General features: G+C 60.6%; 42 protein-coding genes and 2 pseudogenes (1 of these 44 running past the window's edge). 26 read left to right on the forward strand and 18 right to left on the reverse strand.

Going from position 1 to position 57,671, the window contains the following annotated elements:
• A pseudogene (locus B3605_RS10510) lies at positions 1-360 on the forward strand (CDP-alcohol phosphatidyltransferase family protein); the annotation flags it as partial.
• Between the two features lie 173 nt (positions 361-533).
• Here the strand turns inward: B3605_RS10510 and B3605_RS10515 are convergent.
• Positions 534-1,316 carry a class I SAM-dependent methyltransferase gene (locus B3605_RS10515; RefSeq protein WP_112942649.1) on the reverse strand — a complete coding sequence of 261 codons (783 nt, stop codon included), beginning with the start codon at positions 1,314-1,316 and terminating at the stop codon, positions 534-536.
• A gap of 344 nt (positions 1,317-1,660) precedes the next feature.
• Between B3605_RS10515 and galE the strand changes: the two genes are divergently transcribed.
• Together galE and B3605_RS10525 are read left to right on the forward strand one after the other, a co-directional pair.
• Positions 1,661-2,644 carry a UDP-glucose 4-epimerase GalE gene (galE, locus tag B3605_RS10520; RefSeq protein WP_018901079.1) on the forward strand — a complete coding sequence of 328 codons (984 nt, stop codon included), beginning with the start codon at positions 1,661-1,663 and terminating at the stop codon, positions 2,642-2,644.
• Positions 2,645-2,656: 12 nt separating this feature from the next.
• Positions 2,657-4,180 carry an alkaline phosphatase family protein gene (locus B3605_RS10525; RefSeq protein WP_112942648.1) on the forward strand — a complete coding sequence of 508 codons (1,524 nt, stop codon included), beginning with the start codon at positions 2,657-2,659 and terminating at the stop codon, positions 4,178-4,180.
• Between the two features lie 3 nt (positions 4,181-4,183).
• Here the strand turns inward: B3605_RS10525 and B3605_RS10530 are convergent, their stop codons facing one another.
• Positions 4,184-4,693 carry a DUF1993 domain-containing protein gene (locus tag B3605_RS10530; RefSeq protein WP_112942647.1) on the reverse strand — a complete coding sequence of 170 codons (510 nt, stop codon included), beginning with the start codon at positions 4,691-4,693 and terminating at the stop codon, positions 4,184-4,186.
• 258 nt (positions 4,694-4,951) lie between these two features.
• Here B3605_RS10530 and B3605_RS10535 point away from each other — a divergent pair, with 258 nt between their 5' ends.
• The 14 genes and pseudogenes from B3605_RS10535 to B3605_RS10600 all read left to right on the forward strand — a co-directional run bounded on the left by B3605_RS10535 (position 4,952) and on the right by B3605_RS10600 (position 24,765).
• Positions 4,952-6,010: a dipeptidase gene (locus B3605_RS10535; protein WP_112942646.1), complete on the forward strand. Its 1,059-nt coding sequence runs from the start codon at positions 4,952-4,954 to the stop codon at positions 6,008-6,010.
• A gap of 51 nt (positions 6,011-6,061) precedes the next feature.
• The gene (locus tag B3605_RS10540) at positions 6,062-7,705 is read left to right on the forward strand and encodes an ABC transporter substrate-binding protein (RefSeq protein ID WP_047509073.1); all 1,644 of its coding nucleotides are present in this window, start codon (positions 6,062-6,064) and stop codon (positions 7,703-7,705) included.
• 18 nt (positions 7,706-7,723) lie between these two features.
• Positions 7,724-8,791, forward strand: coding sequence for an ABC transporter permease (locus B3605_RS10545; protein WP_112942645.1), 1,068 nt, complete (start codon positions 7,724-7,726; stop codon positions 8,789-8,791).
• Positions 8,788-9,735: an ABC transporter permease gene (locus B3605_RS10550; protein ID WP_183795287.1), complete on the forward strand. Its 948-nt coding sequence runs from the start codon at positions 8,788-8,790 to the stop codon at positions 9,733-9,735. The genes B3605_RS10545 and B3605_RS10550 overlap by 4 nt, the downstream gene beginning before the upstream one ends.
• Positions 9,732-10,565: an ABC transporter ATP-binding protein gene (locus tag B3605_RS10555; protein ID WP_112942644.1), complete on the forward strand. Its 834-nt coding sequence runs from the start codon at positions 9,732-9,734 to the stop codon at positions 10,563-10,565. The genes B3605_RS10550 and B3605_RS10555 overlap by 4 nt, the downstream gene beginning before the upstream one ends.
• On the forward strand, positions 10,562-11,311 hold the full coding sequence (locus tag B3605_RS10560; RefSeq protein ID WP_018901087.1) for an ABC transporter ATP-binding protein: 750 nt from the start codon (positions 10,562-10,564) through the stop codon (positions 11,309-11,311). The genes B3605_RS10555 and B3605_RS10560 overlap by 4 nt, the downstream gene beginning before the upstream one ends.
• 160 nt (positions 11,312-11,471) lie before the next feature.
• Positions 11,472-11,654, forward strand: a complete 183-nt coding sequence (locus tag B3605_RS10565; RefSeq protein WP_112942643.1) for a hypothetical protein — start codon at positions 11,472-11,474, stop codon at positions 11,652-11,654.
• Between the two features lie 139 nt (positions 11,655-11,793).
• The gene (locus B3605_RS10570) at positions 11,794-11,958 is read left to right on the forward strand and encodes a hypothetical protein (protein WP_183795285.1); all 165 of its coding nucleotides are present in this window, start codon (positions 11,794-11,796) and stop codon (positions 11,956-11,958) included.
• A 90-nt stretch (positions 11,959-12,048) separates the two neighbouring features.
• A complete protein-coding gene (locus B3605_RS10575) occupies positions 12,049-12,213 on the forward strand; it encodes a DUF1328 domain-containing protein (protein ID WP_018901089.1) in 165 nt (54 codons plus the stop codon).
• A gap of 331 nt (positions 12,214-12,544) precedes the next feature.
• Entirely contained in the window at positions 12,545-21,064 is an 8,520-nt protein-coding gene (locus B3605_RS10580) for a GH36-type glycosyl hydrolase domain-containing protein (RefSeq protein ID WP_296433748.1), read from the forward strand.
• A 98-nt stretch (positions 21,065-21,162) separates the two neighbouring features.
• Positions 21,163-22,398, forward strand: a complete 1,236-nt coding sequence (locus tag B3605_RS10585; protein WP_112942641.1) for an OpgC family protein — start codon at positions 21,163-21,165, stop codon at positions 22,396-22,398.
• Between the two features lie 43 nt (positions 22,399-22,441).
• Positions 22,442-22,621 (forward strand): annotated as a pseudogene (locus B3605_RS10590) (hypothetical protein); the annotation flags it as partial.
• Between the two features lie 111 nt (positions 22,622-22,732).
• Positions 22,733-23,767 (forward strand): aspartate-semialdehyde dehydrogenase, encoded by a 1,035-nt coding sequence (locus tag B3605_RS10595; RefSeq protein WP_112942640.1) that lies wholly within the window; start codon positions 22,733-22,735, stop codon positions 23,765-23,767.
• Between the two features lie 173 nt (positions 23,768-23,940).
• Positions 23,941-24,765: a lytic murein transglycosylase gene (locus tag B3605_RS10600; RefSeq protein ID WP_112942639.1), complete on the forward strand. Its 825-nt coding sequence runs from the start codon at positions 23,941-23,943 to the stop codon at positions 24,763-24,765.
• Between the two features lie 75 nt (positions 24,766-24,840).
• Here B3605_RS10600 and B3605_RS10605 read toward each other — a convergent pair whose 3' ends face one another.
• Both B3605_RS10605 and pdxY read right to left on the reverse strand, forming a co-directional pair.
• Entirely contained in the window at positions 24,841-25,482 is a 642-nt protein-coding gene (locus B3605_RS10605; RefSeq protein ID WP_112942638.1) for a carbonic anhydrase, read from the reverse strand.
• A 69-nt stretch (positions 25,483-25,551) separates the two neighbouring features.
• Entirely contained in the window at positions 25,552-26,427 is an 876-nt protein-coding gene (pdxY, locus tag B3605_RS10610) for a pyridoxal kinase PdxY (protein WP_112942637.1), read from the reverse strand.
• Between the two features lie 245 nt (positions 26,428-26,672).
• Between pdxY and B3605_RS10615 the strand changes: the two genes are divergently transcribed.
• Together B3605_RS10615 and B3605_RS10620 are read left to right on the forward strand one after the other, a co-directional pair.
• On the forward strand, positions 26,673-31,448 hold the full coding sequence (locus B3605_RS10615; RefSeq protein ID WP_112942636.1) for an NAD-glutamate dehydrogenase: 4,776 nt from the start codon (positions 26,673-26,675) through the stop codon (positions 31,446-31,448).
• A gap of 31 nt (positions 31,449-31,479) precedes the next feature.
• Complete coding sequence (locus B3605_RS10620) at positions 31,480-32,865, forward strand: MFS transporter (RefSeq protein ID WP_112942635.1); 1,386 nt, start codon at positions 31,480-31,482, stop codon at positions 32,863-32,865.
• A 16-nt stretch (positions 32,866-32,881) separates the two neighbouring features.
• On the opposite strand, the gene purH is transcribed toward B3605_RS10620, so the two are convergent.
• The 4 genes from purH to htpX form a co-directional block, all read right to left on the reverse strand.
• Positions 32,882-34,501: a bifunctional phosphoribosylaminoimidazolecarboxamide formyltransferase/IMP cyclohydrolase gene (gene purH, locus B3605_RS10625; RefSeq protein ID WP_112942634.1), complete on the reverse strand. Its 1,620-nt coding sequence runs from the start codon at positions 34,499-34,501 to the stop codon at positions 32,882-32,884.
• Between the two features lie 93 nt (positions 34,502-34,594).
• Positions 34,595-36,265 (reverse strand): heparinase II/III family protein, encoded by a 1,671-nt coding sequence (locus B3605_RS10630; protein ID WP_112942633.1) that lies wholly within the window; start codon positions 36,263-36,265, stop codon positions 34,595-34,597.
• 109 nt (positions 36,266-36,374) lie between these two features.
• A complete protein-coding gene (locus tag B3605_RS10635) occupies positions 36,375-37,769 on the reverse strand; it encodes an RsmB/NOP family class I SAM-dependent RNA methyltransferase (protein WP_183795305.1) in 1,395 nt (464 codons plus the stop codon).
• Positions 37,760-38,722 carry a zinc metalloprotease HtpX gene (htpX, locus tag B3605_RS10640; protein ID WP_112942631.1) on the reverse strand — a complete coding sequence of 321 codons (963 nt, stop codon included), beginning with the start codon at positions 38,720-38,722 and terminating at the stop codon, positions 37,760-37,762. The genes B3605_RS10635 and htpX overlap by 10 nt, the downstream gene beginning before the upstream one ends.
• A 118-nt stretch (positions 38,723-38,840) precedes the next feature.
• Here htpX and B3605_RS10645 point away from each other — a divergent pair, with 118 nt between their 5' ends.
• Together B3605_RS10645 and B3605_RS10650 are read left to right on the forward strand one after the other, a co-directional pair.
• On the forward strand, positions 38,841-39,065 hold the full coding sequence (locus B3605_RS10645) for a DUF1674 domain-containing protein (RefSeq protein WP_112942630.1): 225 nt from the start codon (positions 38,841-38,843) through the stop codon (positions 39,063-39,065).
• 48 nt (positions 39,066-39,113) lie between these two features.
• A complete protein-coding gene (locus tag B3605_RS10650; RefSeq protein ID WP_112942629.1) occupies positions 39,114-39,563 on the forward strand; it encodes a thermonuclease family protein in 450 nt (149 codons plus the stop codon).
• A gap of 48 nt (positions 39,564-39,611) precedes the next feature.
• Here B3605_RS10650 and acs read toward each other — a convergent pair whose 3' ends face one another.
• Positions 39,612-41,567, reverse strand: a complete 1,956-nt coding sequence (gene acs, locus B3605_RS10655) for an acetate--CoA ligase (protein ID WP_111562724.1) — start codon at positions 41,565-41,567, stop codon at positions 39,612-39,614.
• Positions 41,568-41,789: 222 nt separating this feature from the next.
• On the opposite strand from acs, the gene B3605_RS10660 reads away from it, so the two are divergent.
• Positions 41,790-42,491 carry a DUF1013 domain-containing protein gene (locus B3605_RS10660; RefSeq protein ID WP_026283466.1) on the forward strand — a complete coding sequence of 234 codons (702 nt, stop codon included), beginning with the start codon at positions 41,790-41,792 and terminating at the stop codon, positions 42,489-42,491.
• A gap of 132 nt (positions 42,492-42,623) precedes the next feature.
• On the opposite strand, the gene B3605_RS10665 is transcribed toward B3605_RS10660, so the two are convergent.
• Positions 42,624-43,283, reverse strand: a complete 660-nt coding sequence (locus B3605_RS10665; protein ID WP_112942628.1) for a YggS family pyridoxal phosphate-dependent enzyme — start codon at positions 43,281-43,283, stop codon at positions 42,624-42,626.
• Between the two features lie 198 nt (positions 43,284-43,481).
• Between B3605_RS10665 and leuS the strand changes: the two genes are divergently transcribed.
• From leuS to holA, 3 genes are read left to right on the forward strand one after another with little or no spacing between them, the layout of a single operon-like run.
• Positions 43,482-46,112, forward strand: a complete 2,631-nt coding sequence (gene leuS / locus B3605_RS10670; RefSeq protein WP_112942627.1) for a leucine--tRNA ligase — start codon at positions 43,482-43,484, stop codon at positions 46,110-46,112.
• A complete protein-coding gene (gene lptE / locus B3605_RS10675; protein WP_112942626.1) occupies positions 46,102-46,623 on the forward strand; it encodes an LPS assembly lipoprotein LptE in 522 nt (173 codons plus the stop codon). The genes leuS and lptE overlap by 11 nt, the downstream gene beginning before the upstream one ends.
• Positions 46,624-46,634: 11 nt before the next feature.
• On the forward strand, positions 46,635-47,669 hold the full coding sequence (gene holA, locus B3605_RS10680; RefSeq protein WP_112942625.1) for a DNA polymerase III subunit delta: 1,035 nt from the start codon (positions 46,635-46,637) through the stop codon (positions 47,667-47,669).
• Between the two features lie 6 nt (positions 47,670-47,675).
• Here holA and B3605_RS10685 read toward each other — a convergent pair whose 3' ends face one another.
• From B3605_RS10685 to hemE, 8 genes are all read right to left on the reverse strand, one after another.
• Positions 47,676-48,560 (reverse strand): ParB/RepB/Spo0J family partition protein, encoded by an 885-nt coding sequence (locus B3605_RS10685; RefSeq protein ID WP_112942624.1) that lies wholly within the window; start codon positions 48,558-48,560, stop codon positions 47,676-47,678.
• Between the two features lie 15 nt (positions 48,561-48,575).
• Entirely contained in the window at positions 48,576-49,382 is an 807-nt protein-coding gene (locus B3605_RS10690) for a ParA family protein (protein ID WP_296433775.1), read from the reverse strand.
• A 19-nt stretch (positions 49,383-49,401) separates the two neighbouring features.
• On the reverse strand, positions 49,402-50,019 hold the full coding sequence (rsmG, locus tag B3605_RS10695; protein WP_296433777.1) for a 16S rRNA (guanine(527)-N(7))-methyltransferase RsmG: 618 nt from the start codon (positions 50,017-50,019) through the stop codon (positions 49,402-49,404).
• 31 nt (positions 50,020-50,050) lie between these two features.
• Entirely contained in the window at positions 50,051-51,913 is a 1,863-nt protein-coding gene (mnmG, locus tag B3605_RS10700; protein WP_112942622.1) for a tRNA uridine-5-carboxymethylaminomethyl(34) synthesis enzyme MnmG, read from the reverse strand.
• Positions 51,914-52,019: 106 nt separating this feature from the next.
• Positions 52,020-53,333, reverse strand: a complete 1,314-nt coding sequence (gene mnmE, locus B3605_RS10705; RefSeq protein WP_296433779.1) for a tRNA uridine-5-carboxymethylaminomethyl(34) synthesis GTPase MnmE — start codon at positions 53,331-53,333, stop codon at positions 52,020-52,022.
• Positions 53,334-53,476: 143 nt separating this feature from the next.
• Positions 53,477-54,742, reverse strand: coding sequence for a transcription termination factor Rho (gene rho / locus B3605_RS10710; protein ID WP_018901115.1), 1,266 nt, complete (start codon positions 54,740-54,742; stop codon positions 53,477-53,479).
• A gap of 194 nt (positions 54,743-54,936) precedes the next feature.
• A complete protein-coding gene (gene hemJ, locus B3605_RS10715; protein WP_018901116.1) occupies positions 54,937-55,473 on the reverse strand; it encodes a protoporphyrinogen oxidase HemJ in 537 nt (178 codons plus the stop codon).
• 2 nt (positions 55,474-55,475) lie between these two features.
• Positions 55,476-56,510, reverse strand: coding sequence for a uroporphyrinogen decarboxylase (hemE, locus tag B3605_RS10720; RefSeq protein ID WP_112942620.1), 1,035 nt, complete (start codon positions 56,508-56,510; stop codon positions 55,476-55,478).
• 402 nt (positions 56,511-56,912) lie between these two features.
• Between hemE and B3605_RS10725 the strand changes: the two genes are divergently transcribed.
• Positions 56,913-57,671: the 5' portion of a pyruvate, water dikinase regulatory protein gene (locus tag B3605_RS10725; RefSeq protein WP_112942619.1), read on the forward strand. The gene runs 63 nt beyond the window's last position; only the first 759 of its 822 coding nucleotides appear in the window; its start codon is at positions 56,913-56,915; its stop codon lies beyond the right edge, outside the window.

Consider the following 57,671-nt stretch of genomic DNA (forward strand, 5'->3'; position numbering starts at 1 on the left):
TGGAATGAATTCCCGGACCGGGTTGCCGACATCCTGATCCTCGTCGGGGCAGGGGCGGGCATCGGGGCGCCGGGGCTCGGCTGGGCGGCGGCGGCGTTTGCGGTGCTCACCGCCTATGTCCGCGAGCTTGGCCGCGCCACCGGCCAGCCGAGCGATTTCTCCGGCCCCATGGCCAAGCAGCATCGCATGGCAACGATAACGGGCGCCGCTATTCTATCGGTGTTTCAGCCGCTCTGGGGTGGCACCAATGAAATCTTGCTTGCCGCGCTATGGCTGATCGCGATCGGCGCCGCGTTCACCGCCCTTCGTCGCGGTCGCCGGCTTGTCGCGGGCTTGAAGAGCGGTGGCAACCGGTCCTGATAGTCGCTCCGACCATTTCGCCGGGCGTACCGAAATTCGCGAAACTGCGCTTGCGGAAAATAAGCGCAGCAATAAAACAGCCGCGTCGCTTCTGTTTTCCCCGAAGCGACCTTGGACTAGCCTCGCTTCGGCGAGGCATTTTTCTTTCTATCGCCCGCTCACAGCAAAGCCGGCTATCGATAGGCCCGTTCTGAAAACACGCTCATGCCGCTGCGCACCAGAAGCTGGTGCACGAGACGCCGGCGCATCGGATTTTCAAGCCGCGCCGCCTTGGAGCCGAGAAACTCGGTCTCGACATGTTCGAAAGCGGCAAGATCGGGAGAGGCGGCGATCGCCCTGGAATATTCAGCGTGAAATGCCCGGCGGCAGACATAGGTCTTGTATTTGGTGATGCAGAAGACCGCGAACTCGCCTTGCTGCTCACGCAGGAAATCGGCGACGCCAACCGTCACCTCCGGCCAAGTAGGGTTGAATGTGTCGTCGAAGGCGATGATGCCATGATCGGTCAGCGTGTCCGCCGCCAGATGCGTGTCGGACATCACGTGATGCAGCATGTGCCCGCCATCGATGCTGAAGAACCGGACCGGCCCCACCTTCGCGAAGATATCCGCGGGCTTCAGAAGCGTGCTGTCACCCTTGATCACCAGCTCTTCAAACACAGGAAGGCCAAGCCGGCGGCCGTTTTCGACAAATTGCAGATATTGCGCGCTGCCCTTCGTCGCACTGTCGAGATCGAAAAGATCGATGGCGACGATTCGTTGCTCGTCACCGCAAATGCGCCGAAAGAGGAAATAGGATCGCCCGTAATAGACGCCGATCTCGGCGATCGCCCCTTCAAAACCGGCCAGAGCCTGATGCTGGAGGATCGCCAGAAACACCAGCGCATCCGGAGGATCGATGTAACCCGCGATCGTTTGAAGATCATGAAAGATAAACTTGCGAATAGCTGCATCCATGCGCGATGTTTTTCCAGATATCTTTGAAGTCTAGTGTAACAGACATAACAAGACACAAAGCATAGACCATGCACGAAAGCTAAAATAAGGCAGTATCATAGGTAGCAAGATTTTCCATCACTACCAGTAATTCCAGTGATATTGTCGACTAGGCATGTGTTGACCATGCATCGCAGGCGAAAAATCCTCATTCGACCGGTCTTCGATCTCGGCTAACGAAATTCGCTAATCGCGTTGGCCAGAAGATGCGGCGAAAACGGCATACAACCCACTTCGTTCTTTTTATCGCCATGTCGTTGGCCTAACTCTGGTGCTGTCCGATTCCAAATCACAGAAGGTGGTGCATGGCAGGTGAAACAGTTCTGGTCGTTGGTGGTGCAGGCTATATCGGCTCCCACACATGTCTCGATCTCGCCAACAAGGGTTTCAAGCCCGTCGTTTACGACAACTTCTCGAACGGGCACCGCGAGTTCGTCAAATGGGGCCCGGCCGAAGAAGGCGATATTAGGGATCGTGCGCGCCTCGACGAGGTTCTGGCCAAGCACAAGCCCGCAGCCATCCTGCATTTCGCGGCCCTGATCGAGGTCGGTGAATCCGTAAAGGACCCGGTTGCCTTCTACGAAAACAACGTCATCGGCACGCTGACCTTGCTGGCAGCGGCCCAGGCGGCCGGCATCAAGGCCTTCGTTTTCTCCTCCACCTGCGCGACCTACGGTCTGCCGCAAAGTGTGCCGCTGGATGAAACCCACCGCCAGGTGCCGATCAACCCCTATGGCCAGACGAAATACATCGTCGAGCAGGCGCTTGCCGATTACGACAAGTACACCGGCTTCCGCTCGGTCGTGCTGCGTTACTTCAATGCCGCCGGCGCCGATTTCGAAGGCCGTATCGGCGAGTGGCATCAGCCGGAAACCCACGCGATCCCGCTCGCGATTGACGCAGCACTCGGCCGGCGCGACGGCTTCAAGGTGTTCGGCAGCGATTACGAGACCCGCGACGGCACCTGCGTGCGAGACTACATCCACGTGCTCGATCTTGCCGACGCGCATGTCCGCGCCGTCGAGCATCTGCTGCGTGGCGGTGAATCGGTTGCGCTCAATCTCGGCACAGGCACCGGCACGACTGTCAAGGAACTGCTCGGCGCGATCGAAGACGTCTCCGCCAAGCCATTCCCCGTCGAATATGTCGGCCGCCGCGAAGGCGATTCGCATACGCTTGTCGCCAACAACGACAAGGCACGCGAAGTGCTTGGCTGGGTGCCGCAGCATGATCTGTCCCAGATCATCCGCTCGGCCTGGAACTGGCACTCGAAATCTAACCATCACTGATTGGCCAGATCGATGACGGGCAAACCGAACATTCTGCTGATCACCGCGGACCAGTGGCGCGGTGATTGCCTCTCGGCACGCAATCATGCCTGCGTCAGGACGCCGAATGTCGATGTGCTGGCGGCCGAAGGCACGCTGTTTGCCCGTCATTACGCTGGTGCCGCGCCGTGTTCGCCGGCGCGCGCCACGCTCTATACCGGCCTCTACCAGATGAACCATCGGGTTTGCCGCAACGGCTCGCCCCTCGATGGCAGGTTCGACAATCTGGCGCTCGCTGCACGCCGTGCCGGCTACGAGCCGACCTTGTTCGGCTACACGGATACGGCGCCCGACCCCCGCGGCATCGATGCCAACGATCCGCATCTGACCACCTATGAAGGCCTGCTGCCCGGCTTTACCGTAAGGCAACTGCTGCCGGAACATGAGAGACAATGGCTATCCTGGCTGCGATCGCGCGGCCATGAGAATGCGACGAACCGCGATATTCACATCCCCTTGGGCGCCCGGCCCGGCGAAATCTCCAACGCGCCAACCGCCTATTCCAAAGACGAGACGCAGACGGCCTTCCTGGCAGGTGAGTTCATTCGCTGGCTGGGCGAACAGGATCGTTCGTGGTTCGCGCACATATCCTTCCTGCGCCCGCATCCGCCCTTTTCAGCGCCGGCGCCCTACAATGACATGTTTTCGCCTGAGGACGGGCCTGCCTTTTCACGCGCGGCTGATCGGGAGAGCGAGCAGGCGTCCCATCCCTATGTCGCCTACGCGATGCAGCGAAACGACAAGGGCAGCTTCATCCACGGCGCGACCGGCCCGGTCGATGACTGGACCGCCGGGGACATCGCAGCCATCCGCGCCATCTATTATGGAATGATCGCCGAGGTGGACGCGCAGCTCGGCCGTATCTGGGCCGCGCTCAAGGATGCCGGCGCCTGGGAAAACACGGTGATCGTCTTCACATCAGATCATGCGGAGATGGCCGGCGATCACTGGACCTTCGGCAAGGGCGGCTTCTTTGACGAGAGCTATCACATCCCGCTGGTCATTCGCGATCCGCGATCGGGTAATCGCGGCGGAACGGTCGAGCACTTCACCAGCGCCGCCGATATCTTTCCGACACTGTGCGAGCGCCTGGACGTCGAGCCGGAAAACGGCCTGGATGGGCAGTCGCTGCTACCCTTTACCGAAGGGAAGGGCGTCGCGAACTGGCGGGATGCTGCCTTCTGGGAGTTCGATTTTCGCGACATCGCCCATCAGCATGCCGAGCGGCATTTCGGCCTGCGATCGAACGAATGCAATCTCGCCGTCGTCAGGGACGAGAATTTCAAATATGTGCATTTCGCCGGCTTGGCGCCGTTGCTCTTCGATCTCAGGAGCGACCCGATGGAGCTACGAAATATCGCGGCCGACCCGGCACTTGCTTCAACACGCCTGACCTACGCGGAAAAACTGCTGTCGCTGCGCGCCCGCCACCTCGACCAGACGCTCGCCTACACAGAGCTGACGGAGAAAGGGCCGGTTCGACACCGGCCCTATTGATCGTCAGGAGAACCGCCCGAGATAATCGAGCTTGCCGACCTGCGCGCCCTTGTTTCGCAGGATCGCGTGCGCCATCGAGATGTGGAAATAGAAATTCGGCAGCGCGAAGCTCAAGACGTAGTCATCGCCACGAAAGACCGTTCTGTTGCCGCCGGGAGAAATGACGACCTCGCGGGTTTCAGCACCATCGAGCGCATCCGGTGACACGGTCGCAAGATAGGCTTCCGTTTTCGCGACACGCGCCCTGAGCTCGGCGATCGTCGTCTCGTTGTCCTCGAATTTCGGCGCGTCCGTACCCGTTAGCCGTGCAATGGCAAGCTTGGCGCTATCGGTGGCCCGCTGGTACTGGCCGGAAAACGGCAGCATATCCGGCGCCAGCCGCGTCGCGACCAGCTCCACGGGATCGATGCCCTTCTCGCTGGCGAAGGCCTCCGCCTTGTCGAGATAGTTGGTCAAGGTTGTCAGGCCGCGCTGAAATACAGGCACTGTCAGGCGATAGATTGAAATAGACATTGCGCTCTCCACCGGGGCCGACGACCAGCCACCGTTTCCGCGACATCATATAGTCAGGCAGCATGTCATTTTCATCGGCCGACGCATCATTATCGGTGTTTTTGGAATGCCCCATCGAGACCGCAATGCTGCACCTAACCATGGGTTGTCGCTCCAAAATAATCTCAAAAAAGGGGTGGCGTATTCCGCCAGCTTTTCTATTCTGCGCGCTTCGCATCGCCCGCCCTGGCTCTGGGAGCTGGGCTTACAGGAACTGACATGCAATTCGTATTCGACGGCCACAACGACGTTCTCCTCCGCCTCTGGACGCATGAGCGGGAGGGCGGCGATCCCATTGCCGAGTTTGCGAACGGAACGGACACCGGCCATATCGACGCGCCGCGTGCCAAGGCAGGCGGCCTGGCCGGTGGCCTTTGCGCCATCTATATCCCGTCGGGCGATCTGGTCTTCGCCGATCCCGACAAGGATGGCCACTACGTCACCCCGCTCGCAGCGCCTCTCGATCCATTGCCATCGCTACGGATCGCCAATGAGATGGCCGCGATCGCCCTGCGCCTCGATCGCGCCGGCGCCTGGCGTCTGTGCCGCACAGTCAAGGACATCCGCAAATCCGTCGATGACGGCGTTTTCGCCGCTGTCATGCATATGGAAGGCTGCGAGGCGATCGGTTCAGATCTGGCCGCGCTGGAAGTCTTCTACGCGGCGGGCCTGCGCTCGCTCGGCCCCGTCTGGAGCCGGCACAACATCTTCGGCCACGGCGTTCCTTTTGCTTTCCCGATGTCGCCGGATACCGGCCTCGGCCTGACCGACGCCGGCTTCGAACTGGTTCGCGAGTGCAATCGCATGGGCATCATGATCGATCTCGCCCACATTACCGAAAAAGGCTTCTGGGATGTGGCGAAGACGACGGACCAGCCGCTCGTCGCCAGCCACTCGAACGTCCATGCGCTGACACCGGTCGCCCGCAACCTGACAGACAGGCAGCTGGACGCGATCAAGGAAAGCCGCGGCCTCGTCGGCCTCAACTATGCGACCGCCATGCTGCGCGACGACGCCCGCTCGGACGGCGACACGCCGCTCAGCGACATGGTTCGCCATATCGACTACCTCGTCGAGCGTATCGGCATTGATTGCGTGGCGCTCGGATCGGACTTCGACGGCGCAACCATACCGGATGAAATCGGCGACGCCTCGGGCAACCAGAAGCTGATTGATGCGCTTCAGCGTGCTGGATATGGTGGCGAGGATTTGAAGAAAATGGCCAGCGAAAACTGGCTTCGAATTCTGTCTTCGGCATGGGGAGAAGAGGCTGCCTGAGACTGCTGACGTGCTTTGACCGAATTCAAGAATGAACAGGGGACGAAAATTATGATGATGACCAGATTGAACCGCAGCTTCCGTGCGCTTTCTGCCGGCGCCGCCCTTTCCATCCTGATGATGGCCGCGCCCGCTGCCTTCGCCGAGACCCCGAAGGATACCCTCGTCGAGGGCTTCGCGATCGACGACATCATCACCATGGATCCGGGCGAAGCTTTCGAGCTCTCGACCGCCGAGATGACCAGCAACACCTACAGCCTGCTCGTGCGCCTCGACATGGCCGACACGTCCAAGGTCAAGGGCGATCTGGCCGAGAGCTGGACCGTTTCTGATGACGGCCTGACCTATACGTTCAAGCTGAAGCCTGGCATGAAGTTCGCCTCGGGCAACCCGATCACCGCCGAAGACGTCGCATGGTCCTTCGAGCGCGCCGTCAAGCTCGACAAGAGCCCCGCCTTCATCATCACCCAGTTCGGCATCACGGGCGACAACGTCACCGAAAAAGCCAAGGCGACCGACGAGAACACCTTCACCTTCACCGTCGACAAGCCATACGCGCCAAGCTTCGTCCTGAACTGCCTCACGGCAACGGTTGCTTCCGTCGTCGACAAGAAGCTGGTTCTCGACCACGTCAAGCCGGTCACCCCGTCGGCCGACTACAAGTACGACAACGATTTCGGCAATGAGTGGCTGAAGACCGGCTATGCCGGCTCCGGCGCCTTCAAGCTGCGCGAATGGCGGGCCAACGAAGTGGTCGTGCTCGAGCGCAACGACAACTACTACGGCGAAAAGGCCAAGCTCGCCCGCGTCATCTATCGCTTCATGAAGGAAAGCTCCGCGCAGCGCTTGGCGCTCGAAGCCGGTGACATCGACATCGCCCGCAACCTGGAGCCGGGCGACCTCGACGCTGTTGCAAAGAACGCCGATCTCGCCAGCGAAAGCGCGCCGAAGGGCACCGTCTACTTCATCAGCCTCAACTCCAAGAACGAGAACCTGAAGAAGCCGGAAGTCCAGGAAGCCTTCAAGTACCTGGTCGACTACGACGCGATTGGCGCCACCCTGATCAAGGGCATCGGCGAAATCCACCAGACCTTCCTGCCGAAGGGCCAGCTCGGCGCGCTTGACGAGAACCCCTACAAGTTCGACGTCGCCAAGGCCAAGGAACTTCTCGCCAAGGCAGGCCTGAAGGACGGCTTCTCGGTCACCATCGACGTGCGCAACACGCAGCCGGTAACCGGTATCGCCGAATCCATCCAGCAGTCGGTCGCCCAGGCCGGCATCAAGATGGAAATCATCCCGGGGGACGGCAAGCAGACGCTGACCAAGTTCCGCGCCCGCACGCACGACATCTACATCGGCCAGTGGGGCTCGGACTACTTCGACCCGAACTCCAACGCCGATACCTTCACCAGCAACCCGGATAACTCCGACGCCGGCACAGTGAAGACGCTCGCTTGGCGCAACACGTTTGAAGCGCCTGAACTGGACAAGGAAGCCAAGGCTGCCCTGCTCGAACGCGACAACGACAAGCGCGCGGCGATGTATCAGGACATCCAGAAGAAGTATCTGGCCAACAGCCCGTTCGTCTTCATCTTCCAGCAGACCGAAGTCGCGGGCTACCGCAAGGGCGTAACGAACTTCAAACTCGGCCCGAGCTTCGACACCAACTATGTCGGCATGATCGGCAAGGAATGATCCGGCAGGATTGATAGATTGAGCATCGTCGAAACAAAGACGGAAGCACGGCCGAAACCCGGCCGTGCTCTTCCTTTTGCGAAGGCTGTGGGCCGTTTTCTGGTCGCCGCCGTCACCACCTATCTCGGCCTTCTGGCCGTGACCTTTTTCATCGGCCGCGTCGTGCCCATCGATCCGGTGCTCGCCATTCTCGGCGACCGCGCGCCCGCCCACGTGGTTGAACGCGTACGGCGCGAAATGGGCTTCGACCTGCCGCTCTACCAGCAGTTCTATATCTACCTCAAAGGGATCCTGGCCGGCGATTTCGGCACCTCGGTACTGACGACCAATCCCGTCATGGTCGATATCAAGCGCGTCTTCCCGGCAACGATCGAACTCGCCACGCTCGGCACCATCATCGGTTCGGTGATCGGCGTGCCGCTCGGCGTCCTCGCCGCCGTCAAGCGCGGCAGCTTCGCCGACCAGATCGTTCGCGTCATCGGCCTCATCGGCTATTCCGTGCCGATCTTCTGGCTGTCGCTGATCTCGCTGGTGATCTTCTATGCCAAGCTACGCTGGGTCGCCTTCCCCGGCCGTATCGACATCGTTTTCGAATACAGCTTCACGCCGGTCACCGGCTTCTACCTGCTCGACAGCGCCATGCAGGGGCAGTGGGACGTCTTCTATGACGTCTTCCGCCACATCATCCTGCCCGCTTCGCTGCTCGGCTATTTCTCGCTCGCCTATATCAGCCGCATGACGCGCAGCTTCATGCTGAACGAGCTTAGCCAGGAATATGTCGTGGCCGCGCGCGCCAAGGGCCTGTCGGAAACCCGGGTGATCTGGGGCCACGCGCTGCGCAACGCCGCGGTGCCGCTCGTCACCGTCATCGCGCTCTCCTATGCCGGTCTGCTCGAAGGTTCGGTCCTGACAGAAACAGTCTTCTCCTGGCCCGGCATCGGCCTCTACATAACCAATTCGCTGCAGAATGCCGACATGAACGCCGTGCTTGGCGGCACCATCATCATCGGCACCGTCTTCATCGGTATCAACCTCTTGTCTGATCTTCTTTATCGGACCCTCGATCCCAGGACCCGAACCCGATGAGCATGCAAGCAAACAACACCGCAACCAATGTCAGACCGATGACCCGCCGCGAGTGGCTGCTCTCCGACCGGCCGCAATCACGCACCCAGGCCCGTCTCGGCCGCGCTTACGTCACTTGGCGGCAGTTTACCGCCAATCGCCTGGCGGTCGTTGGTCTCTTCATCATCATCGCGCTGCTCGTGATGGCCGCCTTCGCCGATGTTCTGGCGACGCACTCGCCCGTCGTCGGCGATCTCCGCAACGCGCGCCTTCTGCCGCCGGGCGCCGAGGGCTATCTTCTCGGTACCGACGACCAGGGCCGTGATATCTATTCGCGCCTGATCTACGGTTCCCGCCTGACGCTGATGGTCGTCGTCCTCGTCGCCATTATCTCGGCGCCGATCGGCCTCCTGGTCGGCACGGTGTCCGGCTATGCCGGCGGCTGGGTCGATGCCGTCCTGATGCGCATCACCGACATCTTCCTCGCCTTCCCGAAGCTCGTCCTGGCGCTCGCCTTCGTCGCAGCACTCGGTCCGGGCATCCAGAACGCCATCATTGCCATTGCCATCACCTCCTGGCCGCCATACGCCCGTATCGCGCGCGCCGAAACCCTGACGGTGCGGCGCTCCGACTATATCTCGGCCGTCCGCCTCATGGGTGCATCGCCGCTGCGCATCGTCGTGCGCCATGTCATGCCGCTCTGCATCTCCTCGCTGATCGTCCGCGTCACGCTCGACATGGCAGGCATCATCCTGACGGCAGCCGGGCTTGGCTTCCTTGGCCTCGGCGCCCAGCCGCCGCTGCCGGAATGGGGCGCGATGATCGCCTCGGGCCGCCGCTTCATCCTCGACCAATGGTGGGTTGCCGCCATGCCGGGGATCGCCATCCTCGTCGTCAGCCTCGGCTTCAATCTGCTTGGAGACGGCCTGCGCGACGCGCTGGACCCGAAGGAGAGCGGCCAATGAGCACGCTTCTCACCGTCAAGAACCTCAAGGTCAGCTACCCCACACGAACCGGCGTTATCGAAGCCGTGCGCGGCGTTTCCTTCACGCTTGGCAAGGAACGCCTGGGCATCGTCGGCGAATCCGGCTCCGGCAAGTCGCAGACCGGCCGCGCCATCATGGGCCTGACGCCGCCGCACGGCATCGTCACGGCCGATACGCTCGACTTCAACGGCATCGACCTCCTGTCGGCCTCGGCCAAGGAGCGCCGGCAGCTGCGCGGCAAGCGCATCGCCATGGTGCTGCAGGATCCGAAGTATTCGCTGGATCCGGTCATGACGATAGGCAAGCAGATCTGCGAGACGCTGAGAACGCACGAGAAGATCGGCAAGGGCGAAGCACGCGATCGCGCGATCGCCATGCTCGAAGCCGTGCAGATCCGCGAGCCGCAGCGCGTCTTCAATCTCTATCCGCATGAAGTTTCGGGCGGCATGGGCCAGCGCGCCATGATCGCCATGATGCTGATCGCAGATCCCGAACTGCTGATCGCCGACGAGCCGACCTCGGCGCTCGACGTGACCGTGCAGCTCGACGTGCTCAGAATCATGGACCGCCTGGTGTCCGAGCGCGGCATGGGCCTGATCTTCGTGTCCCACGATCTGCGCCTCGTCTCCTCCTTCTGCGACCGCGTCATCGTCATGTATGCCGGCAAGGTGGTCGAGGAGCTGAAGGCCTCCGAGCTCAAGAACGCCCAGCATCCCTATACGCAAGGACTTTTGAACTGCATGCCCCAGATCGGCGAAAACAGGCATCCTCTGCCGGTGCTGGACCGCAAGCCGGAGTGGGCCGCATGACAGCAGCCCTTTCCGTCGACAATGTCACCGTCATCTACGACCATTTCCACGCGCTGAAGGATGTCAGCGTCGAGATCGCCGAGGGCCAGTCTTTCGGTCTCGTCGGCGAATCCGGCTCTGGGAAATCCACGCTGCTGCGCGCCGTCGCGGGCCTTGCTCCTGTCAAGAACGGCACGATCAAGATCCACGGCGAGCAGCTCTCTGGTTCCAAGCGCAGCAAGGCCTTCTACCGCAAGGTCCAGATGGTGTTTCAGGACCCCTACGGTTCGCTGCATCCACGCCAGACAATCGACCGGCTGCTGCTGGAGCCGCTGGCGATCCATGGCATCTCGGACAGCGACACGCGTATCGCTCGCGCGCTCGATGAAGTCGGCCTCGGCAACGGCTTCCGTTTCCGCTACCCGCATCAGCTCTCCGGCGGCCAACGCCAGCGCGTCGCCATCGCCCGCGCCTTGATCGTCGAACCGTCGATCCTGCTTCTCGACGAGCCGACTTCAGCGCTGGACGCCTCCGTGCAGGCCGAAGTGCTGAACCTCTTGGAACAGGTCAGGCGGGATCGGAAATTGACCTTCGTCATGGTCAGCCACGATCTCGGCGTCATCACCCACATGTGCGAAAACCTCGCCGTGATGCGCGGTGGCACCGTGGTCGAACGCCTGACAGCCGATCAGCTCGCCAAGGCCGAGGTTCACGAAGACTACACGAAAAGTTTGATGGTCGCGAGCAAGGGCTTCGTGAAAGTCTGAAGCCCAATCTTTTCAAGTAATTGAAATTTTTAGCAATCGGCGGACCGTTAAGAATAACGGTCCGTTAAAACACGACCAATCGACTAGACTATTGACAGCGGCCTTGCTTCTGTCATGATTGCGTTAACGGCTGTTAGCTTTCGTGATCATGGAGATAAAGATGTTCTTTCTCGGCGGCATGACCATGGGTTACTTCGCACCTCCAGCCAAGGCTGCCAAGCGGACAGCTCCGCTGTTCAAGATGGCAAGGCGGGATCGAAAGATCGTTGCGAAGAAGAAGAGCTCCTACAAGGACAGCGCGGTGGAGCGCTCCCTGATCTGGGCCTGGCACACCATCTGTTAGACCGTCCCTATCCGACCGTCCAAGGCAAGACGGATTTTCTCAGCAAGCGACATCTGGTGGAATTTTATCTCTACCATTCAGATAGACTATATAAGAAACTGGGTTCTCAATAAGAGCTGAAAACAGGCGGAGGCAACACATGGCAAACTTGGGTATGTCGCATACTCACGCGGACCACTATCGTTCCGCACGCTCCAAGAAGCCGGAAACGACGCGTGGTCGTTTGCACCTGGCAGTCAATGCGGCGCTGGTCGTGGCCGCATTCACCTTTCTCGCGGCCGTAGTCTGCGGCGTTATCGGTTAGAGCACCGAAAACAAACCCTTTTTCACCGGGCACGGAACCAAAAAGGCACACCATCGTTATCTGGTCAGCAACGACTAAATGGAGATGGCAATGCTTTACTACGCACTCGTATTTCTTGTTGTAGCCCTGATCGCCGGCGTTCTGGGGTTTGGCGGCATCGCAGGCGCGTCAGCATCGATTGCCCAGGTACTGTTCTTCATATTCCTGGTGCTGTTTGTTGTATCGCTTGTCGCGCGGCTCATGCGCCGCGTCTAAATCCAGCATAATCAATGAAATCCGGCGTCCAAAAGGCGCCGGATTTTTCGTGCGTTTGTCACTTGCCGAAACCTCTTGACTTGAATTGTCGCAATAGTGTCCAACTTTCCCGATTGGCTTGACGGGGAGGCGTCGTTCAATCTCACCCACCTCTTTGCCCGGCTGGTCGCAAGATCAAATCTAAATCGATTCGCATTGCCGTTCGATTGCACCTGCCAATGTTTTCAGTGTGGCCGCAAAAGACCGGTATTGTTCATGCGGCAGTCATATTTGGCAGTGCACAACGCAAACCCTACCGACCATAACTTTGTTTGGATCCAGAACCGAACCCATGTCTATTTCCCCCACGTCTCCGAGCCCGTCCCGCGAGTCCGAAACCAAGCAGATCGATCACAACGACTCGATCCGCGCGACCTATATGTCGATCGAAGACATCAGGGCGATGGGTGCATCCGCAGCCACGTCAGGTGTCAACTCGCTGGTCGCTTTCGCACCCTTCGACTTCTTCGCCCGGCATAAGGAGAACGAGAAGGAAATCCTGCGCGTCTACCGCACGACGGCGGCGGATGTGGAGGCCGGCGAGACGATTACCCCGGCCGCCGAGTGGCTTCTGGACAACCACTACATCGTCGAGGAAGCAATCCAGGAAGTCCGCCGCGACTTCCCCAAGCGCTTCTACCGCGAACTGCCGACGATCGATGTGAACGGCACCAAGATCCCGCGCACGCTGGCGCTGGCCTGGCTCTATGTCGCCCACACCCACAGCACCATTTCGCAGGAAAGCCTGACCGCACTGGTCGATGGCTTCCAGGAACATGAAACACTGCGGATCGGCGAGCTCTGGGCGCTACCTTCGCTGGTGCGTTACGTTCTGGTCGAAAACCTGCGCCGCATCTCGATCCGCGTCGAGCGCAGTCGCCGCATGCGCCGCCGCGCCAACGAGGCAGCCGACGAGTTGGTGCGCCTGACCGATCCGGCAAAGGCAGCCGAGTATCTGAAGACGCTCGAGCCGCTTGCCGAGGACAATACCTTCTCGACGCAGTTCCTCTACCGCATGCGCGACGGCTCGCAGACCTCAAGTCTTGCCATCACTTGGCTGGATGAGCGCCTTGAGGCGCTGGGCCGTGACACCGAAGCGACGACGATGGCCGAACACAGCCGTCTCTCCTCCGGCAATGTCACGATGGGCAACATCATTCGCAGCTTGCGCGAGATCGACGACACCGAATGGTCCGTGTGGGTCGAGCAGGTCAGCCACGTCGACAAGTTGCTCTGGGACAATTCCGACTACGGTCTTCTCGATTCCGGCTCGCGCAACAAGTATCGCAAGCAGATCGAAAAGCTCGCCAAGCGCTCCACCATGACCGAAATGGAGATCGCGCAGCTCGCGCTCGACATGACGGATGAAGCCAAGGCATCTGCCGACGAGCAACCCCATGAGCCGAACGTTGGCGCATTCCTGGCCGGCGCACAGCGTCCGAAGCTGGAAGCAAGAGCGACCTACAGCCCGACGCTGGTGCAGCATTTCGTTCGCGCCGTCCGCCGGTTCAACTGGCTGTCGATCGCGGTACCGGTACTGCTCCTGACCATTCTCGCGATGGTTATCGTCGGCCACTTCATGGCGAGCGCCGGCATGGCGCCGATCGCCATCATCCTGCTCCTGATCATGTTCTCGCTGCCGGCATCGGAAGGCGCGACGGGTCTCTTCAACACCGTGCTCTCCTTCTTCGTCACGCCGGCGCGCCTGGTGGGATACGAGTTCAAGGAAGGTATTCCGGAGGACGCCCGCACGCTTCTGGTCGTTCCCTGCCTGATCTCGAACCGCGACAGCGTCGACGAACTCGTCCGCAACATCGAGGTTCATTATCTCGCCAACCCGCGCGGCGAAATCTACTTCGCGCTTCTCAGCGACTGGCCGGACAGCCAGGTCGAGGAGACGGCCGCCGATCTCGAAGTTCTCGACTACGCGCGTCGCGAAGTCGCAAACCTCTCGGCGCGCTATGCCTATGACGGCAAGACCCGCTTCTACCTGCTGCACCGCCGCCGCCTCTACAATCCGTCGGAAGGCGCGTGGATGGGCTGGGAGCGCAAGCGCGGCAAGCTGCACGAGCTGAACCTGCTCCTGCGCGGCGACCGCGACACGACCTATTTGCCGGGCGCCAATGTCGTGCCTGAAAACGTGCAGTACGTGATGACGCTCGACGCCGATACGCGTCTCATGCGCGACGCCGTCACCAAGCTCGTCGGCAAGCTCTATCACCCGACCAACCGCCCCGTGATCAACCCGGAAACCGGGCGCGTCGAAAGCGGCTATGGCGTCTTGCAGCCGCGCGTGACGCCGTCTCTGACGACGGGCAAGGATGCATCGGTCTTCCAGCGCGTCTTCTCGATCAACCGCGGTCTGGACCCTTACGTCTTCACCGTCTCCGACGTCTATCAGGACCTCGCGGGCGAGGGCACCTTCACCGGCAAGGGCCTCTACCACGTCGACGCCTTCGAAGCGGCCCTGAAGGGACGCATCGAGGAAAACTCGGTTCTCAGCCACGACCTGCTCGAAGGCTCGATGGCGCGTTGCGCGCTTGTGACCGACCTCGAACTCGTCGAGGATTTCCCGACCCGCTACGAAGTCGAAACCTCGCGCCAGCATCGCTGGGCGCGTGGCGACTGGCAGCTGCTGCCTTACATGTTCAGCACCAAGCACGGCGTCACCGCGCTCGGCCGCTGGAAGATGTTCGACAACCTGCGCCGCTCGCTGACCCCGATCGCCTGGTTCTTCGCCTCCGTGCTTGGCTGGTACTTCATGGATCCGCTCGGCGCCCTGATCTGGCAGATCGTCCTGATCTTCTGCCTGTTCGTTGCACCGACACTGTCGCTGATCAACGGCATCATTCCGCGCACCAGCGATATCGTCGCGCGCGCCCACCTCTACACCGTATGGTCCGACATCCGTGCCGCCAACGCGCAGGTGGCGCTCCGCATCGTCTTCATAGCCGACGGCGCCTGCATGATGGCGGATGCCATCGGCCGCTCGCTCTACCGCCTCTTCGTCAGCCACAAGCTGATGCTGCAGTGGAAAACCGCAGCCAGCGTTCAGGCCGGCAAGCAGGGTACGATCTGGTCCTACTACAAGGCCATGTGGCACGCACCAGTGCTTGCAGTGCTTGGCCTCGCCTTCGCCGTCGTCTCCGGCGACAAGGCGTATCTGGTCGGCATCCCGTTCGTTGCGCTCTGGATTCTCTCCCCGCTGGTCGCCTACTATGTCAGCCAGTCGGCGGAAACCGAAGATCGCCTCGAGGTCGCCGAATCCGTATCGAACGATCTGCGCAAGATCGCACGCCGCACCTGGCGCTATTTCGACACCTTCACCACGGCCGAACAGAACTATCTGCCGCCTGACAACGTCCAGGAAACGCCGCACGTCATCGTCGCGACACGCACGTCTCCAACCAACATCGGCGTCTACCTCCTGTCCGTGGTCTCGGGCCGCCAGTTCGGCTGGTTCTCCTTCGAGGAAACGATCGAGCGCCTCGAACAGACGATCGCCACCATCGACAAGATGGAGAAATTCCGTGGTCACCTCTTCAACTGGTACCACACCGATACGCTGGAAACGCTTGGACCGCGCTACGTCTCCGCCGTCGACAGCGGCAACCTCGCCGGTCACCTGATCGCGATCTCGTCCGCCTGCCGCAACTGGGCCGAAGCCCCGTCCGCGCACATGCAGGGCAGCCTCGACGGCGTCGGCGACACGGCAGGCATTCTGGCCGAAGTGCTGGCCGACCTGCCGGATGATCGCAAGACCGTGCGTCCGCTACGCCGCCGCCTGGAAGAGCGCATCATCGGCTTCCAGAACGCGCTCGCCGCCGTCAAACGCGAGCATGAGTTCGCGTCGATCCGCATCATCAACCTCTCGGTTCTCGCACGCGACATCCAGAAGCTCGCGGCCAACCTCGATCACGAGGTGAAGTCGGCACTCAGCGCCGAGGTCACCCAGTGGGCCGAGGCGTTGGTCAAGGTTTGCGAAGCCCATATCTCGGACAGCACCTTCGATCTCGCCAATATCGATGCTCTGCGCCCGCGCCTGATCGCGCTGCGCGACAAGGCCCGCGATCTGGCCTTCTCGATGGACTTCGGCTTCCTCTTCCGTCCCGAGCGTCGTCTTCTGTCGATCGGCTACCGCGTCGAAAGCGGTGAGCTCGATCAGGCCTGCTACGACCTTCTCGCTTCCGAATGCCGCCTCACCAGTCTCTTCGGCATCGCCAAGGGCGATCTGCCGACCGAACACTGGTATCGCCTCGGCCGCCAGGTCGTGCCGGTAGGCTCGCGCGGCGCGCTGGTCTCCTGGTCCGGCTCGATGTTCGAGTATCTGATGCCGCCACTCGTCATGCAGGAGCGTGGCGGCGGTATCCTCAACCAGACCAACAATCTGGTCGTGGTAGAACAGATGAACTACGCCCGCAAGCTGGGCATTCCGTGGGGCATCTCGGAAGCGGCCTTCAACGCCCGCGACCATAACCTCAACTACCAGTACACGAACTTCGGCGTGCCGACGCTCGGCCTGAAGCGCGGTCTCGGCCACAACGCCGTCATCGCCCCTTACGCCTCGATTCTCGCCAGCCAGTACAATCCGCCGGCGGCTATCGAGAACCTCGAACGCCTGCGCAAGCTCGGCGCGCTCGGCAAATACGGCTTCCACGACGCCGTGGACTTCACGCCGACCCGCGTGCCCGAGGGCAAGACCTGCGCGGTGGTCTACAACTACTATGCCCACCACCATGGCATGTCGATCGCGGCCGTCGCCAACGTCGCCTTCAACGGTCACCTGCGCGAACTCTTCCACTCCGATCCTGTTATCGAAGCGGCAGAACTGATGCTCCAGGAAAAGGCACCCCGCGACATTCCCGTCATGAGCGGCAAGCACGAATCCGACACCCCGGCCAGCATCCAGGACGACCTGCTGCGTCCGGAGATCCGCAAGATCTACGATCCGGCCGCGCGCGACCGCGAACTCGTCTTCCTGTCCAACGGCCACTACTCGATGATGCTGACCGCCACCGGTGCCGGTTACTCGCGCTGGAACGGCCAGTCCGTTTCCCGTTGGAAGCCCGATCCGACCGAGGATCGCTGGGGCACCTTCATCTTCCTGCGCGACACCGCCACCAACGAATGGTGGTCAGCGACGGCGGAGCCGAAGAGCATCGAAGGCGAGCAGGTCAAGGTTCTCTTCGCCGATGAAAAGGCGGAATTCACCAAGACCGTCGGTGAGCTCACCAGTGAAGTCGAGGTCATCGTCGCCACCGAGCACGACGCCGAGGGCCGCCGCCTGACGCTGCTCAACACCGGCACGGAAGATCGCTTCATCGAAGTGACCTCCTATCTCGAACCAGTGCTCACCAACGACGATACCGACAACGCACATCCGGCCTTCGCCCGCATGTTCGTGAAGACGGAGATCGGCAAGCGCGGCGACGTTATCCGCGTCGAGCGCAACAAGCGCGACGGCAACGAGCCGAATATCGCGGTCGCGCATCTGATCGTCGATAACGCCGGCGCGACGCGCCACACCGAATTCGAAACCGACCGCCGCAAGTTCCTCGGCCGCGGCCGCAGCCTTGCAAACGCTGCCGCCTTCGACCAGGGCGCGACGCTCTCGGGCACCGACGGCTTCACCCTCGATCCAGTACTGTCGCTGCGCCGCACGGTCCGTGTTCCTGCTGGCAAGAAGGTCAGCGTCATTTTCTGGACCATCGCGGCGCCATCGCGTAACGAAGTGGACCAGGCAGTCGATCGCTATCGCCACGCCGATGCCTTCAACCACGAGCTCGTCCAGGCCTGGACGCGCACGCAGGTGCAGATGCGCCATGTCGGCGTCACCTCGCAGCAGGCATCCGCCTTCCAGCATCTCGGCCGCCACCTCGTCTACCCCGACATGTATCTGCGTGCAGATACGGCCGCGGTTCAGGCAGGCATGCAGTCGCAGTCCTCGCTTTGGCCGCTGGCGATTTCGGGCGATTTCCCGATCTTCACCCTGCGCATCAACGACGACATGGATCTGGATATCGCAAGGGAAGCGCTGCTGGCACAGGAATACCTGCGCTCGCGCGGCGTCACCGCCGATCTGGTGATCATGAACGAGCGTGCCTCCTCCTACGCACAGGACATGCAGCACGCCGTCGACCAGATGGCCGAGAACGTCCGTCGTCTTGGCCAGGCCGATGGCCTGCGCCAGCACATCTTCACGGTCCGCAAGGATCTGATGGAGGAATCGACCTACCACGCGCTGATCTCGGCATCCCGTGTCACCTTCCATGCCAAGAACGGCAAGATCATCGATCAGATCAATCGTGCCGTGGCACTGTTTGCGCCGACCAAGGAAGAGCAGCAGGAACTTGAGAAGCTCAACGCCACGAAGTCTCGTGCCAAGCGCACGGCACCGGTCGCCAAGGCGCAGGTCCCGGCACTGGTCATCGAAGAGCATGGCGACCTGAACTTCTGGAACGGCATCGGCGGCTTCTCCGGCGACGGACGCGAGTATGTCGTCCGCATCCCGGGCGGCCATGCCACCCCGCAGCCATGGATCAACGTGATCTCGAACGAGAACTTCGGTTTCCACGTCGCGGCCGAAGGCGCCGGTTTCACGTGGAGCACCAACTCGCGTGACTACCAGCTGACCCCTTGGACCAACGATGCAGTCATCAACCGGCCGGGCGAAGCAATCTATGTAATGGATCGCGACAACGGAACCGTGATGACGCCGTTTGCCGCCTTGTCCGACCGTCAGGACATCCAGTTCGAAGCCCGCCATGGCCTCGGCTACTCGGTCTTCTCCAGCGTCCAGAACGACGTTTCTCTGGAGTTGACGCAGACGGTCGATCGCGAACGGCCGGTAAAGCTGCAGCGCTTGCGCCTGCGCAACAACGGCAGCAGCCAGCGCAAGCTGCGTCTCTACGGCTACGTCGAGTGGGTGCTCGGCAACAATCCGCAGAAGACGGCGCCGTTTATTCTCTCCGAGCACGACGCCGAGACCGGCGCCCTGTTTGCGAGCAACAACTACAGCATCGACTACTCCTCGCGCGTGGCCTTCTTCGCCGCCAGCGAGACACTGTCGGGCTACACGGCAAGCCGCCGGGAGTTCATCGGCAAGGCGGGCACCATCAAGGCTCCAGCAGCCTTGAATCCGGCTACCGTTTTGTCGAGCAACATCGATCTGGATGGTGATCCGGCAGCGGCTCTCGCAATCGACATCGATCTCGCCGCCGGCGAGGAGCGGGATGTCATCCTTTATCTCGGCGATACCGCGACGAAGGAAGAGGCCCGGGCTTTCATCGCAGATATCCGCAAGGCGTCCTTCGACGGCGCGGTTCAGGCAAACCGGGACTTCTGGCACGCCTTCACCGGCAAGCTGCAGATCTCGACCCCAGATCAAGGCATGAACACCCTGATCAACACCTGGCTCCCCTACCAGAGCCTCGGCTGCCGCATCATGGCACGCACGGCCTTCTATCAGGCCAGCGGCGCCTTCGGCTTCCGCGACCAGCTGCAGGATACGTTGGCTTTCGTGCTGCACGAGCCGTCGATTGCCCGCAAGCAGATCGTCAACGCCGCCTCGCGCCAGTTCCGTGAGGGTGATGTCCAGCATTGGTGGCTGCCCGGAACGGGCGCCGGCGTTCGCACGTTGATCTCCGATGACGTGGTCTGGCTGGCCTATGCCATCCACCACTATTGCACGGTGACCGGCGACAAGAGCGTTCTCGACGACGAGCTCGCCTTCATCGAGGGCCCGGCGCTTCTTCAGGGACAGCACGATTCGTTCTACCGCCCGGAAAAATCCGAGGACAAGGTGAGCGTCTACGAGCATGCCGCCATCGCGCTCGATCTCGCCATCGCCCGCAAGGGAGCGAACGGCCTGCCGCTGTTCCTCGGCGGCGACTGGAACGACGGCATGAACCGCGTCGGCATCGGCGGCAAGGGCACGAGCGTCTGGCTCGGCTGGTTCCTCGCCGGCGCGCTGCGCTCCTTCAGCGCCTTCGCCGCCGAACGTGGCGACACGGCCCGCGTCGAACGCTGGCGTAAGCACCTAACCGAACTCAAGGCAGCGCTTGAAACCGCCGCCTGGGATGGTGCCCACTACCGCCGCGGCACCTTCGATGACGGCAGCCTGCTCGGTTCGAAGGAAAGCCTGGAATGCCAGATCGATTCGATCGCGCAGTCCTGGAGCGTGCTGTCAGGGGAGGGCGATCCGGCCCATGCCGCAAAGGCCATGGATTCGGTCCTCGCCAAGCTCGTCGACATGGACGCGCGCATCATCCGCCTGTTCACGCCGCCCTTCGCCAACTCCGCCAAGGATCCCGGCTACATCAAGGCCTATCCGCCCGGCGTTCGCGAAAACGGCGGCCAGTACACCCATGCGGCCACCTGGGTCGTCATGGCGCTGGCCGAGCTCAATCGCGGCGACGACGCGCTGCGTTGCTTCGACCTCCTGAACCCGATCAGCCACGCCAAGGACCCAGCCTCCGCCGAGCACTACCGCGTGGAACCCTATGTCATCGCCGCCGACGTCTATGGCGACGGCGCCTTGACCGGTCGTGGTGGCTGGACCTGGTACACCGGTTCTGCCGGTTGGCTCTATCGCGCGGCGGTCGAGGGCATCCTCGGAATCCGGCTCAAGAACGGCCGTATCCATGTGAAGCCATCGTTGCCGACAACGTGGGAGGGCTTCTCCGCGGAAATCGAGCACGCGGGAGCTAAATACCTCATTTCGGTCTCAAAATCGTCCCATCCAAGGGGCTACGATTTGACCATCAACGGACGTCAAGTCACCGATCCCGATGAGGGATATCCGGTCGGATAACCGCACTTTTCATGCAAACCATCCGGCGATTCGTTGAGGCCAAAAGGGAAACCTTTTGGCCTCAACTGCGTTTGCAAAATGGAAGCATGGAGAGGTCAATGGTAACGACGCCCGAAAACACGTTCGGTGCAGGACGCAGGATTGCGACTGCGGCGCCATCGAAACGAGACACGCGGCTGGACGTTCTGCGCGGTCTCGCGCTGATCACGATCTTTATCAACCACGTGCCCGGCCAGATCTTCGAGCATCTGACCACCAAGAATTACGGCTTCTCTGATGCCGCCGAAGCCTTCGTGCTGATCTCGGGCATCGCCGTGGGCATTGCCTACGGCTCGCGCTTCAGGGTCGCCGCCTGGTTCGAAACGGCCAAGAAATCCACGAAGCGCGCCTTCACGCTCTATCTCGCCCACATGATAACGACATTCATGACACTCGCGCTCTTCATCGCGGGCGCCTGGCTATTCCACCGTCCGGGCCTTCTTTGCGAAATCAATATCCTTCCCGTGCTCACCAATCCCCAGGCCGGCATTCCGTCGCTGATGGGGCTTGGCCACCAGATCGGCTACAACAACATCCTGCCAATGTATGGCGCGCTGATGCTGATGATCCCCATCATCCTCCTGCTGGAAGCCAAGAGCCCCCTGCTCGCATTGGCAGTCTCTGGTTCGGTCTGGCTTCTCTCCGGGATTTATGAAATCGCGCCGCACAACACGCTGCTCGAGGGCTACTGGTTCCTCAATCCGCTCTCTTGGCAGTTCCTGTTCACGATCGGCATCGTCGGGATGATGCACGTGCGCCGTGGTGGCAAGCTACCGCACCACCCGCTGCTGATGGCTCTGGCAGCCGGCTATGTCGCCTTGTCTTTTGCGTGGGTCGTCGGCCAGCTCTGGGGCATCGGCAACGCGCTGGCCTCGCTTGGCCTGCCGCCAGTCATCACCGGCTTCGACAAGACCTTCCTGTCGCTGCCGCGCCTGCTGCACGTTCTCGCGCTCACCTACCTGGTGCTCAACATTAGCGCACTCTCCAACCTGCTGCGCCGCCCCGAGGACAATCCGCTGGTCATCTTCGGCCGCCATTCGCTGAACATCTTCGTCGCCGGCACGATCCTGGCGATGATCGGCCAGGTACTGCTTTACATCAACAACGGTGACCAGGTCGTCGGCCCGATCTTCGTGGCTCTCGGTATCGTTATCCAGTTCGTCTATGCCTACCATCTGGAGCGCAAGCGGAAGCTCGGTCGCGCCGCCTCCGGCACGCGGAAGGCACCGCAGACCGGCGCGTTGCAGACGGTTTCCGTGCGCGCCGATCGCTTCCGTAGCACTGACCGGAAGTAATGCTTCGAGCTACCGCCGGCGCCGGATGCACCGGCGGTAGCTTCGCAAAAACCTTGACTCCTGTGGAAAACCTTTTAAGAGCAGCGGTGGAAAAGGAATATCCATGGTTCGCCAAGAACACGCCATTGCTGCACGCAGTGACCGGGCACGAGTTGCCGGGATGGTTATGATTTTTCCGGTTTCTTCCAAAACCAAGGCCAAAACGACGACGAAAACCGTCTGACGTCTCTGGCCTGCCGCTCTCTCCCCGGCTCGGCTGGGGACAGAAAGCCGCAATCGTTGCGCGCTTTCCCCCTCACCGACCAAGAGGAGAGATGAGAAAGAGAGCTTGAAAATGGGTTTTAAAGTTGCAGTTGCGGGAGCCACCGGAAATGTCGGCCGGGAGATGCTCAATATCCTTTCCGAACGCGGTTTTCCCGCTGACGAAGTCGTAGCGCTCGCCTCCGCGCGCTCGCAGGGTCTTGAAGTCTCCTACGGCGACAAGACGCTGAAGGTCATGAACCTCGAAAACTACGATTTCTCCGACACTGATATCTGCCTGATGTCTGCCGGCGGCGAGGTCTCGAAGAAGTGGTCGCCGAAGATCGGCGCGCAGGGCTGCGTCGTCATCGACAACTCCTCTGCATGGCGCTACGACCAAGACGTTCCGCTGATCGTGCCGGAAGTGAACCCTGACGCCATCGAGCAGTTCACCAAGCGCAACATCATCGCCAACCCGAATTGCTCGACCGCCCAGCTCGTCGTGGCCCTGAAGCCGCTTCACGAAGCCGCCACGATCAAGCGCGTCGTCGTTTCGACCTACCAGTCCGTTTCCGGCGCTGGTAAGGACGGCATGGACGAACTCTTCAATCAGACGCGCGCGGTCTTCGTCGCCGATCCGATCGAGAACAAGAAGTTCACCAAGCGCATCGCCTTCAACGTCATTCCGCACATCGATAGCTTCATGGAAGACGGCTACACGAAGGAAGAGTGGAAGGTTCTGGCCGAAACCAAGAAGATGCTCGACCCGAAGATCAAGGTGACCTGCACGGCCGTGCGCGTTCCGGTCTTCATCGGCCACTCGGAATCGGTCAACATCGAGTTCGAGAAGGAAATCACCGCCGATCAGGCTCGCGATATCCTGCGCGACGCACCGGGTTGCCAGGTGATCGACAAGCACGAGAACGGTGGCTACATCACGCCTTACGAATCCGCCGGTGAAGACGCAACCTTCATCTCGCGCATTCGCGAGGACGCAACCGTCGAGAACGGCCTCAACATGTGGGTGGTTTCCGACAACCTGCGCAAGGGCGCGGCATTGAACGCGATCCAGATCGCCGAACTGCTCGTCAATCGCGGACTTGTGAAGCCACGCAAGCAGGCCGCTTGAATATTTTCTTAACCATGTCTTGTTAAGCCCGTTACTTAAGTTAAGGCTTATTCTCAAAGGCGCGGGGTGCCGAAAGGCTTCCCCGCGCTTAATCAAAGGATGGTCGGGACAATATCGCCGATAGCGGGCTGCAGCCCGGCTGAAGGCTAGGCTGATCGGGATCGGGGTATTCGATGCGCAAGACAAGACTTTTGCTGGCAGCGGCGGCAGTGTTCGCCATGTTCCAGGCACTTCCGGCAACGGCTGAAGCAGCACCACAGTGCAGCAACACCAGCGCGGGCTTCGACCAGTGGGTCGTCGCCTTCAAGCAGGAAGCCGCGGCCAACGGCGTCAGCCGTTCCGTTCTCGACAAGGCTTTCGCCAACGTCGTCTACAACAGACCGACCATCTCCGCCGACCGTGGCCAGAAGAGCTTCAAGCTCTCTTTCGACGCCTTCATGCAGAAGCGCGGCGGCCAGGCCATCATCTCGCGCGGCAAGGGCATGAAGCGCTCCAACGCAGCGCTTTTTGCCAACATTGAGCGCAAGTACGGTGTTCCGGCCGGCCCCCTGATCGCGATCTGGGGCATGGAAACCGGCTTCGGCAGCTACATGGGCACCCAGCACACTATGTCCGCTGTCTCCACGCTCGCCTTCGATTGCCGCCGCACCGCCTATTTCACTGACCAGCTCTATGCAGCGCTTCAGCTCGTCGGCGAAGGCTTCCTTAGCCCGCAGGCGCGCGGTGCCGCCCACGGCGAAATCGGTCAGACACAGTTTCTGCCGCGCAACGTCGTGCTCTACGGTGCGGATGGCGATGGTGACGGCCGGGTCGACATGGTCGGCTCACGCGCCGACGCGCTGGCCTCGACCGCGAACTTCCTGAAGGGCCACGGCTGGCGTCCAGGTGCCGGCTATCAGCCGGGCGAGCCGAACTTCGCAGCCATTTCCGGCTGGAACGCGGCAACGGTCTACCAGCAGGCGATCGCCTATATCGGTCAGCAGATCGACGCGAACTGATCCGCACTTAATGATCAAATGAAAAAGGCGCCGTGGGAAACCGCGGCGCCTTTTTGCTTGTCTCGGATTATCGTGTCAGACGTCAGGGCGAATGAAGTCGCGCGTCTCCGCGTCCATGACCCACAATTCGCCGGTCGAAATATCGAACCAGGCGCCGTGCAGCTGGATTTCACCGGCTTCTTCGCGCGCCTTGATCTCCGGAAATGTTCTGAGATTGTCGATCGAGTTGCGGATCGACACGCGCTCCAGCGCCGTCTGGCGTTCGCCGGGCGTCATCACGTCGTTGCTCTGGATTTGCTCGGCCGCCGGCCGCACCAGCGACATCCAGCGTCCGATGAAATCGCCAGGCGACAACGGTTCGGCATCGGGATCGAGCGCCGCGCGTATACCGCCGCAGCGACCATGCCCCATGACGACGATATCAGTGACCTTCAGGGCCAGAACCGCGAACTCGAGCGCAGCCGAGGTCGCGTGGAAATTGCTGTCCGGCTCGTAGGGCGGCACCATGTTGGCGACGTTGCGGACGACGAAGAGCTCGCCGGGCCCGGAATCGAAGATGAGTTCCGGCGCCGCGCGAGAGTCCGAACAGGCAATGACCAACGTGCTCGGGCTCTGCCCGTGCTCCGCCAACGTCCTGTATCGGTCACGAGCGTCGGCATAACGCCCGCTCATGAAGTTGCGATAGCCGTCGAGAAGTGTATCTGGAAAACGCTGCATGATCTTCGATTACAGCGTGAGCGATGCAAGATCAATATCGCAGCGCCAAATGCGTTAACGGCGCGGCCGCTAGCTCTTTCGCCGCTGCGCCGGATGCATCAGATGCCGCATCTGCACCATCGCCATCGGCGTCGACAGGCTGGAGGCGTCGTTTGCGAGTGTCAACTCGTCGCTACCGCGCTTCACCGCCCGAGCCAGCACCTCGTAGACGCTGGCCGTCGCGAGCTGCAGCGCCTTCTCGTCTTCCATGCCGGACTGCAGCCGCGATAGGAAAAGCGCGGCGAGAAGATCGCCCAACCCGTTTGGCGGATTGTCGATCAGCCGGTGCTCGGCAAGCAGCGCGTGGCGCCCGGAGAGATAGAGGTTGCCCGTTCCACCAGCCATCATCGGCACCGCGGAGGTCACCAGCATGCGCGCAGGACCGAGCGCGAGCGCCGCCTCCATGATCTCAGTATTGCTCTCCAGCGGCGCGCCGGACAGCCAGGCAAGTTCGTAGCGATTTGGGGTCGCCAGCGATGCCAGTGGGATCAGATGGTCCCGGATCGCCTCAGCGGTCGCCTCGGGAACATAGAGCCCACCGAGATCGCCCATCACGGGATCGCAAACGTAAAACAGATCTGGATTTTTATCCCTGAGCGCCGTGATCAACCGGCCGACGGAGCGCGCCTGCGCGGCATTGCCGAAATAGCCCGAAAGCACCGCCTTGACCTCGCCGATCCAGGGCGCGCGAATGAGATCGTCGATCGCCGCGTCGAAATCGGCTTCGGCGAAGGTCAGCCGCGTCGAACGACCGTGGCCCGGATGCCAGGGCAGCACGATGGTCGGCAGCGCCCATACCTGGTGGCCGAGCGTCTCGAGCGCGAAAACCGCCGCCCGATTGCCGACCGATCCACGAACGACGTGGCTCGATATGACGATGACCGTGCCTGCTGCATTCTGCGACATGTTTATCCGATCCGGGTTCCGATCCTCAGTTGATCGTCTTTTTGCTGCGCGACTGTCAACAACTCTTCATTCGGACGTGATCAAAGTTCTGGCGACGAAAATCACATTCGGATCATTTTTTACAGAATTGACGACATGCCGGCTAAATTCGCACGAAAACTGCGATCGACGTCCCTATTTTAGCAATTTTTCTGTCAAACCTTCTGCTAACCTGCGCGCAATCGAGAAAATGGGGGACACAGTCAATGGCTGCTCGAAACAATCCGAAACGGGAAAAACAGATTGAGAGCGCGAACAAGATCGCGACGGCGATGGGCGAGCACTATCTCGCACCGGATATTCTCTTCGGACGCGCCAGCGGTGACGACCTCGAATCCTACACGCCCGAAATGCTGGCGATTTCCGCCGTTCACTGCGCGGCCGAACTCGCCGCCTGGACCGGCAACGCTCCGCGCGTCACCGTCACCTCGCTCGACAATGTGGAACCAGATGGCGTGGCGGTGTCGGTCCTGTCGGTGACCGATCACAACATGCCATTCCTCTACGAATCGGTCATGGGTGAGGTGACGAGCAGCTACCGCGATCTCTTCATGGCGGTTCATCCCATTCTCGTCATGCAGCCAGGTCATCCGCCGGAACTCTATTCGCCGGATATGCCCGGCGAGCCGGCAAACCGTGTCAGCCACATTCAGCTTCACCTCGCCCCGCTCACCCCGGCGCAGTCCGCCGATCTGATCGAGCGGATCGAAATCGTCCTCGAACAGGTGCGCCTGTCGGTTTCCGATTGGAAGCCGATGCTGGACAAGCTTGGCACCGCCATTGACGAACTGTCGTCGCGCAATGTTGGCCGCCGCAAGGCGGATCGCGACGAAGCGGTCGCTTTCCTGACATGGCTGCGCGACGCCAATTTCACCCTTCTGGGGATGCGCGAATATGTCTATTCCGGCAAGGGTTCGGATGCAAAGGTCGAGCGCGACAAGGGCACGGGGCTGGGCATCCTTTCCAACCCGGATGTCCTAGTGCTCCGGACCGGCCGCGATGCTGTAACCACGACGCCCGAAATCCTGGCCTTCCTTGACGGCCCCGAATTCCTGATCGTCACCAAGGCCAACGTCAAATCCGTCGTCCACCGCCGCGCCTACATGGATTACGTTGGCGTGAAGCGCTTCGATGAGAATGGCAACGTTACCGGCGAGCTGCGCATTGTCGGCCTCTTCACCTCGACGGCCTACACGTCGCTCGCAACGGACATCCCGCTACTGCGCTCGAAGGTGGAGAAGGTGAAGGAGCATTTCGGCTTCGATCCGATGAGCCATTCCGGCCGCATGCTCGACAACACGCTGGAATCCTACCCGCGCGACGATCTTTTCCAGATCGACACCGCCCTGCTCGCCACCTTCGCCGAACAGATCAACGATCTGACCGACAGGCCGCGCGTACGGGTGCTGCCGCGGATCGATCACTTCGATCGTTTCGTCTCCGTTATCGTCTATGTGCCGCGCGAGGAATATGACTCGATCGTTCGCGAGAAGATCGGCACCTATCTCAAGACCATCTATGACGGCCGCGTCTCGGCCTATTACCCGGCTTTCCCCGAGGGCGGCGTCGCCCGCGTCCATTTCATCATCGGCCGCTCCGGCGGAAAGACGCCGCGTATCCCTCAGGCAAAGCTCGAAGAAGCAATCCGCGCCATCACGGCCCGCTGGGACGACCGCTTCGAGATGCTTGCCGGTCCGAAAGCGCCCAAGATCAAGGTCAGCAACGCCTATCAGGATCTCTTCCCACCAGAGGAAACCTTCTCTGACTTCGCCGACATCGTCGCCTGCGCGACGGGCGAGCAGATCCGCATCGAATTCTACACGCGCATCAAGGACGGCGTGTCGCTGCTCTGCCTGAAGATCTTCCACTTCAATGGCCAGCTTGCGCTCTCCCGCCGCGTACCGCTGCTTGAGAATCTTGGCTTCAGCGTCATCAGCGAAGGCACGTTCGACATCAATGTGACGCTGGCCGACGGCAGCGAGAAGCTGGTCGTGCTGCATGACATGGAACTTGAGGCCCAGAGCGGCGGCGAGATCGATCTGCAACAGCATGGCGCAGCACTTGAAGAAGCCTTCCTGTCGGCGTTTTCGGGTGTCATCGACAACGACAATTTCAACCGCCTGATCATCTCGGCAGGCCTGTCGGCCCGCGAGACAAGCGTCTTGCGCGCCTACTCGCGCTATCTGCGCCAGGCCGGCATCGCCTATTCGCAGGATTACATCGCGACGACGCTGGATAAATACCCGGCTATCTCCTCGCTCATCTTTCGCCTGTTCCACGATGGCCTGGACCCGAAGCTGACCGAGAAGAACAGGATCAAGAAGGCGACCGATCTTCACGCAAGGATCGAGACGGCGCTATCGGACGTTCCAAGCCTTGATGACGACCGTATCCTGCGCCGCTATGTCAACGTGGTCGACTCGACGCTGCGCACCAACTACTTCCAGCGCAATCCCGATGGTTCGGCAAAGGCGATGCTGGCCTTCAAGCTCGACCCGCACCTGATCGACGGCCTGCCGGCGCCGAAGCCGTTCCGCGAAATGTTCGTTTACGGCGTCGAGGTCGAGGGCGTCCACCTGCGCTTCGGACGGGTCGCGCGCGGCGGCCTTCGCTGGTCGGATCGCGCCGAGGATTATCGCACCGAGGTACTCGGCCTCGTAAAGGCGCAGCAGGTCAAGAACGCCGTGATCGTGCCCGTCGGCGCCAAGGGCGGCTTCTATCCGAAGAAGCTCCCCGTCGGCGGCAATCGCGACGAGATCTTCAATGCCGGGCGCGAAGCCTACAAGACCTACATCCGCACGCTGCTTTCGATCACCGACAACATTTCCGGCACCGAAATCATCCCGCCTGAAAACACCGTGCGGCTTGACGGTGACGACCCCTATTTCGTCGTCGCCGCCGACAAGGGCACGGCAACCTTCTCCGACACCGCAAATGCGCTGGCGCAGGAAGCCGGCTTCTGGCTCGACGACGCCTTCGCATCAGGCGGCTCCGCCGGCTACGACCACAAGAAGATGGGCATCACCGCGCGAGGCGCCTGGGAGACGGTGAAACGCCATTTCCGCGAAATGGACATCGACATCCAGACGACGCCGTTCACGGTTGCCGGCGTTGGCGACATGTCGGGCGACGTCTTCGGCAACGGCATGCTGCTCTCGCCCAAAATCCGGCTCTTGGCAGCCTTCGACCACCGCGACATCTTCATTGATCCCGATCCTGACATGGCGAAGACCTTGGCGGAGCGTCAGCGGCTGTTCAATCTTCCGCGCTCAAGCTGGCAGGACTTTGACAAAAACCTGCTCTCGAAGGGCGGCATGATCATCTCGCGCTCGGCGAAATCGGTGACGCTGACCGCTCAGGCCGCTGCCGCGATCGGCATGGACAAGACGGTCGCGACGCCGTTTGAAGTGATGACCGCGATCCTGAAAAGCCCTGTCGACCTTCTCTGGTTCGGCGGTATCGGCACCTATGTGAAGGCGACATCGGAAACCGATACCGACGTCGGCGACCGCGCCAACGATCCGATCCGCATCAGCGCCGACGAGGTACGCGCCAAGGTGATCGGCGAGGGCGCGAACCTGGGCGTCACCCAGCGCGGCCGTATCGCCTACGGCCTGAAAGGTGGTCGCTGCAATTCCGACGCGATCGACAACTCCGCCGGCGTCAATACCTCGGACGTCGAAGTGAACATCAAGATCGCACTCGCCGCCGCCATGCATGACGACCGCTTGACGCGACAGAAGCGCGACCAGCTGCTCTCCTCGATGACCGATGAAGTCAGCAAGCTGGTGCTGCGCAACAACTACCTGCAGTCGCTCGCCATCTCGCTGACCGAGAGGAAAGGCACGGCGAACGGCCTCGAGCTCACCCGCTTCATGGGCGTTCTGGAGACCGCCAAGCAGCTCAACCGCAAGGTCGAGACGCTCCCCGACGACACCACCATGGCCGAACGCTACGCCGCCGGCAGGCCGCTGACGCGGCCGGAAATCGGGGTTCTATTATCATACGCCAAGATCGTTCTCTTCGACGCGCTGGCGGCAAGTGATCTGCCGGATGATCCCTATTTCGAGGCGACGCTCTCGCAATATTTTCCCGCCAAGATGCGCAAGTCCAACGCCTCGGATATCGCCAACCACCGCCTGAAGCGCGAGATCGTGGCGACGGTGCTGGCCAACGAGGCCATCAACCGCAGCGGCCCGAGCTTTGCCGTCAGCATGATGGACGCAACAGCCGCATCGGCGCCCGAAGTGGTACGCGCCGCCATCATCGCCCGCGACGGCTTCGATCTGAGCCGGCTCTGGAGCGAGACGGATGCGCTCGACGGCCGGATTTCCGGCCAGATGCAGAACCGCATCTATGAGGAGATCAGCCATATCTTCACCGTCCTGACGCGTCTGCTGTTGAAGATGCAGATGGCGAAGGGTGATATCGCCGAGACCATCGACAGGCTTCGCGCGGCCTTCAAGAAGCTGCAGCCGGTCTTCGCCAACCAGGTCGTTCCCGAACTCGAGGCGCGTCAGGCCGAATATCAGGCCGCCGGCGTGCCGGACAAGCTTTCGGCCGAGATCGCGCATCTGATCGGCTTCGCGCTCGTGCCCGAGATCATGCAGATCGCGGAACGCACCGGCGAGCCGCTGATCCGTGCCGCCGAGAGCTACTTCGCGGTCAGCCAGACCTTCCGTATCGGCCGACTGCTGGCAGCCGGCAGCCGCATCACCACTTCGGATCACTACGAAAACCTGGCCCTGGCGCGAAGCCTCGACCAGATCGCGACCGCGCGCCGCGATATCGTCAGCTCGGCGCTCTCAAACAACGGCAAGGAAAAACTGCCGGTGCAGGCGTGGCATGCGAGTGACCGGATCAGGATCAACCGCATCGCCGAGGAACTGGCGGGTCTCAGCGAGGGTGGCGATCCGAATCTGGCCCGCATCACCGTCGCCGCCGGCCTGCTGACCGACCTTGCCAGAGACGGGACGAGGTGAGACAGTCCGCTCCCAAATCAGGAGCAGGCCGGTGAATCGCATTGACTGGACGGGAACACAGCCCCAGCGCGCCACGCGCAGGGGAATCTGGGGCTGGATGTTCTTCGACTGGGCGGCGCAGCCATTCTTCACCGTCGTCACCACCTTCATCTTCGGCCCCTACTTCGTGGCCAGGCTGACGGCAGATCCGGTCTCCGCGCAAACGCTCTGGAGCAACATGGCGACGATCTCCTCGGTGATCATCGCCATTCTCTCCCCTATTCTTGGCTCGATTGCCGACCAGTCGGGCGGGCGAAAGCCATGGATCGGCTTCTTCGCCGTCATCAAGATCGCCAGCCTCTGCTGCCTCTGGTTCGCGGCACCCGGTTCGCCCGTCATCTATCCCGTTATCTTCATGATCCTGGCGTCGATCGCCGCGGAATTCTCGATCGTCTTCAACGATTCCATGATGCCGCGCCTCGTCGGAAAGGACGAAGTCGGACGTCTGTCCAACACCGCCTGGGGCCTCGGATATCTTGGCGGGATGATCGTGTTGATCGCGGTGGTGGCACTTCTTGCCGGAAGTCCCGAGACCGGCAAGACCATCCTCGGCCTCGACCCGCTCTTCGGCCTTGATCCGCACACCGGCGAGGATGCGCGCATCACCGGGCCGATCTCGGCCGTCTGGTATCTGATTTTCGTCCTGCCAATGTTTCTGTTCACACCTGACGTGAAAGGCGGCCTGCCCTTCGGCGCCGCCGTGCACTCCGGGCTGCGTGAAGTCAGGCACACGCTGGCGGAACTCAAGGAGCGCCGCCCGCTACTGCGCTTTCTCGTCGCCCGCATGATCTACCAGGACGGCGTCAACGGCCTGCTGATCCTCGGCGGGGCCTTCGCCGCCGGCATGTTCGGCTGGGCAACCATCGAGATCGGCATCTACGGCATCATTCTCAATGTGGTGGCGATTTTCGGCTGCATCATCGCCGGACGGATCGACGCGCGTATCGGCTCGAAGGCGACGATTGTCATCAGCCTGACCATGCTGCTCTTGGCGACCTTCGGCATCGTATCGACCGAACCCGGCTATACGCTCTTCGGGCTGGTGCCGCTTCCGACGGCGGATTCGGGAGGTCTGTTCGGCACGGCGGCGGAGAAAGCCTATATCGGCTACGGCCTGCTGATCGGCTTGGCGTTCGGCCCGGTGCAGGCCTCGTCGCGCTCTTATCTGGCGCGCAGCGTCAGCCTTGATGAGGCAGGCCGCTACTTCGGCATCTACGCTCTGTCAGGCCGGGCAACCAGCTTCATGGCAACGCTTCTGTTTTCGATCGTCACTTATGCGACCGGCTCGTCGCATCTCGGCATGGCCACGCTCGTCCTGTTTCTGGCCGGCGGGCTGGTCCTGTTGATCCGGACGCCCTATCCGGCGGATAGGGCGTAGCCGTTTTCTTCGATACTTAGTGGCGGAAGTGGCGCATGCCGGTGAAGACCATCGCCACATTGTGCTCGTTCGCCGCGTCGATCACTTCCTGGTCGCGCATCGAGCCGCCCGGCTGAACAACAGCCGTGGCACCGGCGGCAATCGCCGACAGCAACCCGTCCGCGAACGGGAAGAAGGCTTCCGACGCAACGGCGGAGCCCTTGGTCATCGGCTCGGCCCAGCCCATTGCCTTGGCGGCATCCTCGGCCTTCAGCGCGGCGATGCGTGCTGAATCGATGCGGCTCATCTGGCCGGCGCCGATGCCTGCCGTCTGGCCGTCCTTGGCGTAGACGATGGCGTTCGACTTGACGTGCTTGGCAACCGTGTAGGCGAACTTGAGGTCCACCAGTTCCTGTGCCGTCGGCTGGCGATTGGTGACGACCTTGAGCTCAATATCATCGATCATGCCGTTGTCACGGCTCTGTACCAGCAGGCCGCCGGCCACGGTCTTCGCCGTAAGGCCGCGAGAGCGCGGGTCAGGCAGGCCGCCGGTCACGAGTAGGCGGAGGTTCTTCTTGGCCGCGATAACCGCCTTGGCTTCTTCCGTTACCTCGGGCGCGATGATGACTTCGGTGAACAGCTTGACGATCTCTTCCGCCGTCTCGGCATCGAGCAGCTGGTTGAGCGCGATGATACCGCCGAAGGCGGACGTGCTGTCGCAGGCAAGCGCCCGGAGATAGGCGTCCTTCAGCGTCGGGCCGGTGGCGACACCGCACGGGTTAGCGTGCTTGATGATCGCGCAGGCCGGGCCGGTCTTCTCGGGCGAAAACTCGCCGATCAGCTCGAAGGCGCCGTCCGTGTCGTTGATGTTGTTGTAGGAGAGCTGTTTGCCCTGCAGAAGCGTTGCGGTGGCCACACCCGGACGGTTTTCGCCGGTCACGTAGAAGCCGGCCGTCTGGTGCGGATTTTCGCCGTAGCGCATCTCTTCCTTCAGCACGCCGCCGATGACCCGGTGACGCGGCGTGTCGATCGACAGCGCTTCGGCGAACCAGTTGGAGATCATCGCGTCGTAGGCGGCCGTGCGCGCATAAGCCTTGGCGGCGAGGCGTTGGCGGAAGGCATAGCTGGTCTGGCCGGCATCGGACGACAGCTGCTCGAGAAGCTCCGGATAGTCGGCCGGATCGGTCAGGATCGCCACATAGGCATGGTTCTTGGCCGAGGCGCGGATCATCGCCGGGCCGCCGATATCGATATTCTCGACGGTGGTCGGATAATCGCCACCCGCCGCGCGCACATCCTCGAACGGATAGAGGTTGATGACGGCGAGATCGATGCCATCGATCCCATGCGCCTTCATCGCTTCCTGATGCTCGGCGTCGTCGCGGATCGCCAGCAGACCGCCGTGAACCTTGGGATGCAGCGTCTTCACGCGGCCGTCCATGATCTCCGGAAAGCCCGTGACGTCGGAAACGTCGGTAACATCGAGGCCAGCGTCTGCGATCGCCTTGTGGGTGCCGCCGGTCGACAGTAGCCGAACGCCCTTTTCGGCAAGCGCGCGCGCTAGGTCTACGATGCCGGTCTTGTCGGACACGGAGAGCAAGGCAGTCTTGACGGCAACCTTGTCGGGGGCGGGGATTTTCTTGGAAACAACGGCCATGTGGCTTCTCCGTTCGATCTTCGGGAGACATCCGGCGAGGTGCGCGGAATATGGCGCCGCGTTAGCACAGCTTTGCGCCGGCGAAAACAGCCGCTAGCTTCTGCGAGACAAAAACCACCGTATTTCCGGCTTTTCCGGATAGGCGAAGCTGATTTCCATCTGATCCGAAGCGCAGATGCCGGAGGCATCGGCAAAGAACACGTCCTCTGCGATCTCGACCGTATTGCCGGGCGAGGAGAACAACCAGCTCTCGCCATCCGGCGCCGTCATCAGGATGGACTCCCGGTCCATCTGCTTCAGATTGATCGATGGGTGGGCGTGAAAGCGTGCCACGGCCCGCAACTCACCTTCGCCTCTGCGCTCTTCGGAAACCGCAAGGCGATCGAGCCCGGTCATGATCGAGCCCGTGGCGTTCAAGGTGAGCTCGCGCTCGTGCAGCACGCCGAACTCTTTCAGATAGCCGTCGTGGCTCGCCTTGACGACATCCCGGCCGTCATCGGCGACCACGCGATCGACCTGAACCGTCTTCACCGGATCGGTGATCAGGTGGGCCAGAAAATCGGAAGACGCAAACCGGCTCGACGACGTATCGTTGAGCGTCACGGTCGTGTGCGCGGCAGTGGTGCGCGCGACCTGCACATAGCGGTTGCCCGCAAATTTCGGCGAGCCCGAATTCACGATGAAGCGATGCCGGCCTGATGACATCTCGAATGACAGGCATCCGGCATGAACAGTGCGCGAGAGGTTACCATTCGGCGGAAGTCCGGTATCGGCGATAACGACGGTGCGACCGGCCGCCAGGCGCTGGTAGCGCGAATGCGGCATTGCCTTGAACGGCTCACCAGCCGTCTCGTCGTAGCGTAGCAGCGAAACGATCTCGTTCGCCGACGTCGACGTCGCGCCGTTGAAAAGAGCGAGGTCGCCATCCTGATGCCGAAAAAAGCGCAGCGCCGGATACATGCGATCGATGCCGGATATCAGCTTCTGCGGCAGATCGTGGCCGAGATTGATATAGGTCTGCCGCAACGGCAGCAGATCGAGCAGGAGCTCGAGCGCGACACGCGGGTTGCGCGACACGTGCCCACCATCCGGCAGAATCTGGCTATCGAACTCGACATCGAGCGCTTCGGAGGATTTGCGGATTATGCTGGGGCGTACCGGCATCGAGATTGATGCCATGGCAAGCGCAAGACGCACCCGGAAACGCACCTCGCCGGGCGGTGCATAGCGCGCCATGCGGCGCAGGAAGCGGACCTGGAACGCCAGCGAGCGCACGAAGCGGCGATAGAAGCCACGATCGGCATTCTGCAGCACCACGGGCGAATGCGACAACCAGGCAATGACGCGCGTCGCCGTGACGTCGATCTCCCAGGCAATGCCTTCCATCCGTCCGCCGTGAATGGACAGCCAGCTATTGACGATGGCGCGGGCGACGTTGGAATGCAGATCGTTCTTCTTGGAGCGCATATGGCGCAGCCAGCCGAAGCCATGCAGCTTGATCGCAAAGGCGCGCGACGGAAGGCTAAACGTGAATGGCGACTTTCCGCCGGTCTCCAGCATGCGGCCGGCAAGCGGGAAGCGACCGTTGATGATTTCCTCAGCGACATGCGAATCGACGGGCCTGAGATCCGTCGGCGCCACGATCAGCCGCTCGGGCACGTAGACCGTGTGGCGAAACAACTTGAGGCGCAGAAGTGCAGCACGGCAAAGTACCCGCCGCCAAGCCTCCCGCAGGTAAAGACCTGAAAACCGTCCGGACCGCATTTCGATTGTCTATTGACCCATATCGTTAGGATTGGATGGACAAGTCCGGAAACGGCACTGACCGTCGATGATTCTGCAACAATGCTTAACTATGCCAGTTGCTCTTCGATCAGGCAACACGGCGCAACACGGCCGCATAAAAACCGTCAAGACCCGGCGCGAAACCGGATGGTAGCTTCAGCATGTCGGGTGTGGTGCGGAATTCTCCGAGTGGGCTGATCGCCTCCTCCAGCCCCGGCCAGCGGCTCAACTCGATCGCCACGCGCTCGAATCCTTCGGTGTCCTTGAGCACCCGAGCAACGACTTCCTCACCTTCGCTCGGATCAAGCGAGCAGTTGGAAAACACGATCGTGCCGCCGGGCTTCAGCAACCGCAGCGCATGGCGCAACAGACGCTCCTGCAGCGCGGCGAGCTTTGCGATATCTTCCGGTCCCTTGGTCCAGAGCACGTCGGGATGTCGCCGCGTCGTGCCGGTGGAAGAGCAGGGCGCGTCGAGCAGGATAGCGTCGAAGAGCTCGTCGGGCGTGAACTTGGTCAGATCCTGCGCCATCGTTTCCGCCGACAACTGGAGACGATCAAGGTTCGAACGCAAGCGTTTGATGCGGTTTTCGGACTGCTCGACGGCGGTGACCTTGCCGCCCGCCAGGATCAGCTGCGCGGTCTTGCCGCCAGGAGCAGCGCAAAGATCGGCAACACGCTTGCCTGAGAGATCGCCGAAGAGCTGCGCCGGAATGCTCGCCGCCGCGTCCTGCACCCACCACAATCCCTCGTCGAAACCTTCGAGAGACGGGATGGAGCCGTCGAATGCAGCAAGCCGGACTCCGCCGGTCGGCAGCACGACGCCATTGAGCTTTTCCGCCCAGGCCTCAGCGTCCGATTTTACAGTCAGGTCGATGGCAGCGGGCTGCAGCTGGGAATCCGAGATCGCCCGCGCCGCTTCACGGCCGTAGGCTTTTTCCAACCGCTCGAGAAACCAAGCGGGCATCGAAGGAATGTCATCGATCTGGCGAAGGATCTCTTCCTTCTCGCGCCCCAGTCGACGCAGTACAGCATTCACCAGCTTGGCGAAGCGCCGGTTTCTCGGGTCGAGATTGGCCTGCTCGACGGCAATGTCGACTGCGGCATGATCGGGAACGTCGAGATAGAGGATCTGCGCCGCCGCAATCGAGAGCACGTGCTGCAGCGAGCGCGCACCTTCCGGCAAGGGCGATTCCAGCAACGAGGACACGGCAGCCTCGATGCGGGGCAGATGGCGAAGCGTGGTGTTCAGAATTGCGCGGACGAGACCACGGTCGTCGTCGGCCAACGCCTTGTAAGCCGGATTGCCATGTTCGTGGTCGAGCGCCCCATCAAGCGAGAGCTTGCGGTCGATGACCGCAGCCAAAATCTTCGACGCCGCGGCACGCGCCTGCAGACCCGGCTTGGCGGAAGCGGACGTTTCCGCCGGCGCCGACGACTTTTGTTTGCGAAATGGCTTTTTCTTACCGTCTGAACTCAAGACCAGGGACCCTTTGGCGGTTGCGAGCCACCGCGGCCAAGGCCGGCATCCGGAACTGAGCGCGATTTGCGCACGGGATTAGCAGCACGAACCGACGGCGTCGAGTTATTCATGCCGCCTCGCGCCATTTCCTGCAGCGCAGCGATACGGTTTTCCGTATTCGGGTGGGTGGAAAACAGGTTGTCCATGCCCGCACCCGTCAATGGATTGATGATGAACATGTGCGCCGTCGCCGGATTGCGTTCCGCGTCATAGTTCGGAATGTTCGAGGCGCCACGGGCGATCTTGCCAAGTGCGGAGGCCAGCCACAGCGGGTTGCCGCAGATCTCGGCGCCGCGCCTGTCGGCGGAATATTCGCGCGTACGGCTGATCGCCATCTGCACCAGCATGGCGGCCATCGGTGCGACGATCATCGCCAGCAGAACGCCGACGAAACCGAGAGGATTGTTGTTGTTCTCGCGGTTGCCGCCGAAGAAGAAGGCGAAATTGCCGAGCATTGAAATGGCGCCGGCAAGCGTCGCCGTGATCGTCATCGTCAGCGTGTCGCGGTTTTGGACGTGCGCGAGCTCATGTGCCATCACGCCGGCAACCTCCTCCGGCGACAACGCGCTCAACAGGCCCGTCGATGCCGCAACAGCGGCATTCTCGGGATTGCGGCCCGTCGCGAAAGCGTTCGGCTGCGGGCTGTCATAGAGATAGACCTTCGGCATAGGCAGGCCGGCATTGTGCGAGAGATCACGGATGATGTTGAAGAACTCCGGCGCGTTTCGCTCGTCGATCTCCTGTGCACGGTATGCCGAAAGCACCATGCGGTCGGAATTCCAGTAGGAGAAGAAGTTCATGCCGGCCGCAACCAGGAACGCGATCATCATGCCGCTGCGGCCACCGATCATGAACCCGACGACCATGAACAGTGCCGTCATGAAGGCAAGCAACATGGCAGTACGGACAAGGTTCATTATCATCTCCATTTCAGGTGAGCATCGTTTGCGCTCAAAGGGTTTCAATCGCCGCGTCGGCGTCCTATAATCTGGTTATTCATCGGCCATTTTCAATATTTTCAAGCGGGCGTGCGTGATGCAGGAAGCGGACAACGACAATATCGAGGCTCTGGCCGAGGAGGGCACGGAGCGCCCGCGCAAGATGCTCTCGCCCGCCGCCAAGCGTGCGCTTGCCGAAGCTGAGGAGCGTCGCCGCAACGAACTGCCGGCCGATATGCCGACCGAGATCGGTGGGCGAGGGGGTGCCGATCCGGCCCGCTTCGGCGATTGGGAAATCAACGGTCGCGCGATCGACTTCTAAGTAAATATTCCTATTGACTTCGCATGAATATCGGAATTTATTCCTTATATGTTCACGCACGTCTTCACTTCACTAGCGATCATCGCGGCACTTTCGATGCCGGCTTTCGCGCGCGATGAGATCGCCGGACCCGTCTCGGCTGAGATTTTGCGTGTGATCGATGGAGACACCTTGCTGGTCGCGGCCCGTCCGTGGCCGCAGCAGACTGTGGAAGTCTATGTCCGCATTCGCGGCATCGATACGCCCGAGATGCACTCGAAGTGTGCTACGGTCAGACGCGCGGGGATCGATGCCCGCCAAATGCTGGAAACGCTCACCGACAGTTCGCCGCAAGTGCAGCTGACCCGAATTTCCGGCGATAAATATTTCGGCCGCATCTTGGCCGACGTCACGCTCTCCGATGGACGGAATCCGGCTCAGTATATGCTGGGCGAGGGGATCGCCGTCGCCTATGACGGCGGTCGGAAGCCCAAGACGCCATGCCCTGATCAAGATTAAGGCCGCTCCGGTTTCCCAAAGCGGCCTCTCATTAGCAGGCAGCCGACGCTAAGCAGTCGCCTTGTTCTGCCTGTTGGCGATCAGGTCATCGACCACAGCCGGATCAGCCAGCGTCGACGTATCGCCCAGTGAACCGAAATCATCTTCGGCGATCTTGCGCAGGATGCGTCGCATGATCTTGCCCGACCGGGTTTTCGGCAGCCCGGGCGAGAACTGGATCTTGTCCGGTGCCGCGATCGGGCCAATCTCGTTGCGGACATGCTTGATCAGCTGCTGGCGCAGCTCATCCGAACCCTCGTTGCCGGCCATCAGCGTGACATAGCAATAGATGCCCTGACCCTTGATCGCATGCGGATAGCCGACAACCGCCGCCTCGGACACGAGGCTGTGCGACACCAGCGCCGATTCGACCTCGGCCGTGCCGAGACGATGGCCGGAGACATTAAGCACGTCATCGACGCGACCGGTAATCCAGTAATATCCATCCTCATCCCGCCGGCAGCCGTCGCCGGTGAAATACTTGCCCTTGTAGGTCGAAAAGTAGGTCTGGATGAAGCGCTCGTGGTCGCCGTAGACCGTGCGCATCTGCCCCGGCCAGCTGTCGGTGATGCAGAGATTGCCGTCTGCGGCTCCCTCCAGCACGTTGCCTTCATTGTCCACCAGCTGCGGCTTAACGCCGAAGAAGGGCTTGGTCGCCGATCCTGGCTTCAAGTCGGTCGCACCGGGCAACGGCGTGATCATGTGGCCGCCCGTCTCCGTCTGCCACCAGGTATCGATGACAGGGCAACGCTTGTCGCCGACGACGTTATAGTACCACTCCCACGCTTCCGGATTGATGGGCTCGCCCACCGTGCCGAGCAGACGCAGACTCGACCGCGACGAACGCGTCACGAAATGATCGCCGGCGCCCATCAGCGAGCGGATGGCCGTCGGGGCTGTGTAGAAGATATTGACCTTGTGCTTGTCGATAACCTCCCAGAAGCGTCCCTGATCTGGAAAGTTTGGGACACCCTCGAACATCAGCGTCGTCGCGCAGTTCGCAAGTGGGCCATAGACGATATAGGAGTGGCCGGTGACCCAGCCGACATCGGCTGTGCACCAGTAGATATCGCCGGGGTGATAGTCGAACACATATTCATGCGTCATCGCCGCGTAGACGAGATAGCCGCCGGTGGTATGAAGCACACCCTTCGGCTTGCCGGTCGAGCCCGACGTGTAGAGGATGAAAAGCGGATCTTCCGCCTTCATCTTGGCGGGCGGGCACTCCGGCTTCACCGTCGCCATTTCCTGGTGATACCAGAGGTCGCGACCCGGCGCCCAACCCGTCTTGCCGCCCGTGCGGCGAACCACCAGAACCTTCTCGACGATCACATGCTGACGCGCGGCGATATGGATCGCGGTGTCGGTGTTTTCCTTGAGCGGCACTGGCTTGCCGCCGCGCACGCCCTCATCGCAGGTGATGACGAAGGTTGATTCGCAGTCCACGATCCGCCCCGCCAGGGCCTCCGGCGAAAAGCCGCCGAACACGATGGAATGCACGGCGCCGATACGCGCGCAGGCGAGCATCGCATAGGCCGCCTCGGGGATCATCGGCATGTAGATGGTGACGCGATCGCCCTTCTTGACGCCGTGCTTCTTCAGGACATTCGCCATCCGGCAAACATGCTCGTAAAGCTCGTTATAGGTGATCTTCTTGTCGATGTAGGGGTTGTCGCCCTCGAAGATGATCGCGACCTGATTACCGTTGGTCTTCAGGTGCCTGTCGATACAGTTGTAAGAGACGTTCGTCTGGCCGTCTTCGAACCACTTGATCTTCACATTGCCGGTGAAAGAGGTGTTCTTCACCTTCGTGTAAGGCTTGAACCAGTCGATCCGCTTGCCATGCTTGCCCCAGAACTTATCCGGGTTCTCGACGCTCTCCTCGTACCATTTCTCGTACTTGGCCTTGTCGATCAGCGCATGGTTCTGAACCGGCTTTTGCACCGGGTAGATCTTCTCCGACATCGATTTCCTCCTCACTCGGACGCCGGCGGCAGGAGTACGCCACAGGCGGTTTTGTGCATTCATAACAGGTCAGATCGACCCGGCAATTAGACAAAGGTCATTTCATTCGTGATCAATTGCAATTATGCGTCACTCCGGTTATATAGCGGCATAATTTCCCGGACATAGTGGTGACAACCCACGGACCGCGACACCGGCGCGGACGACAGAAGGACTATATCCATGGCTCAACAACTGCTTATGCCGAAGGCGACCGCTATTTGGCTCGTCGACAACACAGCTCTGTCTTTCGACCAGATCGCTCAGTTCTGCAAATTGCACCCTCTGGAAGTGAAGGCGATCGCCGACGGCGAAGCTGCGCAGGGCATCAAGGGCCTGGATCCGATCTCCACCGGTCAGCTGTCGCGCGACGAAATCGAACGCGCCGAGAAGAACCCGGCCCACAAGCTGAAGCTTTCCGAGCCGAAGGTGCGCGTTCCTGAATCCAAGCGTCGTGGCCCGCGCTACACGCCGGTCTCCAAGCGCCAGGACCGTCCGAACGCCATCCTGTGGCTGGTTCGCAATCACCCGGAATTGAAGGACGCCCAGATTTCGCGCCTCGTCGGCACGACAAAGTCGACCATCGAGCAGATCCGCGAGCGCACCCACTGGAACGCCGCCAACCTGACGCCGATGGATCCGGTCACGCTCGGCCTCTGCAGCCAGATCGACCTCGACATGGAAGTTGAAAAGGCCGCCAAGGGCCGTCCGCTGCCGACCGCCGCCGAACTCGGCGAAACGCTGCAGTCCGCGCACGAGACCGAACGCCTGGCTCCGAGCTACGAGCGTGAGGAAGAAAAGGAAATCGACGCCGATGCCGTCTTCGCGAAGCTGAAGTCGCTGAAGTCCTCGACGCCGGATGAAGACGAAGACGATCGCTACTAAGCGGTTGGACGGACTGAGATTAGAACCCCGCTTCGGCGGGGTTTTTTATTGCCGGTGGCAATTGCGCCGTAGCGCGGATCGCAAATGTTTCCCGTGAAACATTCACGCCGACCACTGGAGCAGATACGATGATCAGCGGGTGCCAAAAATGGCGGACCCGACCCGCACGCTGGTCGCGCCAAAAGCGACCGCTGCCTCGTAATCTCCCGACATGCCCATCGAGAGCTTCTCGACGCCACAAGCCTTCGCGAGTTTCGCCAGCAGGGCAAAATGCGGGCCCGGGTTTTCATCCGCCGGCGGAATGCACATCAGCCCTTCGACGGAAAGACCAAGCTCATCGCGGCAGAGCGCCACGAACGCCGCCGTATCGTCAGGCGCAATGCCGGCCTTCTGCGGCTCAAGCCCCGTATTGACCTGCACATAAAGGCGAGGGGCCTTGCCTTGGCGCTTCATTTCATCAGCCAGCGCGCGCGCGATTTTCTCGCGGTCAACCGTCTCGATGACATCGAAAAGCGCGACCGCTTCAGCGGCCTTGTTCGACTGTAGCGGTCCGATCAGATGAAGCTCGATACCAGCCGCCTCGCTCTTCAGCTCCGGCCACTTGCCCTGACTCTCCTGCACCCGGTTTTCACCGAACGCGCGCTGACCAGCCTCGATGGCGGGGCGGATCTGATCCGCATCGAATGTCTTGGACACGGCCACGAGCTGCACCGAGCCTTCCGCTCTTCCCGTTTCGCGGGCCGCCGCGGCGATCCGGCCGCGAACCTCTTCCAGTCGCTCTTGAAGTTCCATGTTGCGCCTCGGTCCATCATCGAAAACAATGAAAATGCACTAAACACCCGATCTTGGCTTGCCAAGGTCCGAAGGCTCGAAATTATCGCAGCTAGGCGCCGATTGGCCCCAAACCACGTCTGCAAAACTTGACGCTACGGTGGTTTCATGGTGAAGGTCACCACCAACTTCCCTTGATTTTCCGGAAATACGAATACCATGGCTACCGAACGTTATAATCCGCGCGATGCCGAGCCTCGCTGGCAGAAAAAATGGAACGAAGCGAAGGTCTTTGAGACCGACAACGCTGATCCGCGCGAGAAGTACTACGTGCTGGAGATGTTCCCGTATCCGTCCGGCCGTATCCATATGGGCCACGTCCGCAACTATGCGATGGGCGACGTCGTCGCGCGCTACAAGCGCGCCCGCGGCTTCAACGTGCTGCATCCCATGGGTTGGGACGCTTTCGGCATGCCGGCTGAAAACGCCGCCATGGAGCGCAACGTTCACCCTGCGGCCTGGACCTACCAGAACATCGCATCGATGAAGTCGCAGCTGAAGGCGATGGGCCTGTCGCTCGACTGGAGCCGCGAATTCGCGACCTGCGATGTCGAATATTACCAGCACCAGCAGCATATGTTCGTGGACTTCCTGGAAAAGGGTCTCGTCTACCGCAAGCAGTCGAAGGTCAACTGGGACCCGGTCGACAATACCGTTCTCGCCAACGAGCAGGTTATCGACGGTCGTGGCTGGCGCTCCGGCGCGCTTGTCGAGCAGCGCGAGCTGACTCAGTGGTTCTTCAAGATCACCGACTTCAGCCAGGATCTGCTCGACGCCTTGGATGGTCTCGATCAGTGGCCTGAGAAGGTCCGCCTGATGCAGAAGAACTGGATCGGCCGCTCGGAAGGCATGACAATCCGCTGGGAAATCGTCGGCGAAACCGCCCCTGCTGGCGAGACCGAGGTAACGGTCTACACCACGCGCCCGGACACCCTGTTTGGCGCGTCCTTCCTCGCCATTTCCGCCGATCACCCGCTGGCCAAGGATGCGGCGGCCAAGAACGCCGAGATCGACGCCTTCTGCGAAGACGTCCGCCGCGCCGGCACGTCGCTGGCAGCGCTCGAGACCGCCGAAAAGCGGGGCATCGACACGGGCATCCGTGTCCGCCATCCGCTGGACCCCTCCTGGGAGTTGCCCGTCTACATCGCCAATTTCGTGCTGATGGACTACGGCACGGGCGCCATCTTCGGCTGCCCGGCAGGCGATCAGCGCGACCTCGATTTCGCCCGCAAATATGGCCTTCCGGTCATACCCGTTGTCATGCCGCGTGACGGCGACGTCGCGACCTTCGCTGTCGGCGATACCGCCTATGACGGCGACGGCATCATGATCAACTCGCGCTTCCTGGATGGCAAGTCGACGGACGAAGCCTTCAATATCGTGGCCGACCGTCTGTCGTCCGCATCGCTGGGCAATGCGCCTCAGGGCGAGCGCAAGGTCAACTTCCGCCTGCGCGACTGGGGTATTTCCCGCCAGCGCTATTGGGGCTGCCCGATCCCGGTCATTCACTGCCAGGATTGCGGTGTCGTGCCGGTGCCGAAGAAGGATCTTCCGGTCAAGCTGCCGGAGGATGTCACCTTCGATCAGCCGGGCAATCCCCTTGACCGGCACCCGACCTGGCGCCACGTCGCCTGCCCGCATTGCGGCAAGGATGCCCGTCGCGAAACCGACACGATGGACACCTTCGTCGATTCCAGCTGGTACTTCACCCGCTTCACGGCGCCTTGGGAGAGCAAGCCGACGGATTTCGCGGCCGCAAACCGCTGGCTGCCAGTCGATCAGTATATCGGTGGTATCGAGCATGCGATCCTGCACCTGCTCTATTCGCGCTTCTTCACCCGCGCCATGCGCGAAACCGGCCATGTCGACGTGAAGGAACCGTTCAAGGGCCTGTTCACGCAGGGCATGGTGGTGCACGAAACCTATAGCCGTGGCTCTGGCATGACCCGCGAATGGGTCGCACCGGCCGATATCAAGATCGAGGAACTGGACGGAAAACGCCGTGCGTTTCTCCTCTCGAACAATGAAGAGATCGCCATCGGCTCGATCGAGAAGATGTCGAAATCGAAGAAGAACGTCGTCGATCCCGATGACATCATTGCTTCCTACGGCGCCGACACGGCCCGCTTCTTCGTTCTGTCGGACTCCCCTCCTGAGCGCGATGTTATCTGGTCGGAAGCGGGCGTCGAAGGCGCACACCGCTTCACCCAGCGCCTGTGGCGTCTCATCTCGGAAGCTGCCGAAGCTCTCAGCGACGTCGCTGCGACTCCGGCTAAGGATGGCGACGCGCTTGCCATCTCCCAGCTGGCACACAAGACGCTGAAGGCCGTTCAGAACGACTACGACAAGCTGTGGTTCAACAAGGCCGTCGCGCGCATCTATGAGCTCGTGAACGCCATTGCCGGGCCGCTGACCACTGTAGCATCAGGCAAGGCCGATGCCGCATATCGCGCCGCCGTGCGCGATGCAGCGGAAATCCTCGTGCAGCTTGTGGCGCCGATGACACCGCATCTGGCGGAAGAATGCTGGTCGGTGCTCGGTCACGACACGCTGCTCTCGCAGACAGCTTGGCCAACATACGACGACGCCCTCGTGGTAGAGAACGACGTCGTCCTGCCGGTGCAGATCAACGGCAAGAAGCGCGCCGAATTGACAATCTCTCGCGACGCAGATCAAACTACGGTCTGCGATGCCGCCCTTGCGTTGGAGGATGTCAAGCGCGTGCTCAACGGCCAGGCGCCGAAGAAAATTATCGTGGTTCCGCAAAGGATTGTGAACATTGTCGTTTAATATCGCTTCCAGGCTGGCCAGCCGCGCGGGGATTGCCGCGGTGCTGGCAACCACGGTTCTTCTCGCCTCGTGCCAGGTTCGGCCGCTCTATTCCGAAACGTCTGGCGTTGCCGACAAGCTGTCATCCATCGCCTTCTCCGAGGCGAATTCGCGCGTCGAGCAGGAAGTTCGCAACCGGTTGATCTTCCTGTCCTCCCGCGGCGCCGGCGAGCCGGACAAGGCCGATTACAAGGTCGAGATGAATGCACGATCGAGCGTCATTGATACGTTGCTCGTTGCATCCTCCGATGAATCACGCGCAGGCCGTACGACCGTCAGCGTCGACTACACGCTGAAGTCCAATAAGGACGGCCACGTAATCCGTGCTGGCCACCAGTCGGCTACCGCCCTCATCGACTTCCCGGCCCAGGAGTTTGCCAAGCAGCGCGCCGTTCGCGACTCAGAAGACCGCGCAGCACGCCAGGTCGCTGAGTTTGTGGCCGCTGATATCGCCGCGGCGCTTGGCCGCTGAGGAGCGGCTGAGTGGCGGAGATAAAATCGCACGAGTTCGAGGGATTTCTTGAGAAATCTGCCCGCCACTACCAGCTATTCGTCATCTATGGCCCGGATCGCGGGCTGGTGTCCGAGCGCGCCAGCCTGCTCGCCGGCAAGACCGGCGTAGACCTGACCGACCCGTTCTCCCTGATCAAACTTGATATTGGTGACCTCCAGAAAGACCAAGGACGTCTGCTCGACGAAGCAGGCGCCATCGGTCTCTTCGGCGGCCAGAAACTCATCTGGATTCGCGGCGCGGCAAACGAGAAGTACCTCGTTGACGGTCTTCAGGTCTTGGCGCAGAAGCCTCCCGAGGCGACTTTCATCATCATCGAGGCCGGTGATCTCAAGAAAGGATCGCTCCTACGCAAAGCAAGCGAAGCCGCCCGCAGCGTCGCGACCATCCCGTGCTACGCGGACGACGCGCGCGCGCTGAATAGCTTGATAGACGTCGAACTCGCAGGCGCCAATCTTCGCATTACGACCGGAGCGCGCCAAGCGTTGCTCGAATTGATAGGGGGCGACCGCATAGCGTCGCGCAACGAGGTCAGGAAGCTTGCGCTCTACTGCCTCAATCTTGAAGTCATCGAGGAACATCACGTCACGGAGATCATCGGCGACGCCAGCGCCATATCCGTCGACGACGCTGTTGATGCCATCCTGACTGGAAATTCCGGAAACTTCCTGCACGCCATGCAGAAGATCACGGCATCGAAGACATCTGTTTTCCTGGTCATACAGGCATGTCTGCGGCAATTCCAATTGATGGATGCCATGCGTGCGGAAATGGAAGAGAAGCGCACGCCGGCGTCGCAGGTGATGCAGACGCTTGGGCGCCATCTTCATTTCAAGCGCAAGCCGATCATCGAGCAGGCTCTGAGGACATGGTCGGCCGACGCACTGGCCCGTGAAACAAGCCGCCTACAAGCGGCCATCCTTCAGACAAGGCGTCGCGCCTCGCTAGAGGACACGATCGCCATGCAGACACTTCTATCGACCACGCTCCAGTCTGGTCGAAAATAGACCGGATCAGCGCCGCTCCAGCAGGCGGCAGATTTCTTCCAATTGATCCAATGACTTATAAGAAATCCGAATCTGCCCGCCATTCGCCTTGTGGTTGATGACGACATCCAATCCGAGTGTATCGGAGAGGGTACGCTCAAGCGCGATCGTATCGGAATCCTTCTGGTCACGCGGATTGACCGCTGGCTTCGGCTCCGATTGCGCCTTGATGTCGTTCTGCGCAAGGCGCTCCGCATCGCGCACTGACATGCCCTTGGAGACGATCGTTCGGGCCAAGACGGTTGGGTCCGACGTGGACACCAGCGCGCGCGCATGGCCGGCAGACAGACTGCCAGCGGCGAGCAAGTCACGAACAGGCTCCGGCAATTTCAAAAGTCGCAGCGAATTGGCGACATGGCTGCGGCTCTTGCCGATGATCTCGCCGAGATCGTTCTGAGTGTAGCCGTAGTCCGCAATCAACTGCTCGTAGCCGAGCGCTTCTTCCAGCGCATTCAGGTCAGATCGCTGAACGTTTTCAACGATTGCGATCTCGAGCGCGGTCTTATCATCGACATCGCGCACGATGACAGGAATCTCAACCAGACCGGCCAACTGCGCAGCCCGCCAACGTCTTTCGCCGGCTATGATTTCATATTGGCTTGTAGAAAGTGTACGTACAACAACCGGCTGCACAATACCATGCTGGCGGATTGAGCTTGCGAGATCATGAAGCTCGCCGTCATCGAAGAAGCGGCGAGGGTTGCGAGGGTTGCGCGTGATGAACTCGATCGGCACCAGACGATCGGCGCTGACTGCGCGCTGACCTGCATCGACGGGCGCCGGTTGGTCCATTTCACCAATCAGCGCCGCGAGGCCACGCCCAAGTCTTCTCTTCGAGACATCATCGTTCATGTCGGTACTCACCACTTATTCAAGAGCTTGTTCAGGCAGCCAGACGCGCTCGCGCTGAATGACTTCAGAAGCCAGCTGCAGATAGGCCTGGCTTCCAGCACATTTAAGGTCGTAGAGAATGGCAGGCTTGCCGTAGGATGGCGCCTCGGACACCCGAACGTTGCGCGGAATTAACGTATGGTAAACCTTTTCGCCGAGATGGGTGCGCACATCGTTCACGACCTGCTGCGCCAGATTGTTTCTCGAATCGAACATCGTCAGCACAATACCCTGGATATCGAGCTGCGGGTTCACGCTTCTGCGAACCTGGTCGACGGTCTCCAGCAACTGGCTCAACCCCTCGAGCGCGAAAAATTCGCACTGCAGAGGAACCAGCACCGAATGCGCAGCCGCCATCGCATTCATCGTCAAGAGATTGAAGGACGGCGGGCAGTCGACAAGGATATAGGAAAACTGAAACGCATCGCGCTCAGCAAGCGCCTTCTTGAGTTTAAAGACACGATCGCTCTGCTGTGCGATCTCCATTTCGATCCCGAGCAGATCCATAGTCGAAGGGACTATGAAGAGGTTCGGTACAGCGGTTTCCTGCACAACATCGAGGATCCCATGGTCACCGACCAGAAGATCGTATGAGGACCGACTACGGTTCTTGCGATCGATACCCAAGCCCGTGCTTGCATTGCCCTGAGGATCGAGATCAACAATGAGAACTCGCTCGCCGATAGCGGCCAGCGCGGTTGCCAGATTGATAGCCGTCGTCGTTTTACCAACGCCACCCTTCTGATTTGCGATCGTAATAATCCGATTTCGTCCAGCAACCATTGTCGCAACGCCCGATTTGTTAGACCAAATGCCGTAAATTGGAAATTTCGAGAACGACTGACTCCATCTCGACGGCACTCTTGTGTTCTACCAGATCAAATGCCCAGCGACCATGCGCATTTGCCACCTCTGATCGGTAATCCCGGCCTTTATGGAAATACGCGCGGATTTTTTCGTTACGGATCGAAAATGGATCGACGAATTCCAGAAGTTTATCCAGGTCCGCAAGCGCCCTGGCCGACACGAAATCGCAAGCCGGGAGGTCCGCGACCGCATCTTCGATCCGCAGCGGATGCACGGAGCCACGGGCCCCCGTTTCCCTCAGCGCCGTGCGTAAAAAGGCAGCCTTCTTGTTGTTGCTCTCGACCAGATGCACCCAGCCGTCATTGAGCTCAGCAAGGAAGATCGCTGTTACCACGCCGGGAAAGCCGCCGCCGCTACCGAGATCCACCCAGTTGCCCGCGTGCGGCTGAAGCTGGAAGATCTGAGCGCTATCAGCAATATGTCTCTCCCACGCGTCCTTGAGAGTGGAGGGCGCGGAGAGGTTTATAGCCTTGCTCCATTTCTGAAATAGACCCACAAATTGCTCAAGTCGTTCCTGTGTTTCACGTGAAACACGCCGGCCGTTCAATTCCATACAAGGACTCTCAAATAGTGTAGGTTGCAGTCTATGCAGCGACCTCGCCGCGTCGCAAATGCACGAGCAGGAGCGAAATCGCCGCCGGAGTCATCCCATCAATTCGCGAAGCCTGCGCGACGTCATAAGGGCGAGCCTTCGCCAACTTCTGCTTAAGCTCGTTGGATAGACCGGACAAGCGGTCGAAATCAAAATCCGCCGGGATAAACCGCTCTTCATCCCGCTTGATATGCGCCACGTCGGCTTGTTGCCGATCCATATAGACCGCATAGTTAGCCTCGATCTCAAGGGCGGCGCCCGCCTTCAAATCGATCGCGCTCAACTCGGGCCACACCGGCCGAAGCGTCTCAAGATCGAAGTCAGGGAACGCCAGCAACTCATAAGCCGTTCGCCTCTGACCATCGAGGTTAAGCTTAAGGCCAAACCGCCTTGCCTCTGTTGGTGTGATCGAGAGCGACGTCAAAATTGCGCGACCCGCTTCGATCGCCGCTGCATATTGCTCAAATCGATCGGCACGGCCGCGGGATGCAATTCCCAATGAGATAGCAAGCGGGGTCAGGCGAACATCGGCATTGTCTGCACGGAGCGAAAGACGGTACTCCGCTCTCGATGTAAACATCCGATAGGGTTCGGCCACGCCGCGCGACGTCAGGTCGTCGATCATGACACCAATGTAGGAGTCAGTACGGCTGAAGCGCAACGCGTCTTGCTGCCCAGCCAGCCGAGCCGCATTAAGTCCGGCGACCAAACCCTGAGCCGCCGCCTCTTCATATCCTGTCGTGCCGTTGATCTGCCCGGCCAGGAACAAGCCTGGTTGCTTCCTCACCTCGAGCGAGGGTTTGAGCTCCCGCGGGTCGACGTGGTCATACTCAATCGCGTAGCCCGGCTGGAGAATGGCGACTTGCTCAAGACCGGGTATCGTTCGAATGAACGCATCTTGGACTTCGGCGGGAAGTGATGTCGATATGCCGTTCGGATAGACCGTGTCGTCATCGAGACCCTCGGGCTCAAGAAACACCTGGTGACCATCTCGCTCGCCAAACTTAACCAGCTTGTCCTCGATCGACGGGCAATACCGTGGACCAACACCTTCAATCTGACCAGAATACATGGCCGAGCGCTTCAGATTGTCGACGATTATCCGATGCGTCGCTTCCGTTGTACGCGTAACGCCGCAATCGATCTGCGGGTTGGAAATATGGTCAGTCATAAAGGAGAAGGGGACGGCGTCATCATCGGCGCCCTGCCGGCCAACGCCCGCCCAGTCGATGGTCTTCCCATCCAACCGGGCAGGGGTACCAGTCTTTAGTCGACCGAGCTGCAATCCCATTCCCAAAAGTGTCTTGGACAGACCCATCGATGGCTCTTCGCCGACACGGCCGGCCGGGATCTTCTTATCACCGATATGTATAAGGCCGCGCAGGAAAGTGCCGGTCGTCAAGACCACGGCACCAGCATCAAGAATCCGGCTATCTTTCATGATGACACCCGATACACGCCCATCCTTGATCGACAAATCAAAGGCATCGCCCTCGACAATAGTCAGATTGGGGATGGCGGAAATCTCCGCATGCATCGCCTGGCGGTAAAGCTTTCGATCTGCCTGCGTGCGAGGGCCGCGCACGGCCGGCCCCTTCTTCCGATTGAGCATACGGAACTGGATGCCGCCGGCATCAGCCACGCGTCCCATCAGCCCGTCCATTGCATCGATCTCGCGAACCAGATGACCCTTACCAAGGCCGCCAATTGCCGGGTTGCAGGACATGACGCCGATGGTCTCGCGCTTATGCGTCACAAGCGCGGTCTTGGCGCCAGCGCGCGCAGCCGCGGAAGCAGCTTCGCATCCAGCGTGCCCGCCGCCAATGACGATGACATCGAACCGTGAGGTATTCATAGCAATGCTCCTGAGATCGCATCGGTGATGCGGCAAGCCGCCCAGGGAGTCAAGATGTTTCACGTGAAACCACGTTTTTCAGCGTCGTCGCAGTGTTTCACGTGAATCATTTGCCGATGCAGAATTCACCGAAGATAATGTCGAGCAGATTCTCGACATCAACCCGGCCAGTAATGCGGCCAAGCGCGGCACCGGCCATGCGGAGCTCTTCCGCTCTAATATCCAGGTCAACATGATCGTTAGCGACGGCCCGTTCGATAGCCGCAATACATTCCGCTAACGAATCGTTGTGGCGCGTGCGAGTAGGTATAGCCAGCGAATGCGGTGGTACCATCTCGCGCAACCGATCTCCGATCGTCTGACGCAGTTCATCCAAGCCCGCGCCGGTTTCCACCGAAATCCTTACATCGTATGGCTTCGATGACACGCCGGGCAAGTCCGCCTTCGTTCCAACACGAAGTGCGGACGAGGGGACGCGGTCATTCTCTGACGGAACCGACATGTCTTCTATATAGATGACGAGATCGGCGGCATCCATCGCAGTGCGTGCACGACGAATACCTTCGCGCTCAACCACCTCCTCAGTCTCCCGTAAGCCGGCGGTGTCGTAAAGCTTGACCAGAAATCCATCGATATCGAGATCCGTCGAAAGCACATCACGTGTCGTTCCGGCGATATCCGTGACAATCGCAATGTCGCGACGAACAAGCGCATTCATCAGGCTCGACTTCCCCGCATTCGGCAAGCCGGCGATAACAACCTTGAACCCGTCTCTGATGATCTCGCCGGTCTTTGCCATGCCAAGATGTTGACGTATCTCTTTCGCAAGCTCGGTCATATCCGACCAGACTTGGTCTGACACCGAGCCTGGAACATCGTCTTCATCAGGGAAATCCAGTTCGGCCTCGATCAGCGCGCGACCGCGCGTCAGCCGCTTCGCCCAAGCTTCATAGATCAACGAGAGCCCGCCGGAGCTCTGCTCAAGGGCGAGGCGGCGCTGCATCTCCGTCTCTGCGGAAATCAAGTCCGCAAGACCCTCGATTTCCAGCAGGTCAAGCTTGCCATTTTCGAAAGCACGTCGGGAGAACTCGCCAGCTAGGGCCTGCCGCATCCCGTCAAACGCGCTTAGCTCCCGATAGACAGCACTGACGACAGCGCGGCCGCCGTGCAGATGAAATTCGACGACATCTTCACCAGTGAAGGAGTTTGGACCTGGAAAGAACAGCACAAGCCCATTGTCGAGCACATCACCGTTACGGGTTCGAATCGTTCGTAAAGATGTTGTGCGAGCAGGGACGGTGCCTGAAACCATGCTGCGAACGACATCTTCGACCTTTGGGCCGCTTATGCGGATCACGGCCAAGCCGGCCGGAACGGCGCCGCTGGAGAGCGCATAGATTGTCTCGGTGAATTCCGCCACGGACACACTCCAATTGGTACGATACCGAATCGATCTGTTCTCGCTCAGAAAAGAGGAGCGACCAGACAATCAGGCATATAGAAACAAAAAAGCCGGCCAAGATAGCGGCCGGCTTTGGATGATAGAATCCGGCTAAGGATAAATCAGGTGTTCATCGATTCGAAGAAATCCGAATTGCTCTTCGTCTGCTTCAGCTTGTCGATGAGGAACTCGATCGCATCGGTCGTGCCCATCGGCGCCAGGATACGGCGGAGAACAAAGATCTTCTGCAGATCCTGGCGTGGAACAAGCAGGTCTTCCTTACGCGTGCCGGACTTGAGAATGTCCATTGACGGGAAGATGCGCTTGTCGGCGACCTTGCGGTCGAGAACGATTTCCGAGTTACCGGTACCCTTGAATTCTTCGAAGATGACTTCGTCCATACGGCTACCCGTATCGATCAGCGCGGTCGCGATAATGGTCAGCGAACCGCCTTCTTCGATGTTACGCGCAGCGCCGAAGAAGCGCTTCGGGCGCTGCAGCGCGTTGGCGTCGACACCACCGGTCAGAACCTTACCGGAAGAGGGAACAACCGTGTTGTAAGCGCGGCCGAGGCGGGTGATCGAATCGAGAAGGATCACAACGTCGCGACCATGTTCGACAAGACGCTTTGCCTTCTCGATGACCATCTCGGCGACCTGGACGTGGCGGGTTGCCGGCTCGTCGAAGGTCGAGGAAACGACTTCGCCCTTCACCGAACGCTGCATGTCCGTCACTTCTTCAGGACGCTCGTCGATCAGAAGAACAATGAGATAGCATTCCGGGTGATTGGCGGTGATCGAGTGCGCAATGTTCTGCAGGAGAACCGTCTTACCCGTGCGCGGCGGCGCGACGATCAGACCGCGCTGGCCCTTACCAAGCGGCGCGACCAGATCGATCACGCGCGACGAGAGATCCTTGTTGGTGGGGATCTCGAGTTCCATCTTGAAGCGCTCGTTCGGATAGAGCGGCGTCAGGTTGTCGAAGTGAACCTTGTGACGGATCTTTTCAGGATCGTCGAAGTTGATCGTGTTGACCTTCAGCAGAGCGAAATAGCGCTCGCCTTCCTTCGGTCCGCGGATGGGGCCTTCAACCGTATCGCCAGTCTTCAACGAGAAGCGGCGAATCTGCGAGGGGGAGATGTAGATGTCATCGGGGCCGGGGAGATAGTTGGCGTTGGCGGAACGCAGGAAGCCGAAGCCGTCCTGCAGAACTTCGACCACGCCTTCGCCGATAATTTCGACGTCCTGGCTGGCAAGAACCTTGAGTATTGCGAACATCAGCTCCTGCTTGCGCATCGTGCTGGCATTCTCGACCTCGAGCGATTCGGCGAATGCCAGAAGATCGGTCGGGGATTTACTCTTAAGTTCCTGAAGCTTCATTTCAGACATGAAGTGTCCATTACTCTATAATTTTGAGGGGAAAGGCGATGTCGAGACAGTAACCGGTCCTGCGGGGAACCCGCAGACGATCGAACTTTACATACATGCCACAAGGATGAGGTGGACGGAAAATAGCGAGTCAGCTCCCCCGCCGCAAGGGGGCTGCTTAAAATGAAGCAAATTTAACCCGCCAGCCGGCTGCGTCAAAATGGCTTGACGACGACAAGTATGACGATCGCGATCATCAAAACGGTCGGCGCCTCGTTCATGAAGCGCCAGTAGCGCGCCGAACGCCGGTTCTCGTCACGCTCGAATGCCTTCGCTGCGCGGCTGAAAAACACATGCACGCCGGTCAAGAGAACGACGAGCCCGATCTTGGCGTGCAGCCATCCGCCCTGGAAGCCATAGACCGACCACGACAGATACAGCCCGAAAATCCAAGTCAGCATCATCGCCGGGTTCATGATCACCTTCAGCAGGCGCCGTTCCATGACCTTGAAGGTTTCCGACTGCACCGAGCCGGGCTCGGCATCCGTGTGGTAGATGAACAGTCTCGGCATGTAGAACAGCCCGGCCATCCACGAGATCACCGCGATGATGTGAAGCGCCTTGATCCAGAGATAGAGCGTATCGGGATTCCAGACGAAGAGACCGACCGCCAGCGCCACGAAGAAGGCGATAGCGATAAAAGCGCGACGGCGCGCATAGGAACCCGGCCTCTCGTCAATCTGGCGTTCCATGGTCAAATCCTTCCGCCGCGAACACGCTCGACGAGCAGCCGAACATTTTCGGGATCGGCCTGGGGCGTAATTCCATGCCCGAGGTTGAAGATCAGGGGACCATTGCCCAATCGCTGCAGGACATCGTCGATACCCTCCTCAAGTGCCGCCCCGCCGGCAACCATTCTCATCGGATCGAGGTTGCCCTGCACTGGCCCATCCTTCTGCAGCTCGGCCGCGAAGTCGAGCGGGACAGACCAATCAAGGCCGATCGCATCCGCCTTCGTCTTCTGGCGATAGGTCTTCAAGAGATAGCCGGCGCCCTTCGCGAAAGCGATGATCTTGGCATTGGGGCGGCGCGCCTTGATCGAGGTGATCATCCGCGCCACAGGTTTCACCGCAAATGCTTCGAACTCACGCTCGCCGAGCACGCCCGCCCAGGAATCGAAAATCTGCACGGCGTCGGCGCCGGCATCGATCTGCGCGACGAGATAATCAGCCGAAACATCCGCCAGCAACATCAGCAGCTTTTCGAAAGCCTTCGGATGCCGATAGGCAAACAGACGGGCAGGGGCCTGGTCGGGGGTACCATGGCCGGCGATCATATAGGTCGCAACCGTCCAGGGAGCGCCACAGAAGCCAAGCAGGGTGGTTTCCGTTGGCAGATCACTCCGGAGACGTCGAACGGTCTCCAGCACCGGTTCCAGATGCTGCATTACGCTGCTGCCATCCAGACCATCGATGCCATCGACGTCGATCGGATCCATCTCCGGTCCGTGACCCTCGGTGAAACGCACATTGCGCTTCATCGCATCGGGAATGACGAGGATGTCGGAGAAGAGAATGGCAGCGTCAAAGCCATAGCGCCGGATCGGCTGCAGCGTGACCTCGACTGCGTGATCCGGGGTGTAACAGAGATCGAGGAAGCTTCCAGCCTTGGCTCGTACCTCTCGATACTCCGGCAGGTATCGTCCTGCCTGCCGCATCAGCCAGATGGGGGGAGGGTTTAATGTTTCCCCGTCCAGAACCCGCATGATCTTCCGGCACATTTCACTCAAGCGCTTCTTCCCTATAAAAAATCAAAGATATTTATAAGGTTTCTATTTCTTAGAGTCGGTGACTATCAAGGATTAAAATCCATCCACGTCCGATACCAATTGTCACTGTTTCGCTGGCCGCTCGGGAAGAAAATCGCGCGATACGATGTCAGAAACAGGACGGGGACAAAATTCGATACAATTTCAATGAGATATAGCTTCCAAGGAAATTCCATAAGCTGTGGACAAGCTGTGGCTATCTAACGAACAGCCGCAAACTTTCCACAAAACCAACAGGCCATCTTGTTTGGCCTCCAAAGAATCCGAAATGTGGAAAACCAGGCATGTTTTCCCTTGCCTAACCCCCAGCGCGTCTCGTAGCTCTCCGTCATCCAGTGTTTTCAACAGGCAGCGGAAAATAGCGTGGAGAACCGTACGAACTTCTTCCATCTGCATCTCATTTCTGACTCGACGGGCGAAACGCTGATTTCGGCCGGCCGCGCGGCATCGGCGCAATTCAAGTCGGCGCAGCCGATCGAGCATGTCTATCCGCTGATCCGCAATCGCAAGCAGCTGCTGACCGTCTTGCAGGCGATCGATGGTGAGCCGGGCATCGTGCTCTACACGATTGTGGATCGCGAGCTCGCCACGCTGATCGACGAGCGTTGTCGCGAGATGGGCGTCGCCTCTGTCAATGTGCTCGAGCCCGTTCTCAATGCGTTTCAGATCTACCTCGGTGCACCGTCGCGCCGCAGGGTCGGCGCCCAGCATGTCATGAACGCCGGATACTTCGCGCGCATCGAAGCGCTGAACTTCACGATGGATCACGACGACGGCCAGATGCCGGATGATTATAATGACGCCGACGTCGTCATCATCGGGATCAGCCGCACGTCGAAGACGCCGACCAGCATCTATCTCGCCAATCGTGGCATCAAGACCGCCAACATCCCGATCGTCTATGGCGTTCCCCTGCCGGAAAGTCTCTTCGAAGCGACCAAGCCGCTCATCGTCTGCCTGATCGCCACAACCGATCGCATCTCCCAGGTCCGCGAAAATCGCGACCTCGGCGCGACACCCGGCTTTGATCGCGGCGACTACACGGATCGCGCCGCGATATCCGAAGAGCTGAAATATGCCCGCTCGCTTTGCGCCCGCCACAACTGGCCGCTCATCGATGTC

Source organism: Rhizobium sp. UBA1881, from assembly GCF_002338015.1.
GTDB lineage: Bacteria > Pseudomonadota > Alphaproteobacteria > Rhizobiales > Rhizobiaceae > Rhizobium.

Excerpts from the sequence above, each read along its gene's own strand:
- B3605_RS10605 (WP_112942638.1), bottom strand. The coding sequence starts at position 25,482 with ATGCAGCGTTTTCCAGATACACTTCTCGACGGCTATCGCAACTTCATG.
- B3605_RS10690 (WP_296433775.1), bottom strand. The coding sequence starts at position 49,382 with ATGGTTGCTGGACGAAATCGGATTATTACGATCGCAAATCAGAAGGGT.
- B3605_RS10595 (WP_112942640.1), top strand. The coding sequence starts at position 22,733 with ATGGGTTTTAAAGTTGCAGTTGCGGGAGCCACCGGAAATGTCGGCCGG.
- leuS (WP_112942627.1), top strand. The coding sequence starts at position 43,482 with ATGGCTACCGAACGTTATAATCCGCGCGATGCCGAGCCTCGCTGGCAG.
- mnmG (WP_112942622.1), bottom strand. The coding sequence starts at position 51,913 with ATGAATACCTCACGGTTCGATGTCATCGTCATTGGCGGCGGGCACGCT.
- B3605_RS10615 (WP_112942636.1), top strand. The coding sequence starts at position 26,673 with ATGGCTGCTCGAAACAATCCGAAACGGGAAAAACAGATTGAGAGCGCG.
- B3605_RS10575 (WP_018901089.1), top strand. The coding sequence starts at position 12,049 with ATGCTTTACTACGCACTCGTATTTCTTGTTGTAGCCCTGATCGCCGGC.
- rsmG (WP_296433777.1), bottom strand. The coding sequence starts at position 50,019 with ATGGAATTGAACGGCCGGCGTGTTTCACGTGAAACACAGGAACGACTT.
- B3605_RS10535 (WP_112942646.1), top strand. The coding sequence starts at position 4,952 with ATGCAATTCGTATTCGACGGCCACAACGACGTTCTCCTCCGCCTCTGG.
- hemJ (WP_018901116.1), bottom strand. The coding sequence starts at position 55,473 with ATGGAACGCCAGATTGACGAGAGGCCGGGTTCCTATGCGCGCCGTCGC.
- B3605_RS10555 (WP_112942644.1), top strand. The coding sequence starts at position 9,732 with ATGAGCACGCTTCTCACCGTCAAGAACCTCAAGGTCAGCTACCCCACA.
- B3605_RS10645 (WP_112942630.1), top strand. The coding sequence starts at position 38,841 with ATGCAGGAAGCGGACAACGACAATATCGAGGCTCTGGCCGAGGAGGGC.
- B3605_RS10580 (WP_296433748.1), top strand. The coding sequence starts at position 12,545 with ATGTCTATTTCCCCCACGTCTCCGAGCCCGTCCCGCGAGTCCGAAACC.
- B3605_RS10550 (WP_183795287.1), top strand. The coding sequence starts at position 8,788 with ATGAGCATGCAAGCAAACAACACCGCAACCAATGTCAGACCGATGACC.
- B3605_RS10570 (WP_183795285.1), top strand. The coding sequence starts at position 11,794 with ATGGCAAACTTGGGTATGTCGCATACTCACGCGGACCACTATCGTTCC.
- B3605_RS10540 (WP_047509073.1), top strand. The coding sequence starts at position 6,062 with ATGATGATGACCAGATTGAACCGCAGCTTCCGTGCGCTTTCTGCCGGC.
- B3605_RS10515 (WP_112942649.1), bottom strand. The coding sequence starts at position 1,316 with ATGGATGCAGCTATTCGCAAGTTTATCTTTCATGATCTTCAAACGATC.
- B3605_RS10630 (WP_112942633.1), bottom strand. The coding sequence starts at position 36,265 with ATGCGGTCCGGACGGTTTTCAGGTCTTTACCTGCGGGAGGCTTGGCGG.
- rho (WP_018901115.1), bottom strand. The coding sequence starts at position 54,742 with ATGTCTGAAATGAAGCTTCAGGAACTTAAGAGTAAATCCCCGACCGAT.
- B3605_RS10525 (WP_112942648.1), top strand. The coding sequence starts at position 2,657 with ATGACGGGCAAACCGAACATTCTGCTGATCACCGCGGACCAGTGGCGC.
- B3605_RS10650 (WP_112942629.1), top strand. The coding sequence starts at position 39,114 with ATGTTCACGCACGTCTTCACTTCACTAGCGATCATCGCGGCACTTTCG.
- galE (WP_018901079.1), top strand. The coding sequence starts at position 1,661 with ATGGCAGGTGAAACAGTTCTGGTCGTTGGTGGTGCAGGCTATATCGGC.
- purH (WP_112942634.1), bottom strand. The coding sequence starts at position 34,501 with ATGGCCGTTGTTTCCAAGAAAATCCCCGCCCCCGACAAGGTTGCCGTC.
- B3605_RS10685 (WP_112942624.1), bottom strand. The coding sequence starts at position 48,560 with ATGAACGATGATGTCTCGAAGAGAAGACTTGGGCGTGGCCTCGCGGCG.
- B3605_RS10530 (WP_112942647.1), bottom strand. The coding sequence starts at position 4,693 with ATGTCTATTTCAATCTATCGCCTGACAGTGCCTGTATTTCAGCGCGGC.
- B3605_RS10665 (WP_112942628.1), bottom strand. The coding sequence starts at position 43,283 with ATGGAACTTCAAGAGCGACTGGAAGAGGTTCGCGGCCGGATCGCCGCG.
- B3605_RS10660 (WP_026283466.1), top strand. The coding sequence starts at position 41,790 with ATGGCTCAACAACTGCTTATGCCGAAGGCGACCGCTATTTGGCTCGTC.
- pdxY (WP_112942637.1), bottom strand. The coding sequence starts at position 26,427 with ATGTCGCAGAATGCAGCAGGCACGGTCATCGTCATATCGAGCCACGTC.
- acs (WP_111562724.1), bottom strand. The coding sequence starts at position 41,567 with ATGTCGGAGAAGATCTACCCGGTGCAAAAGCCGGTTCAGAACCATGCG.
- B3605_RS10585 (WP_112942641.1), top strand. The coding sequence starts at position 21,163 with ATGGTAACGACGCCCGAAAACACGTTCGGTGCAGGACGCAGGATTGCG.
- B3605_RS10565 (WP_112942643.1), top strand. The coding sequence starts at position 11,472 with ATGTTCTTTCTCGGCGGCATGACCATGGGTTACTTCGCACCTCCAGCC.
- B3605_RS10560 (WP_018901087.1), top strand. The coding sequence starts at position 10,562 with ATGACAGCAGCCCTTTCCGTCGACAATGTCACCGTCATCTACGACCAT.
- htpX (WP_112942631.1), bottom strand. The coding sequence starts at position 38,722 with ATGAACCTTGTCCGTACTGCCATGTTGCTTGCCTTCATGACGGCACTG.
- B3605_RS10600 (WP_112942639.1), top strand. The coding sequence starts at position 23,941 with ATGCGCAAGACAAGACTTTTGCTGGCAGCGGCGGCAGTGTTCGCCATG.